The organism is Gracilibacillus thailandensis, from assembly GCF_010994055.1.
Taxonomy (GTDB): Bacteria; Bacillota; Bacilli; order Bacillales; family Amphibacillaceae; genus Gracilibacillus; species Gracilibacillus lacisalsi.
This window is the reverse complement of record NZ_WJID01000036.1, coordinates 1-57,671: the sequence shown is the minus strand read 5'-3', so window position 1 is coordinate 57,671 and position 57,671 is coordinate 1. Positions and strand designations below refer to the sequence as shown.

At 36.6% G+C, this 57,671-nt stretch carries 59 protein-coding genes (1 of these 59 running past the window's edge); 51 read left to right on the top strand and 8 right to left on the bottom strand.

Going from position 1 to position 57,671, the window contains the following annotated elements:
- Nucleotides 1-493: the 3' portion of an alpha/beta hydrolase family protein gene (locus tag GH715_RS12120; RefSeq protein WP_240469387.1), read on the top strand. The gene continues 248 nt to the left of window position 1, outside the view; the window shows 493 of its 741 coding nt (coding positions 249-741); its start codon lies off the left edge, out of view; its stop codon occupies nucleotides 491-493.
- Nucleotides 494-682: 189 nt separating this feature from the next.
- Here GH715_RS12120 and GH715_RS12115 read toward each other — a convergent pair whose 3' ends face one another.
- Both GH715_RS12115 and GH715_RS12110 read right to left on the bottom strand, forming a co-directional pair.
- Nucleotides 683-835, bottom strand: a complete 153-nt coding sequence (locus tag GH715_RS12115) for a small acid-soluble spore protein P (RefSeq protein WP_153836518.1) — start codon at nucleotides 833-835, stop codon at nucleotides 683-685.
- A 24-nt stretch (nucleotides 836-859) separates the two neighbouring features.
- The gene (locus tag GH715_RS12110) at nucleotides 860-1,102 is read right to left on the bottom strand and encodes a DNA alkylation repair protein (RefSeq protein ID WP_153836517.1); all 243 of its coding nucleotides are present in this window, start codon (nucleotides 1,100-1,102) and stop codon (nucleotides 860-862) included.
- A gap of 457 nt (nucleotides 1,103-1,559) precedes the next feature.
- Here GH715_RS12110 and GH715_RS12105 point away from each other — a divergent pair, with 457 nt between their 5' ends.
- Complete coding sequence (locus tag GH715_RS12105) at nucleotides 1,560-1,823, top strand: transposase (protein WP_240469388.1); 264 nt, start codon at nucleotides 1,560-1,562, stop codon at nucleotides 1,821-1,823.
- Nucleotides 1,824-1,989: 166 nt separating this feature from the next.
- On the opposite strand, the gene GH715_RS12100 is transcribed toward GH715_RS12105, so the two are convergent.
- Complete coding sequence (locus tag GH715_RS12100) at nucleotides 1,990-3,690, bottom strand: DUF2207 domain-containing protein (protein ID WP_153836515.1); 1,701 nt, start codon at nucleotides 3,688-3,690, stop codon at nucleotides 1,990-1,992.
- A gap of 353 nt (nucleotides 3,691-4,043) precedes the next feature.
- Between GH715_RS12100 and GH715_RS12095 the strand changes: the two genes are divergently transcribed.
- From GH715_RS12095 to GH715_RS21885, 4 genes are all read left to right on the top strand, one after another.
- Nucleotides 4,044-4,346 carry a metal-sensing transcriptional repressor gene (locus GH715_RS12095; RefSeq protein WP_163578630.1) on the top strand — a complete coding sequence of 101 codons (303 nt, stop codon included), beginning with the start codon at nucleotides 4,044-4,046 and terminating at the stop codon, nucleotides 4,344-4,346.
- Nucleotides 4,347-4,569: 223 nt separating this feature from the next.
- Complete coding sequence (locus GH715_RS12090) at nucleotides 4,570-4,794, top strand: DUF3892 domain-containing protein (protein WP_153836514.1); 225 nt, start codon at nucleotides 4,570-4,572, stop codon at nucleotides 4,792-4,794.
- Nucleotides 4,795-5,016: 222 nt separating this feature from the next.
- A complete protein-coding gene (locus tag GH715_RS21890; protein WP_324186999.1) occupies nucleotides 5,017-5,295 on the top strand; it encodes a YitT family protein in 279 nt (92 codons plus the stop codon).
- A gap of 4 nt (nucleotides 5,296-5,299) precedes the next feature.
- Nucleotides 5,300-5,566 carry a YitT family protein gene (locus tag GH715_RS21885; RefSeq protein WP_324186998.1) on the top strand — a complete coding sequence of 89 codons (267 nt, stop codon included), beginning with the start codon at nucleotides 5,300-5,302 and terminating at the stop codon, nucleotides 5,564-5,566.
- A gap of 72 nt (nucleotides 5,567-5,638) precedes the next feature.
- On the opposite strand, the gene GH715_RS12080 is transcribed toward GH715_RS21885, so the two are convergent.
- Both GH715_RS12080 and GH715_RS12075 read right to left on the bottom strand, forming a co-directional pair.
- A complete protein-coding gene (locus tag GH715_RS12080) occupies nucleotides 5,639-5,875 on the bottom strand; it encodes a spore germination protein (protein WP_153836513.1) in 237 nt (78 codons plus the stop codon).
- 35 nt (nucleotides 5,876-5,910) lie between these two features.
- Complete coding sequence (locus GH715_RS12075) at nucleotides 5,911-6,123, bottom strand: spore germination protein (protein WP_153836512.1); 213 nt, start codon at nucleotides 6,121-6,123, stop codon at nucleotides 5,911-5,913.
- A gap of 301 nt (nucleotides 6,124-6,424) precedes the next feature.
- On the opposite strand from GH715_RS12075, the gene GH715_RS12070 reads away from it, so the two are divergent.
- Nucleotides 6,425-7,294 (top strand): manganese catalase, encoded by an 870-nt coding sequence (locus GH715_RS12070; protein WP_153836511.1) that lies wholly within the window; start codon nucleotides 6,425-6,427, stop codon nucleotides 7,292-7,294.
- A 799-nt stretch (nucleotides 7,295-8,093) separates the two neighbouring features.
- Complete coding sequence (locus tag GH715_RS12065) at nucleotides 8,094-8,792, top strand: polysaccharide deacetylase family protein (RefSeq protein WP_153836510.1); 699 nt, start codon at nucleotides 8,094-8,096, stop codon at nucleotides 8,790-8,792.
- Between the two features lie 109 nt (nucleotides 8,793-8,901).
- Here GH715_RS12065 and GH715_RS12060 read toward each other — a convergent pair whose 3' ends face one another.
- Nucleotides 8,902-10,620 carry an Rqc2 family fibronectin-binding protein gene (locus GH715_RS12060; protein WP_153836509.1) on the bottom strand — a complete coding sequence of 573 codons (1,719 nt, stop codon included), beginning with the start codon at nucleotides 10,618-10,620 and terminating at the stop codon, nucleotides 8,902-8,904.
- A 352-nt stretch (nucleotides 10,621-10,972) separates the two neighbouring features.
- Between GH715_RS12060 and GH715_RS12055 the strand changes: the two genes are divergently transcribed.
- From GH715_RS12055 to spoVM, 14 genes are all read left to right on the top strand, one after another.
- Nucleotides 10,973-11,851 carry a YicC/YloC family endoribonuclease gene (locus GH715_RS12055; RefSeq protein WP_153836508.1) on the top strand — a complete coding sequence of 293 codons (879 nt, stop codon included), beginning with the start codon at nucleotides 10,973-10,975 and terminating at the stop codon, nucleotides 11,849-11,851.
- A 32-nt stretch (nucleotides 11,852-11,883) separates the two neighbouring features.
- Nucleotides 11,884-12,144 carry an extracellular matrix/biofilm regulator RemA gene (gene remA, locus GH715_RS12050; protein ID WP_018932726.1) on the top strand — a complete coding sequence of 87 codons (261 nt, stop codon included), beginning with the start codon at nucleotides 11,884-11,886 and terminating at the stop codon, nucleotides 12,142-12,144.
- A 14-nt stretch (nucleotides 12,145-12,158) separates the two neighbouring features.
- Nucleotides 12,159-12,779 carry a guanylate kinase gene (gene gmk, locus GH715_RS12045; protein ID WP_026287317.1) on the top strand — a complete coding sequence of 207 codons (621 nt, stop codon included), beginning with the start codon at nucleotides 12,159-12,161 and terminating at the stop codon, nucleotides 12,777-12,779.
- On the top strand, nucleotides 12,776-12,991 hold the full coding sequence (gene rpoZ, locus GH715_RS12040) for a DNA-directed RNA polymerase subunit omega (RefSeq protein ID WP_018932724.1): 216 nt from the start codon (nucleotides 12,776-12,778) through the stop codon (nucleotides 12,989-12,991). The genes gmk and rpoZ overlap by 4 nt, the downstream gene beginning before the upstream one ends.
- Nucleotides 12,992-13,073: 82 nt before the next feature.
- Nucleotides 13,074-14,273: a bifunctional phosphopantothenoylcysteine decarboxylase/phosphopantothenate--cysteine ligase CoaBC gene (gene coaBC / locus GH715_RS12035; protein ID WP_153836507.1), complete on the top strand. Its 1,200-nt coding sequence runs from the start codon at nucleotides 13,074-13,076 to the stop codon at nucleotides 14,271-14,273.
- A gap of 2 nt (nucleotides 14,274-14,275) precedes the next feature.
- The gene (priA, locus tag GH715_RS12030; protein ID WP_153836506.1) at nucleotides 14,276-16,684 is read left to right on the top strand and encodes a primosomal protein N'; all 2,409 of its coding nucleotides are present in this window, start codon (nucleotides 14,276-14,278) and stop codon (nucleotides 16,682-16,684) included.
- Nucleotides 16,685-16,698: 14 nt separating this feature from the next.
- Nucleotides 16,699-17,637 (top strand): methionyl-tRNA formyltransferase, encoded by a 939-nt coding sequence (gene fmt, locus GH715_RS12025; protein WP_153836505.1) that lies wholly within the window; start codon nucleotides 16,699-16,701, stop codon nucleotides 17,635-17,637.
- Entirely contained in the window at nucleotides 17,634-18,989 is a 1,356-nt protein-coding gene (gene rsmB, locus GH715_RS12020) for a 16S rRNA (cytosine(967)-C(5))-methyltransferase RsmB (protein ID WP_153836504.1), read from the top strand. Before fmt ends, rsmB begins: the two co-directional genes overlap by 4 nt.
- 20 nt (nucleotides 18,990-19,009) lie before the next feature.
- Nucleotides 19,010-19,759 (top strand): Stp1/IreP family PP2C-type Ser/Thr phosphatase, encoded by a 750-nt coding sequence (locus GH715_RS12015; protein ID WP_153836503.1) that lies wholly within the window; start codon nucleotides 19,010-19,012, stop codon nucleotides 19,757-19,759.
- Nucleotides 19,753-21,747 carry a Stk1 family PASTA domain-containing Ser/Thr kinase gene (gene pknB / locus GH715_RS12010; RefSeq protein WP_153836502.1) on the top strand — a complete coding sequence of 665 codons (1,995 nt, stop codon included), beginning with the start codon at nucleotides 19,753-19,755 and terminating at the stop codon, nucleotides 21,745-21,747. Before GH715_RS12015 ends, pknB begins: the two co-directional genes overlap by 7 nt.
- A complete protein-coding gene (gene rsgA, locus GH715_RS12005) occupies nucleotides 21,748-22,629 on the top strand; it encodes a ribosome small subunit-dependent GTPase A (protein WP_153836501.1) in 882 nt (293 codons plus the stop codon).
- Between the two features lies 1 nt (nucleotide 22,630).
- Nucleotides 22,631-23,278, top strand: a complete 648-nt coding sequence (gene rpe, locus GH715_RS12000) for a ribulose-phosphate 3-epimerase (protein WP_153836500.1) — start codon at nucleotides 22,631-22,633, stop codon at nucleotides 23,276-23,278.
- Between the two features lie 42 nt (nucleotides 23,279-23,320).
- Nucleotides 23,321-23,959 carry a thiamine diphosphokinase gene (locus GH715_RS11995; protein ID WP_163578629.1) on the top strand — a complete coding sequence of 213 codons (639 nt, stop codon included), beginning with the start codon at nucleotides 23,321-23,323 and terminating at the stop codon, nucleotides 23,957-23,959.
- Between the two features lie 111 nt (nucleotides 23,960-24,070).
- Complete coding sequence (gene spoVM / locus GH715_RS21945) at nucleotides 24,071-24,169, top strand: stage V sporulation protein SpoVM (protein ID WP_083939039.1); 99 nt, start codon at nucleotides 24,071-24,073, stop codon at nucleotides 24,167-24,169.
- A 65-nt stretch (nucleotides 24,170-24,234) separates the two neighbouring features.
- Here spoVM and rpmB read toward each other — a convergent pair whose 3' ends face one another.
- Entirely contained in the window at nucleotides 24,235-24,423 is a 189-nt protein-coding gene (gene rpmB / locus GH715_RS11985) for a 50S ribosomal protein L28 (RefSeq protein ID WP_153836499.1), read from the bottom strand.
- Nucleotides 24,424-24,863: 440 nt separating this feature from the next.
- Between rpmB and GH715_RS11980 the strand changes: the two genes are divergently transcribed.
- From GH715_RS11980 to GH715_RS11935, 10 genes are all read left to right on the top strand, one after another.
- Nucleotides 24,864-25,226 (top strand): Asp23/Gls24 family envelope stress response protein, encoded by a 363-nt coding sequence (locus tag GH715_RS11980; protein WP_153836498.1) that lies wholly within the window; start codon nucleotides 24,864-24,866, stop codon nucleotides 25,224-25,226.
- A gap of 69 nt (nucleotides 25,227-25,295) precedes the next feature.
- The gene (locus GH715_RS11975) at nucleotides 25,296-26,960 is read left to right on the top strand and encodes a DAK2 domain-containing protein (protein WP_163578628.1); all 1,665 of its coding nucleotides are present in this window, start codon (nucleotides 25,296-25,298) and stop codon (nucleotides 26,958-26,960) included.
- Nucleotides 26,961-27,589: 629 nt separating this feature from the next.
- A complete protein-coding gene (recG, locus tag GH715_RS11970; RefSeq protein WP_390308163.1) occupies nucleotides 27,590-29,632 on the top strand; it encodes an ATP-dependent DNA helicase RecG in 2,043 nt (680 codons plus the stop codon).
- Nucleotides 29,633-29,735: 103 nt separating this feature from the next.
- Nucleotides 29,736-30,317 (top strand): transcription factor FapR, encoded by a 582-nt coding sequence (fapR, locus tag GH715_RS11965; RefSeq protein ID WP_153836869.1) that lies wholly within the window; start codon nucleotides 29,736-29,738, stop codon nucleotides 30,315-30,317.
- The gene (gene plsX, locus GH715_RS11960; protein WP_153836868.1) at nucleotides 30,314-31,318 is read left to right on the top strand and encodes a phosphate acyltransferase PlsX; all 1,005 of its coding nucleotides are present in this window, start codon (nucleotides 30,314-30,316) and stop codon (nucleotides 31,316-31,318) included. The genes fapR and plsX overlap by 4 nt, the downstream gene beginning before the upstream one ends.
- A gap of 3 nt (nucleotides 31,319-31,321) precedes the next feature.
- Nucleotides 31,322-32,266 (top strand): ACP S-malonyltransferase, encoded by a 945-nt coding sequence (fabD, locus tag GH715_RS11955; RefSeq protein ID WP_163578627.1) that lies wholly within the window; start codon nucleotides 31,322-31,324, stop codon nucleotides 32,264-32,266.
- Between the two features lie 2 nt (nucleotides 32,267-32,268).
- Entirely contained in the window at nucleotides 32,269-33,009 is a 741-nt protein-coding gene (fabG, locus tag GH715_RS11950) for a 3-oxoacyl-[acyl-carrier-protein] reductase (RefSeq protein WP_153836867.1), read from the top strand.
- 35 nt (nucleotides 33,010-33,044) lie between these two features.
- Nucleotides 33,045-33,278: an acyl carrier protein gene (gene acpP, locus GH715_RS11945; RefSeq protein ID WP_018932706.1), complete on the top strand. Its 234-nt coding sequence runs from the start codon at nucleotides 33,045-33,047 to the stop codon at nucleotides 33,276-33,278.
- A 232-nt stretch (nucleotides 33,279-33,510) separates the two neighbouring features.
- A complete protein-coding gene (rnc, locus tag GH715_RS11940) occupies nucleotides 33,511-34,197 on the top strand; it encodes a ribonuclease III (protein WP_163578626.1) in 687 nt (228 codons plus the stop codon).
- A 396-nt stretch (nucleotides 34,198-34,593) separates the two neighbouring features.
- On the top strand, nucleotides 34,594-36,114 hold the full coding sequence (locus tag GH715_RS11935; RefSeq protein WP_153836866.1) for a methyl-accepting chemotaxis protein: 1,521 nt from the start codon (nucleotides 34,594-34,596) through the stop codon (nucleotides 36,112-36,114).
- A 262-nt stretch (nucleotides 36,115-36,376) separates the two neighbouring features.
- On the opposite strand, the gene GH715_RS11930 is transcribed toward GH715_RS11935, so the two are convergent.
- Entirely contained in the window at nucleotides 36,377-36,598 is a 222-nt protein-coding gene (locus GH715_RS11930; RefSeq protein WP_018932704.1) for a DUF1128 domain-containing protein, read from the bottom strand.
- A 148-nt stretch (nucleotides 36,599-36,746) separates the two neighbouring features.
- On the opposite strand from GH715_RS11930, the gene smc reads away from it, so the two are divergent.
- The 19 genes from smc to topA all read left to right on the top strand — a co-directional run bounded on the left by smc (nucleotide 36,747) and on the right by topA (nucleotide 57,574).
- Complete coding sequence (smc, locus tag GH715_RS11925; RefSeq protein WP_153836865.1) at nucleotides 36,747-40,313, top strand: chromosome segregation protein SMC; 3,567 nt, start codon at nucleotides 36,747-36,749, stop codon at nucleotides 40,311-40,313.
- 18 nt (nucleotides 40,314-40,331) lie between these two features.
- The gene (ftsY, locus tag GH715_RS11920) at nucleotides 40,332-41,330 is read left to right on the top strand and encodes a signal recognition particle-docking protein FtsY (protein ID WP_153836864.1); all 999 of its coding nucleotides are present in this window, start codon (nucleotides 40,332-40,334) and stop codon (nucleotides 41,328-41,330) included.
- Nucleotides 41,331-41,408: 78 nt separating this feature from the next.
- On the top strand, nucleotides 41,409-41,726 hold the full coding sequence (locus GH715_RS11915) for a putative DNA-binding protein (protein ID WP_153836863.1): 318 nt from the start codon (nucleotides 41,409-41,411) through the stop codon (nucleotides 41,724-41,726).
- A gap of 12 nt (nucleotides 41,727-41,738) precedes the next feature.
- Nucleotides 41,739-43,100, top strand: a complete 1,362-nt coding sequence (gene ffh / locus GH715_RS11910) for a signal recognition particle protein (protein WP_153836862.1) — start codon at nucleotides 41,739-41,741, stop codon at nucleotides 43,098-43,100.
- 78 nt (nucleotides 43,101-43,178) lie between these two features.
- The gene (gene rpsP, locus GH715_RS11905) at nucleotides 43,179-43,448 is read left to right on the top strand and encodes a 30S ribosomal protein S16 (RefSeq protein WP_018932699.1); all 270 of its coding nucleotides are present in this window, start codon (nucleotides 43,179-43,181) and stop codon (nucleotides 43,446-43,448) included.
- A gap of 17 nt (nucleotides 43,449-43,465) precedes the next feature.
- Complete coding sequence (locus GH715_RS11900; RefSeq protein ID WP_018932698.1) at nucleotides 43,466-43,693, top strand: KH domain-containing protein; 228 nt, start codon at nucleotides 43,466-43,468, stop codon at nucleotides 43,691-43,693.
- Between the two features lie 789 nt (nucleotides 43,694-44,482).
- Entirely contained in the window at nucleotides 44,483-44,869 is a 387-nt protein-coding gene (locus GH715_RS11895; protein WP_153836977.1) for a YlqD family protein, read from the top strand.
- Between the two features lie 17 nt (nucleotides 44,870-44,886).
- Nucleotides 44,887-45,396 (top strand): ribosome maturation factor RimM, encoded by a 510-nt coding sequence (rimM, locus tag GH715_RS11890; RefSeq protein ID WP_153836976.1) that lies wholly within the window; start codon nucleotides 44,887-44,889, stop codon nucleotides 45,394-45,396.
- On the top strand, nucleotides 45,396-46,139 hold the full coding sequence (gene trmD, locus GH715_RS11885; RefSeq protein WP_153836975.1) for a tRNA (guanosine(37)-N1)-methyltransferase TrmD: 744 nt from the start codon (nucleotides 45,396-45,398) through the stop codon (nucleotides 46,137-46,139). The genes rimM and trmD overlap by 1 nt, the downstream gene beginning before the upstream one ends.
- 120 nt (nucleotides 46,140-46,259) lie before the next feature.
- The gene (rplS, locus tag GH715_RS11880) at nucleotides 46,260-46,604 is read left to right on the top strand and encodes a 50S ribosomal protein L19 (RefSeq protein ID WP_153836974.1); all 345 of its coding nucleotides are present in this window, start codon (nucleotides 46,260-46,262) and stop codon (nucleotides 46,602-46,604) included.
- Between the two features lie 99 nt (nucleotides 46,605-46,703).
- The gene (gene lepB / locus GH715_RS11875) at nucleotides 46,704-47,255 is read left to right on the top strand and encodes a signal peptidase I (protein WP_153836973.1); all 552 of its coding nucleotides are present in this window, start codon (nucleotides 46,704-46,706) and stop codon (nucleotides 47,253-47,255) included.
- A gap of 24 nt (nucleotides 47,256-47,279) precedes the next feature.
- Nucleotides 47,280-48,125: a ribosome biogenesis GTPase YlqF gene (gene ylqF, locus GH715_RS11870; protein WP_153836972.1), complete on the top strand. Its 846-nt coding sequence runs from the start codon at nucleotides 47,280-47,282 to the stop codon at nucleotides 48,123-48,125.
- Between the two features lie 770 nt (nucleotides 48,126-48,895).
- The gene (locus GH715_RS11865; protein WP_153836971.1) at nucleotides 48,896-49,657 is read left to right on the top strand and encodes a ribonuclease HII; all 762 of its coding nucleotides are present in this window, start codon (nucleotides 48,896-48,898) and stop codon (nucleotides 49,655-49,657) included.
- Nucleotides 49,658-49,672: 15 nt separating this feature from the next.
- The gene (locus GH715_RS11860; RefSeq protein WP_153836970.1) at nucleotides 49,673-51,742 is read left to right on the top strand and encodes a hypothetical protein; all 2,070 of its coding nucleotides are present in this window, start codon (nucleotides 49,673-49,675) and stop codon (nucleotides 51,740-51,742) included.
- Complete coding sequence (locus tag GH715_RS11855) at nucleotides 51,739-52,020, top strand: EscU/YscU/HrcU family type III secretion system export apparatus switch protein (protein WP_018932689.1); 282 nt, start codon at nucleotides 51,739-51,741, stop codon at nucleotides 52,018-52,020. The genes GH715_RS11860 and GH715_RS11855 overlap by 4 nt, the downstream gene beginning before the upstream one ends.
- Nucleotides 52,021-52,134: 114 nt before the next feature.
- Nucleotides 52,135-53,301, top strand: a complete 1,167-nt coding sequence (gene sucC / locus GH715_RS11850) for an ADP-forming succinate--CoA ligase subunit beta (RefSeq protein ID WP_153836969.1) — start codon at nucleotides 52,135-52,137, stop codon at nucleotides 53,299-53,301.
- 35 nt (nucleotides 53,302-53,336) lie between these two features.
- Nucleotides 53,337-54,239 carry a succinate--CoA ligase subunit alpha gene (gene sucD / locus GH715_RS11845; RefSeq protein WP_153836968.1) on the top strand — a complete coding sequence of 301 codons (903 nt, stop codon included), beginning with the start codon at nucleotides 53,337-53,339 and terminating at the stop codon, nucleotides 54,237-54,239.
- Between the two features lie 64 nt (nucleotides 54,240-54,303).
- On the top strand, nucleotides 54,304-55,200 hold the full coding sequence (gene dprA / locus GH715_RS11840; protein ID WP_153836967.1) for a DNA-processing protein DprA: 897 nt from the start codon (nucleotides 54,304-54,306) through the stop codon (nucleotides 55,198-55,200).
- A gap of 295 nt (nucleotides 55,201-55,495) precedes the next feature.
- A complete protein-coding gene (gene topA / locus GH715_RS11835) occupies nucleotides 55,496-57,574 on the top strand; it encodes a type I DNA topoisomerase (RefSeq protein ID WP_153836966.1) in 2,079 nt (692 codons plus the stop codon).
- The last annotated feature ends 97 nt before the right edge of the window (nucleotides 57,575-57,671 follow it).

Sequence of the window (57,671 nt, the reverse complement as noted above, 5' to 3'; positions counted from 1 at the left end):
CCTGTGTGCTATCGTTGAAACTATTAGAAAGTGGGAGAATGTCGATGCTGAAAATATCTTTCTATTCGGAGGAAGCCAAGGGGGATTAGTATCCGCTTTAGTGGCCGATGAATATGTAGAGGAAATTAGAGGTCTCCTTTTGCTATTTCCGGCACTGTGTATTGCTGATGATTGGAATAAGAGGTTTCCGACACTGGAGAGCATTCCTGATATACATGAGGTATGGGGCGTTAGATTAGGTAGAATATTTTTTGAATCGATTCATCAATATAATGTGTTCGACCATATTGGCAAATTCGATAAAAATGTTTTCATTTTTCATGGAGATGAGGATGATGTAGTAGCACTTGAATATGGGGAGAGAGCAGCAAGATTATATCCTTATGCTAGAATGGAAGTCTTTCCAGGAGAAGGTCATGGTTTTTCAGAAGCTGGAAACCATAGAGTCATTGAGCTGACCTATGAATTTGTAAGAGATAATATTAATAATTGATAACGAGGATCTTTTTGTTTTTTTACCAACCGTTCTAGCAAAATGCACTTCTCGTTTTACATTGAAACCTAAAAAAGGTTTCGTTCACAATATGTTAGTAATCGAAACCTTTCTTACTGTTAGAAAGCACCTGATCCTCTACTACCACCAACTCCTGTTCTCTTCCAGTACTTTGTAATGATCCTATTCTCACATGTCATGTGATGCATCATGTTTTTGTCGGGAATGGTTTTTATTTTTTACTTTATGCGATCCTGCTAATGGTTCACCGTAGGGCTGTTGTACGTTTTGGGATAAATTAGGTTGTTCCTGCTGTTTTGGTCCTTTGCGATTTTTGGTCATTTTTATTCATCCTCCATGATTTATTTATGTTGTTTGAGCATACTTAATAAAGGTGTTTTCATCTTCAATTAAGCCACATACACCGCATTGTATTCTCCTAGCAGGTCCGTTGTAGGCGACGTGAAAAGCTTCTAACGGTTCCTGCTCGTAATTATTGATCACTTCTCCAGTAGCTGAGTTTAATTTTACTGGTTTGACAACTTGTTCAATTACATTAAAACGTGAACGGTTTGTTTTACATTTAGGGCATCGGTATGGCTGATTCAAGTAAAACACCTCCATGGTTACTTTGTTATTTGTATGAGGACTGCTACAAAGTTTCAACGATACTTACCTTTTATTTTCTCTAATTCCTACTAAATTATACAAAGGCTTTAACTTTTTTCAGACAAGGTGAGGGCTTGTGGAATGAGGATTACCTGGTCAAGTCAATCAACAAGTCATGCGACTGGTGTATCAAAATTGGAAGGCTTATTTTGCCAGCGTAAAAGATTATCTAGTCCATCCTCACCAATATACCGAGAGACCAAAAATCCCTAAGAATGCACCGAAGAATGGAAGAATCGCTTGTGTCTTTTCCAATCAGGTATGTAAGGTGAAGGACGACAAATACGTCAGGTTTCCCCATACGAAGGAAAGACTGAATATCGGAAAATGAGGTCTTAAGGGACCATTACAACAAGTAAGAATCATTCCGAGCTATGGCGAGTATACGATAGAATTGGTGATCAAGAAAGAGGAAGAGCAAGAGTTTGTAGAGCTGGAAGAACAACATGTCATGGGTATAGACCTCGGTGTTCATGGTTTGGCAACCATTGTCAATAATACAGGGTCCCAACCTGTCATTATCAAGGGCCAAACAGTGAAAAGTATCAACCAATATTTTAACAAGCAACGTGCCCATTATTACCGTGTTTTACGACACGGACAGGGACCAAAAGAAGGTTCCTTCCAAAGTAAACGCCTAACAATTTTGCCGAGGGGATAGAGGGCGTCGTGTCCCGCCCACTAATGTTAAGCATCGGTTGAAGTTGATACATTAGAAACTCGTCACTTTAGTGATGAGAGGTTCATGTTTAGTAACGTGAGATGTTATTACTAAATTAATAAAAAGGTTTCGATCACTCAATTTAGGATCGAAACCTCTGTTATTATTAGAAGGCACCTGAGCCGCCACCGCCACCACCAACTCCTGTTCCTCCGCCAGGAATACTTCCACTATTACTAGTAGTAGCGGACACCGTCGAATCAGCATTGTCAAATTGATTAGTCACTGCACTCGCAATAAGCATAAACATCACTAAGTCATTTGTTTGTAAGCTACTATCAGCTGTAGAGGTTGGAGACAAGTTCTTACTAAGGTGTTCGAATTTCTTCTGCATCGACTTATTACCTGTACCGATTGCATAAATATATGCTTTCATTTGTTCATCACTCATCGAGTCATTCCAATCGTTTTCACTGATTTTCTCGTAATTCGAGCTGAGATGTTTGCATTGTTGTCTGATCCTAACCCCTTGAATAGTTTGAGGTTGGTAGAATATAGCGAATAGCAATAAGGAGATACTTAGAAAGATAGAGAAAATCATCCACATGAAAAGAGAATGTACACCTAGCATGATAATAAAGGGAATGATTAAAAGACTGACAATACCGGCTGTCCAACGAACTCCTTTTTTCTTTTCAAACAGCTGGTTCTGTTTTACCTCTTCTTTTACAGCTTCCCTCCATTTGCCAAAGTCACTGTGGTATGTCGAATGGTTATCTTTGTTCTTTGTATAGGCATCAAGATCTTCTAAGGAGAATGCACCTTTTTCACCTATTTTATGGAATAACCATTCGATTAATATGTTCTCATGCTGAAAGTCTGTGTTCGAACTTACGACAACAAATTTACTTTCGCCATCTCGTTTAACATACCCTTTTCTAACCAGATCTAATAATGCTGCCGAAACCAATTCACTACTCACTGACATATTTCTTATATAAAGAATAGTAGCTGGTAAACTCAACCCTTGATTCGGTAAGTATAGTGATTGCATGGAGCTACGTTCTACTTCTCTTATTCTGCTGTTCTTTTTTCTCCATCCGATCATAACTAGCGCGATTAAATAAATAAATAAGCCACTAACAATATAAGGGGAGATACGGCTTAATAGATCTTGTCTATTCTCGTATGCCTCTTGTTTTGCCTTTAATTCAGTTTTATCTGCTAGAATATCTTCGCGAATTGTCTTGTTTTCTTTAAGATCCGCCGCAGGGAAAAGTGAAGCATTATAAGCTACACGGATGTCACCATTTGTCCCGCTTTCAACTTCACCCATGGCAAAATGCACAATCCCATCTGAAGCTATACTCGAAGTTTCATAAGCTTCATCATACCCCAATGTCAGCACATCTTCAGTTGCTTGAGGCGGATGAATAAAAATATCCATATTTTGATACGTGGATTCGTTACTGGTGTCAAAGAAAGGCCAGTAAAATTGCCCCAAGTCCGTGTATAGTTCTACTCCATTGGTAATGGTGTATGAGAGGTCAATTTGGATCTCCTCTTCTGAACCACTTCGATAAATTTTAAAAAGATTCTCTTCTTGTTCAACATCTAAAGAGCGGTCATTTTCAAATGCTTGGAAGTCTGTTATTTCTGTCTGTTCTTTCGGTATCAATGTCCGGGTGATTCCATTAAAGTCACTATCAAATTGATAGGTGTGTTGCTCTTTAACTTGTACATCACCATCTTCCTGTAAATATGCATTAATTTCTGTGTTTGTAATGGAAAAATCGACTGCCAAGACTTGTTGAGGTAGTAAAAAAATAGAAAAAACAAAAGCAATTAGTAGTAGGTTCTTCTTCATAATGTTTTCAAGCTCCTCTCTAATTTATATACGATCTGGATGTATAAAAGGTTTCAATCATTGTAATAAGGTAATCCTAACAGGGGCTAAGTTTATATATAACTTTTTAAATGCAAAATTGTGTAAGTCGACGAGGCGATCTCATTAACTAGATAGATAACTACAACTATGGAGTTATTATGGGTAACTAAGGATTCAACAATAATCCGAGTGTACTATATATTGACTAGCGATTGAACGATAACTGGTAATTCATTGATATGATATAATAGCTTTACTTTATCAGTTCGCTTGCAAAAAATATAATTATTCATGTTGGATATGACATAAGTCCAAAGAGAGGAAGTGTTTTTGTGGATGAATTTTTACACGACCAACCAATTAAGCCAAGAAGCAATGATGAGAAACAAAAAGTCATTAACCGTTTAAAACGTATAGAAGGTCAGGTTCGGGGAATACAAAAAATGGTAGAAGATGATCGATATTGTGTAGAGGTATTAGTTCAAATAAGTGCCATTCAATCAGCACTTAAAAATGTAGGGTTTTCAGTCACAGAACGACATATCAAACATTGTGTCAGTGAAGCGATCAAGCAAGGTGAGGGACAAGAAACCATTGAAGAATTACTGAATGTCATGAAGCAGTTTTCCAATTAAGAATTACTCTTAGGTATAGAGTAATTCTCTCTTTTTTAAACTATGATAATGGGAACAGGGAATTATGATAACCTAGGACATAACATGTTTCTCAATAAAGGCCTTAAAAAAAGAAAATTCTTTGTTAAATTTAAAACACTTCCCTTCTTATGACTAAATGATCAATTGCACTATAATAAATTTTTAATAAATAGCCATAATAGGAAATAAAGGAGGCGATATAATGGCTGAACAAATTGTAGCCGTTCAAAAAAATGAAGATGGAGATATTGTGAAAATGAAATTATCCTCTGGACAAGTTGTTGATTATAAACAAGCACAACAAATGGCAGATAACGGTGAGATTGAACATGTCAATACATTTAAAGGACGGGATGGCGATAAGCATTTGCGTAGTGATGCAGATGGTGATCCAAGCAATAACTTAGATAATTTGCCACAGTTTTAACAATAAAAACTGGTATATTGTGGAAGTGACAGACTCGTACAATGTAAATACCAATATTAAATGAATACTAGTCTTCATACATGGAGTATTTATAGTTACAGTTTTTAGTCTAAACAAAAGCACTCCTTTCATATAAATAAACATGTCTGAAATCAAGTGAGATTTGGTGATGATCGATATGTTTATAATTAAAAAATATTTACGATAATAATTGACAGCATCTTGTTAGCGATTGGTGTAAATTTTTTCTTAATTCCTTTTAAACTATTGGATGGTGGAATGATTGGCTTAGGTTTAATTATTAAATACTTGGTCGGCATACAAGCTGTCTTAGTCATCATCTTCTTAAATGTTCCTGTTTTTATATTAGCCTGGATTCATCAAAAAGATTACTTTTATAACAGTCTACATGGAATGCTGGTTTCTTCATTTGCCATCGATTACCTTGCTCCATTACAGCATTCTTTTTTAACCTTTATTGCAATTGCCTTCTGTAATTAGTTCTATGCTTGGAGGTGTATTTATTGGAGTTGGAACAGGGATTCTCCTCCGTTTTAGAACAAGTACAGGTGGAACTGATTTACTGGCACAACTGCTTTCTAGAATGACTAGATTGAATGTTGGTGTTATTATTTTTATGATGGATGCCTTAATTATAATGATAGGTGGAATATTTATATCAATAGAAACCTTGCTATTATCGACTATAGCTATAATTTGCGTCGGAATAATTACCAGCCTGTGCACTTGGAATTTAAAAAGTAATAGCTAATGTTTGAGTGGTACTTGATTAGACTTTATTGTAGGCGTTTTTTCTAATAGGTACACTTGTAAAGAGCATTATTTAAATTTCGCCGACATCCCTCTCTATCGGATCTATAATATTTGAATCTTCTGCATCAGGATCAATTGCACTACTCGTATTAATTCCATTATTATTGAAAGTAAAAAAACCCGTATTAAAGCTTCCTGATCCAGTCACTACTTTACTTGTAGAAGGTGGAGCTACATTTAATGCATTTTTAAAAATAAATCCTTCATTACTATTAATAGTGACTGATCTAAAGAAAGAACCCGACATTCTAGAACCCCCTAAGTTAAATATTACATTTCAATTTAAATCTTATCATCAATGTTCGAGTCAATTGTATCTGGATCAACAGTTGAAGAACTATTAAAGAAATTATTGGTTGTTATCCAATCGCCTGTGTTAAAACTTCCAGCACCGGCAACGACTTTACTTGTTGATGTTGGAGAAGCCATAAATATGTTACTTGATAGTATACCTTCATTACTATTTATAATTACTGGTCCTAATATAATGGTCATCATATGCACTTCCTTTCTAAATCTTTAACTTTAATACCTCTTGTCTTTCGCTATATAAAATAATGCTATGTTATAACTCAATCATCGGAATGGATAATCAACTATAAATAAGTAGAATAATAAATAAACCTATTAATAGTGTGGATCAGCAGATTCTTTAGAATATTTATCGTTATTTCGAATGGTCAAGCCCTTCCTATAACTTAATGAATGGAATTTATTTCATCTAATATAAAGGATATATTTTACTAAACCTAATCTTGAGTAGTACTATACCTAGCAAAAAGGAGAGGTTAGTAAAATGTTTTATCATATTAAGGAGCTACAATATGATGCCAAACCAAGTCAGCCAGACCCAGTATATGCGAAAAAATTACAAGAAATCCTAGGTGGACAGTATGGTGAAATGTCTGTTATGATGCAATATTTATTTCAAGGATGGAATTGTCGTGCTGAAGGTAAGTACCGAGATATGATTCTCGATATTGCAACAGAAGAAATAGCACACGTTGAAATGATTGCAACAATGATTGCTCAACTATTAGATGGTGCGCCTGCTCATGATCAAGAACAAGTAGCTAAAGATCCAGCAGTTGAAGCTGTTCTAGGCGGTATGAACCCCCAACACGCAATTGTTAATGGGTTAGGTGCACAGCCTAATGATAGTGTAGGTTATCCTTGGACTGCTCGTTATACAATAGCCAGTGGAAACTTGCTAGCTGATTTTAGGGCGAATCTCAATGCAGAATCTCAAGGGCGACTTCAAGTAGTTCGATTGTATGAGATGACAACGGACCCAGGAGTTAGAGATATGCTTTCATTCCTAATTGCGCGTGATACAATGCATCAAAATCAATGGATGGCTGCGATTGAAGAGTTAGAACAATCTCAAGGTTCTGTAGTTCCCAGTACATTTAACCAAGAGTATGAAAAACAAGAAGTTTCATATGCGTTTATGAATTATTCTGAAGGAGAAGAAAGCAGTACAGGAAGATGGGCAAATGGTCCAACTCTTGATGGTCAGGCTAATTTTGAATATATTCAACATCCAAAAGCTATGGGACAAAAACCTAAATTGCAACCAGGACCAACATACATTCATGGTACACCTCCTTTAGAAATGAGAATCCAACGAGGTGCAGGAAAAATGGATCCTAATAATCAACAATAAAATAACCGTTCAGGTACTCACTGGTGGTTTTTGATTGCTGATCTACTCATAATTGGTCAATTGTGGTCATAAGCATATAACTTAAGGGCATACCATTAGAGCATATCCAAGAGTTGTTAGGTCATAACACACCACATCAAATCTAAGTATATGCTCGTTTGTATGAAAAAAGGATAATTACGATGAATATATGTAGAGTGGTTAATTTTTAGGTAGATAAGATTACGTTCTAATCACAGTAGAATTAAAAACAATTCCTCTAAATTCCTACTTGTGATGGGGTTAAGAGGAATTGCTTTTTTTCATATTTTTCTGAGTCCAACAAAAGATAGTTTCATGAATCGCTTTTCTAGAATTAATTTAGTTAATAGAGTATTAATTACAGTTTGATCAGTATGTTCAAATTTATAGGTGGCATATGTATTTGCTTGGGGTGGTGGAAAAGACTGAATATCGACCTTGATCATTGTCCTTCAAGTAGTTCCTTTCTTACCGTTGAATAGGAGGATGAGAGATAATAAACAAGGAAGTAAAAGCTAGTCCACAACTATATTTTAAGGGTATTTCAAAATATTCCCTTCAGTGTTGTTCGATGTCAATAAAGCAAAAGAAGATAAAAATGAATTAAAAACAGCTTGTTAATCATATGATTTTTAGGCTGTTATTTTTTTATTACTCTACTATATTGTGAATGAGAGTCTTGCTATCGTCCATACACCTAGTTGATGTTCTGTGTTATATTAATGGAGTATCAGTTTATTCAAGTTATTGATAATATGATGAAGAGAAGGTATTGGCTATGAGAAAACCAATCGTTTTAATTACTATCATGGTTATTTGTTTCGTATTCATATTATTTGGTGGGTATAAGTTAATGAAGTCTAGAACCTTTCAATTATTTGGAGATTTAACTGCCCAAGTTGAAACAAATGAAAAAGTCGTAGCATTGACGTTTGATGACGGTCCTACTGAAAATGTTCATGAGATTCTAGAGTTGTTAGAGACATATAATGCAAAAGCGACATTTTTTCTGATTGGGGAATATATAGAAGATTTCCCAGAAGAGGCTGAGGCTATCGTGCAAGCTGGACACCAGGTAGCGAATCATACTTATTCTCACAATCGAATGATTTTCAAATCGCCATCGTTTATTAAAAACGAAATTGAAAAAACAGACCAATTAATTAGAGGTATTGGTTATGAAGGACAAATTGATTTTCGCCCACCGAACGGAAAGAAATTTCTCGCGTTGCCATGGTATTTACATAAAAATAACATCGAAACGATTATGTGGAATCTTGAACCAGATAGTTTTTATGTTCAAGCTGAAGATAAAGTTAATTACGTGGTAGAAAATATTGAACCGGGATCCATTATCTTGATGCATCCGATGTATGACGATAAAGGACAAGAACTTAAGGCCATCGAAGGTATTTTAGAAACATTATCCGAGAGAGAGTATCAGTTTATCACGGTCAATGAATTACAAGGTTTATAAACTGATAGACTAAATTTTAAATTATCGGACATAAAAACTCCCCCTTAAGTGAGAACAGATTTTTAAGTTCTGTCCCACCCTAAGGGAGTGCATATAGACCGACTAGCGTTTAGCTTGATGGTTTTGTTTTTAACTTTGTCAAATAGCTTTGATCAGGTGTCACAAACAATGTTTTTTGGTTGTCATAGGTGACAAAGCCTGGTTTCGCACCATTTGGTTTCTTTACATGTCTGATTAACGTATAGTCAACCGGAACAGAAGAAGAATGTTTGGATTTACTGAAATTAGCGGCCAACTGTGCTGCTTCCAGTAACGTATCTTCATTAGGATCTGTTGAACGAATCACAACGTGTGAACCGGGAATATCTTTTGTATGCAACCAGACTTCATCCTTGCGTGCTATACGATTGGTCAAATATTCATTTTGTTTATTGTTTTTTCCAACCAAAATTTCGGTTCCGTCTGAAGCATAAAAGGTTTCCGGAACTGGTTTTTTCGTTTTCTTTTTTTGCTTTGTTTTTGTTTGTCGCTTCTTTAAATATCCTTGTTCCTGTAACTCCTCACGTATTTCCTCGATATCCTGCTCTCTAGCAGTGTCGATTTGTTCGATCACTTGGTCTAAATATTCCATTTCTTGATAGGTTTTCTTTTTCTCTTCTTCAACCATCTGTTTCGACGTTTTTAATTTATGATACTTTTTGAATAGAGCTTGCGCATTTTCACTTGGTGTTTTATTCTCGTTTAAAGCAATCGTTCTTTCTGCTTGATTTGGGTCATAGTAATCGACTACTGTGACTTCTTTATCGCCTTTCTTCACTAAATGCATGTGAGCTGTTAACAATTCTCCATCTCGTTGGTAGCGGTCTGCATTTTTCGCTTGCTCCAATGTTTTGTCTAATTTCACTAACTTTCGTTTGTTTTTCTTTTGTTCATTCGTTAAAAAGCGTAATAAATCACCAGCTTTTTGTTTTACTCGGTCACGTTCAGCCTTACCGGAATAAAACGTATCTAACATACTGCTTACAGAATTAAAATACTCTTTCTCTCCATCTTTGAACGATAAAGGTAAAACATAAAATCCTTCTTTTTTATTCCTCGATATAAAAGGTTCATATTGATGTTCTAGTATTTGTTGTTGAATGTTTGTAAATACGTCTATAAATGCATCTGTTTTTCCAATCCCTACTTGCGCTACTATTTCCTTAGCTAAAACAGGTGAAACCCCCATATAGGTATTGACAATTTGTTGATCAAGTTTACCTGCATTGAAATCCAATTTGCGAATAAAGGTATCCCCGTCAATGGTTAACGGATTGTATTTACCTTGATCAGGTGGTTGCACATACGTACTACCAGGTAAAATCGATCGGTGTCGATTTTGAGCACTTGATACATGTTTAATACTTTCAAGTATTACCTGACGTTCTTGATCAACTAAAATGATATTACTATGTTTGCCCATCAGTTCTACTATCAATGTTTTTACGCTTTGGTCTCCGATTTCATTTTTCGTTTGAAAATGAATATGAATGATTCGTTCGTTTTCCATTTGCTCAACCGATTCAATAAAGCTTCCATTTAAATACTTGCGAAGCATCATACAATACATAGAAGGTTCTGGAGGATTTTCGTATGTATCTGTTGTAAAATGGATCCTAGCATAGCTGGAATGAGCACTAATTAAAAGTTGTTTATTGGTACCGAACTTTCGAATTGTAAATAATAATTCGGTATCTGTAGGTTGATATATTTTTAATACACGCCCTGATGCCATTTCCTGATGAAGTTCGTGAGTTATTGCACGTGTAACAATTCCATCAAAAACCATTTCAATCACCTCATTCTTTCATTATACCATTTCTTATAGAAGTTGTTCAAAAAGTCACGAAATGATAAGCGGCGAATCTCTTTGTTTTCTTGTTTCTCCGTACCTTGGAAAAAAGAACACTTTTCCGGCGTACGATGTAGTTCTATGGAGCTTTTCTTTGTGCTCACGTATTTAAAAGCACACGTTTCGCTATTCGAAATTACATCGCTTTACCTTCTGGCTTCTTATTTGGCAACTTTTTGAACACAAATTTCATAGGTAAAAGAATTATTTGTCTATTGAATAGAATTTTTGATATGATGATTATGGTTAGAAACTAGTGTTTATACTGTAAATGGAAGGGATATGAAATATGTTAAGCATGACTGGTTTTGGCAGAGAAGAGTTTCGGAATGAACATTTAGAAATTAGTGCAGAAATTAAAGCGGTTAACCATCGCTATCTCGACATTACTTTTCATATGCCTCATTTTTTATTGCCTATTGAAGATCAATTAAAAAAAATCATCCAAAATAAGATGAAACGGGGAAAAATCAACGTTTCTATACATATTTCTGGTACCTATACACACCGTAAACAATTAAAGACAGATTGGGACTTAGTGGATCAATACGTTGATCATGTAAAACAATTACAAACAAAATACCAGTTGGCCGGAGAAATTTCAGTGGAAATGATTAGTCAGTTTCCTGATATATTTCACATAGAAGAAAAGGAAGAAATAAACTCTGACACAGAAACACATGTAAAAAAAACATTGGAAACAGCGGTCACTAAAGTTAATCAAATGCGAACAACCGAGGGAGCTGAGTTAAGAAAAGATCTCTTGATGAGAACAGAAAATATACTTCATAATATAAAACAGTTGGGTGAAAGACGAAAAATTGTTATAATAGAGTATCAAGAGCGAATACTTGAGCGTATTAACAGTTATCTTGAAGATACGCCTGTTTCCGAAGATTCGAGACTCTATCAGGAAGTTGCACTACTTGCAGAAAAAGGCGACATTTCTGAAGAGTTAACGAGAATAAAAAGTCATATTAAGCAATTTCAGCAAATAATGGAGGAGACTGATCCGATTGGTAGAAAATTAGATTTTATTGTTCAAGAATTAAACAGAGAGTTAAATACAATAGGTTCTAAGTCAAATGACGTGTGGATCAGTGAGCAAATTGTTTATTTAAAAGGTGAAGCAGAAAAAATGAAAGAACAAATACAAAATGTAGAATAAGTTGTTCTTTACAATTTAAGGGGGAGCTCGAGATGAGTTTGAAGTTAATTAATATAGGTTTTGGAAACGTGGTGTCTGCGAATAGAATTATTTCCATTGTGTCACCAGAATCTGCTCCAATCAAACGTATTATTACGGTTGCAAGAGATAATAATAAACTGGTAGACGCTACATATGGCAGAAGAACAAGAGCGGTTATCATTACAGATAGTGACCATGTAGTGTTGTCAGCTGTTCAACCAGAAACTGTCGGCCAAAGAGTGATTAGTCATGACGAAATAAATGAAGAGTAGTAGGAGGAGCTATGTTGATAGATGAGAAAGGAATACTGTTTATTCTATCTGGACCATCTGGAGTAGGAAAAGGAACAGTACGAAAAGCGTTATTTGAACAAGATACGAATTTAAAATATTCTATCTCTATGACAACAAGAGCGATGCGTGAAGGAGAACAAGAAGGTGTCGATTATTTTTATCGAACACGTGAGCAGTTTGAACAAATGATAGATGAGAAAAAAATGTTAGAATATGCCGAGTATGTTGGCAACTATTACGGCACACCAAAACAATATGTCGAAGATACAATTGAGAAAGGCCATGATGTCTTTCTTGAAATTGAAGTTCAAGGTGCATTACAAGTGAAAGAAAACTTCCCGCAAGGTGTCTTTATCTTTTTAATACCACCTAGTCTTGAAGAATTAAAAAATCGAATTATCGACCGTGGAACGGAAACAGAAGACCTTATCATGAACCGGTTGAAAGAAGCACGAAATGAAATTGAAATGATGGATAAATATGATTATGTTGTGGTAAATGATAATATAAATGAAGCTGTCAGAAAAGTTCGTGCAATTGTACAAAGTGAACATTGTAAACGCGAAAGAGTGGCAAAACAATACAAAGCATTATTGGAGGTAGATGAAAAATGATTTTGGAGCCATCGATTGATAAATTACAAACAAAAATTAATTCCAAATACACATTAGTAACACTTGCTGCCAAAAGAGCACGACAAATTCAAGATACGAAAATGCACCAGGTAGAAACTCCTAGAGCAGCAACTTTCGTAGGGCTTGCTTTGGAGGAAATTTTAGAGGAGAAATTAACAGTAGATCCTGAGTATAAAATGATCAATGAATAATATCGATGTTGAATAGAAGAGCCCCCCTCGCATTGCTTCTGCTTGCGGGGGTTTCTTCTATATCAGGAAAGGGGTTACCGATATGTTAAACGGAAAGAAAGTGGTTTTAGGAGTTTCTGGTGGCATTGCTGTTTATAAAGCAGTTGCATTAACTAGTAAATTAACGCAGGCAGGGGCAGATGTGAGAGTAATAATGACGGAACATGCAACTGAATTTGTGACACCTCTTACTTTTCAAGCGATATCAAGAAATCCGGTTTATACAGATACATTTGATGAAAAAGATCCTGCAAAAATAGCACATATCGATTTGGCAGATTGGGCTGATTTAGTGTTGTTAGCTCCTGCTACGGCAAATATCTTAGGCAAAATAGCAAACGGGATTGCGGATGATATGTTAACTACTACTCTTTTAGCTACACAAGCACCTGTTTATGTCGCACCTGCCATGAATGTTCATATGTATCAGCACCCAGCTGTGATTCAGAATCTGCATACACTGGAGAATTGGGGTTACCGCTTTATCGAACCAGGTGATGGGTATCTGGCGTGTGGTTATATTGGAAAAGGTCGATTGGAAGAACCGGAAAACATCGTCGAACTATTGGAAATGGAAACAAATCGAACAAATAACTGGATGGGGAAGAAAGTATTAATTACAGCGGGTCCGACTCGAGAAGCTTTAGATCCGGTTCGTTTTTTTACCAATTACTCTTCTGGAAAAATGGGATATGCACTAGCACAAGTAGCTATGGAAAACGGGGCGGAAGTCATTTTAATAACAGGACCAACAACATTAACCCCTCCGGTAAACGTCACAACGATTGAGGTATCAAGTGCGGATGAAATGTTTGAACAAGTGAAAAGCCGCTATGAGAATATGGATATTATTATTAAGGCCGCTGCAGTAGCAGATTACCGTCCAACATTAAGAAACGAACACAAGATGAAAAAGCAAGATGGACCATTAACGCTGGAAATGGAAAGGACTACGGATATTCTACAGTATCTTGGACAACACAAAACAAAGCAATTTATAGTTGGATTTGCTGCAGAAACACAAGATATTGTGAGGTACGGAAGGAAAAAGCTTGAGAATAAAAATCTAGATGCCATTGTACTCAATGATATTAGCCGTAAAGATATCGGGTTTGCTTCTGATCGAAATGAAGTTTTATTTATGACGAGAGATGGGAAAGAACAGGCAATTGAACAGGACAGCAAAAAGAACATTGCCAAACAGATTATTCAACTAATAGATTCTGAACTAAGGAAGGTTTAAGTATGCGAGTAGCAAAAGTTATTGTGGATGTCCCCTCAAACCAGACAAATCATACGTTTGATTATTTGATACCAGAAAAGCTAGAGAATCTCGTGCAAAAAGGTATGCGTGTATCACTTCCATTTGGGCCAAGAAAAATAATGGGGTTTGTATTAGACGTTGTTGATCACTCTGATTTTGATAAACTCAAATCTATTGATGAAGTGATGGATCTTACACCGGTCTTAACAGAGGAGTTATTGCAACTAGGTAAATGGATTAGCGAGCAAACGGTTAGCTTTTATATCCAAACATATCAGGCGATGTTACCGCAGATATTAAAGGCAAAATACAAGAAGGAAATTGAGGCATTAACAGATTACGAATTACCAGATGAATTACAAAAGCTTTTTGCAGGAAGAGCTGTTATTGATTACGATGAATTTATCGAAAGAAATGGTAATTATAATCTATTATTAAAAGAGGTACGCAACGGACATGTTCAAATCAATTATATCGTTAAATCTAAAGAAACGAAGAAAACAAAATTGTTTATTGCACCGGATAAAGAGACATACTTATTAGAGGAAGCATTAGAAGATATATCGAACCGGGCGAAAAAACAAAAACAAATCATTGATTATTTTATTCAACATCCTGATCCGATCGAACAAAAAGAACTTTTAACTAATTTCAAAACGACGACAGCTACTATTAATCAATTAGTCGAGAAGAAGCTCTTAAAGAAAATAGAAAAAAAGGTTTATCGCGATCCCTATCAAGGTAACGAATTTGAAAGAACACAACCATTACCATTAAGTAAGCAACAACAACAAGCGATCGAACCAATTTGGCAAGCAATTGAAGAGAAACGAGATCAAGTCTTTCTATTACATGGTGTAACAGGTAGCGGTAAAACAGAAGTGTATTTACAAGCGATCGCAAAAGTGTTAAATCAAGGGAAAGAGGCCATTGTATTGGTTCCTGAAATTGCACTTACACCACAGATGGTGCAACGTTTTAAAGGCAGATTTGGGTCGGAAGTGGCGGTTTTACATAGTGCATTATCACCAGGAGAGAAATTTGATGAGTGGACAAAGATTCATAAACAAGAAGTGAAAGTTGTTGTAGGAGCAAGATCGGCAATCTTTGCGCCATTTGAGAATATTGGTATTATCATCATTGATGAAGAACATGAAACCAGTTATAAGCAAGATGAACAACCACGATATCACGCACGAGAAGTTGCTAAAAAGCGAGGTGCTTATCATAACTGTCCTGTAGTCTTAGGGAGTGCGACACCAATGTTAGAATCGTATGCTAGAGCAAAAAAAGGCGTTTATCACTTATTAGAAATGCCTGATCGAATGAATGAAGGTGCGATGCCTCCTGTCGATATTGTCGATATGCGTGACGAATTATATGCAGGAAATCGCACCATGTTTTCACGAAAATTACTTGATGCGATAAAAGAAAGGATCGATCAGAACCAGCAAGTTGTTTTATTTTTAAACAGAAGAGGATATTCTACCTTTGTGATGTGCCGTGAATGTGGAGATGTGATGAAATGTCCGAATTGTGATATCGCCTTGACCTTCCATAAAAGCTCTCACCAATTAAAATGCCATTATTGTGATCATCAGATACCTATGGTGAAAGAATGTGAGACATGTGGAAGTAATACCATTCGTTATTTTGGAACAGGAACGCAAAAAGTCGAGGAAGCCTTAAAAGAACATATTCCTGAGGCCAGTGTCATCCGAATGGATGTTGACACAACGAGACGAAAGGGATCGCATAAAAAGCTTTTAGAGCAATTTGGAAATGGACAAGCCAATATTTTATTAGGTACTCAAATGATTGCTAAAGGACTAGACTTTGAAAATGTTACACTAGTAGGTGTTTTAGCTGTCGATGCGATGTTGCATTTGCCGGATTTCAGGTCTGCCGAAAAAACATTCCAACTGATGACACAAGTTAGTGGACGAGCAGGGAGACATCTTTTACCTGGAGAAGTAATTATTCAAACTTATACACCTGAACATTACAGTGTACAGTTAGCTAGTCAATATGATTATGAACAGTTCTTTTTGCAAGAAATGGAGATGCGTAAAAGCTTTCATTATCCCCCTTATTATTTTTTGACATTAATTACAGTTTCACATCCAAATCAATGGAAGGCACAGGAAGTAACCAAAACAATTTGCAAGCTGTTATATAAATATCTGTCAGATCATGCTACTATTTTAGGTCCTACTCCTTCACCAATGGTTCGTATAAATAATAGATATCGCTACCAGTGCATGGTAAAATATAAGGATGAACCGAATCAAAGAGAAATTATTCGCAAAATACAAGAACATTATTATGATGATATTCAACGACATGATTTAACGATACAAGTCGATTTTGAACCATATTCATTAATGTAAGAGGAGTTTTTTAAATGAAGAAAATCATATTTATGGGAACGCCAGATTTTGCTGTGCCAGTTTTAGAAGGATTGATTAAGGAAGACTACCACATTGATTTAGTCGTAACACAACCTGATCGCCCTCGTGGAAGAAAAAAAATCCTGACACCTCCACCAGTGAAAGCAGCAGCAGAAAAGCATGATATTCCAGTATTTCAACCGGAAAAAATAAAAGACGACTATGAAGAAATTAAGAAGAGAAATCCTGACCTTATTGTTACTGCTGCATTTGGACAAATACTGCCAAAAGGGTTATTAGAAATCCCGAAGTTTGGATGTATTAATGTTCATGCGTCATTATTACCCAAGTTAAGGGGTGGTGCACCGATTCATTATGCGATTCTCGAGGGGCATGATAAAACGGGAATATCGATTATGTATATGGCAGAAAAATTAGATGCTGGTGATGTCATTAGTCAGAAAGAAGTTACCATCGAAGACAATGATGACGTAGCAACATTACATGACAAACTATCAGAATTGGGAGCAGATTTATTACTAGAAACGATTCCTTCGATTTTTTCAGGGGAGGCTAATCGAAAGCCACAAGACGATAGTCAAACAACATTTGCGCCAAATATTACCCGTGATCAAGAAAAAATTGATTGGACGCAGCCACAACAAGATGTTTATAATCGTATTCGAGGATTACATCCTTGGCCAGTTGCATTTACAACATGGAATGGCAAAGTATTGAAAGTATATCAAGCAGCCAAGGTAAACAAAACAACTAACGAGCAAGCTGGTAGCGTGATTGACATTAGTGAAGAAGGCCTTCTTGTTGCAACTGGTGATCACAAAGCAATACAATTAACAGTAGTACAACCAGCAGGAAAGAAAAAAATGACGACAGCAGATTTTCTTAGAGGTGTAGGGAGCAATATGACAGTAGGAGAGAAACTAGGCGAATGACAAAACAATCATACAACATTAGGAACATAGCACTCGACCTTTTAATGCGCATAAGTGATCAAGGTGGATATAGTCACCTAGTTATTGATCAAATGCTAAAAAAACACCAACTTGAACCAAGAGACGGCGGATTACTTACTGAAATCGTCTACGGTACATTGCAACGAAAGCTAACACTTGAATATGATTTGAACACGTTTATTAAATCGAACAAAAAGATCGATACATGGGTGAAATGGTTACTCTATTTATCTTTCTACCAAATGAAGTATTTAGACAAAGTGCCAGATCATGCCGTGATTCATGAATCTGTTGAAATTGCTAAACGAAAAGGACATAAAGGTATTGCCAACTTTGTCAATGGTATTTTACGCTCGGCACAGCGGGACGGTTTTCCTGATTATGAGCTTATAAATGATCCAGTGAAACGAGTCAGTATCGAAACAAGTCATCCACTCTGGTTAGTAAAGCGATGGAATCAGCAATACGGAATCGAAACCACCGAACAAATGTGTCAAACCAATATTACGCATAAACAAGTGTCTATTCGTGTCCAACCGCAGCGGATAACAAGGAAGCAATTACTTTCACGGTTGGAAGATAGTCATATAAGGGTGAGATTATCCAGTATTTCAGAGCAAGGTTTAGTAATTGAAGAAGGTAATATTTTGAAAGATGAAACGTTTCAGGAAGCTTTATTTACCATTCAAGATGAAAGCTCTATGTTGGTTGCGGAATTGATGGATTTAAAAGAAGAAATGACCGTTCTTGATGCATGTAGTGCACCTGGAGGAAAAGCAACACATATCGCTGAAAAAATGAATGATAGCGGGACTGTATTTGCGTATGATTTGCACGCGAAAAAAGCAGCATTAGTCAACAAAAAAGCCAAAGAATTAGGGCTAACATCTATTCAAGCAGCGCAATCAGATGCGCGAAAGCTACAAGAAAAGCATGTTAACCATACATTTGATCGAATTCTTATTGATGCACCTTGTTCTGGTCTTGGTGTACTTCGAAGTAAGCCTGATATAAAATATAATAAGACAAGTGAGGACATCAGGAAGCTAGCAACGATTCAAAAGGAAATTCTACACCATGTAGAACCATTATTAAAAAATGAAGGTAAACTGATGTATAGCACTTGTACCGTTGATCAAGAGGAAAATGAAGAAGTTATCAAGGACTTCCTCGCAAAACACCCAAATTATCGAGTGGATCCGGCATTTTTTGCTGAACTTCCAGAAATATTACAGGACAGTAGCGGTCGTAGTGAGTGGGGGATTCAGATTTTCCCTCAAGATATTAATAGTGATGGCTTTTTCATGACAAGACTAGTTAAGGATAGTTGACTGGGAGAAGAGGTGTTGAAATGAAATATGTATATCAATCCGACAAAGGTAAGATCCGTAAACTAAATGAAGATGCTGTAGCTGTTTTCCCTGGAGAAAATGCGTTACTTGCAGTGGTAGCTGATGGTATGGGCGGACATCAAGCAGGAGATGTGGCTAGTAAACTTACCATTGAACAAATAGAAAAAATGTGGTCCGAACTGGATGAACCTTTGGAAAAGTTAGATTTGGAAAATTGGTTAGCAGATTCTGTTAAGAAAGTAAATAATGTGGTATTTAAAAAAGCACAGTCGGACACTGCTTGTCAAGGTATGGGAACTACCATTGTGGTTGCAATTTGTACTGCACAAGAGCTTGTAATTGGTCATATTGGGGATAGCCGTGCATACTTATTCAATCAATCGACTTGGAAACAAGTAACAGCTGATCATTCCTTAGTAGGTGAACTGGTCCGTACTGGACAATTATCAGAAGAAGATGCGCAAGTACACCCAAAAAAGAATGTTATTCTAAAGGCCTTAGGTACAGAACCAGATTTAGAACCGGATATTTTTCATGCTCAGTGGGATGAATATCAGCGATTATTAATTTGTTCCGATGGATTAACCAATAAAATTACGGATGAAGAACTACATGAAATAATTATGCGAACAGAAGATGATAAGCTAAGTCAAACATTAATTGATTTGGCTAATGAACGCGGTGGAGAAGACAACATATCGCTTGCGATTATTAAACAGCACGAAGAAGTTGGTGAACCGCCATGTTAGAAGGAAAAGTGTTAAATGAACGATACGAGATCATTAAATTAATTGGTGGCGGTGGAATGGCCAATGTCTATCTGGGAAATGACACTATTCTGGAGAGACAGGTAGCGATTAAAGTATTACGCTTAGAATATGCCAATGATGATGAGTTTATTACCAGATTTCATCGAGAAGCACAAGCAGCTACGAGCTTATCACATCCAAATATCGTTAACATCTTTGATGTTGGGGAAGAAGATCAAATATATTATATGGTCATGGAATATGTGGATGGAATGACGTTAAAGCAATACATACAATTGCATGCACCGATAGAAGTAGAGGAAGTTATAGAAATTATGACGCAAATTACTTCTGCTATTTCACATGCACATGATAATGGCTTAATTCATCGTGATATCAAACCGCAAAATATATTAATCGACCCTTATGGTCAAATTAAGGTAACTGATTTCGGTATTGCGATTGCATTAAGTGCAACTGCTTTGACACAAACCAATTCGATGTTAGGGTCTGTGCATTATTTGTCACCAGAACAAGCACGAGGTGGTAAGGCTAATCGCAAATCAGATATCTATTCCTTAGGAATTGTTTTATTTGAATTATTAACAGGTCAGTTGCCATTTTCAGGGCAATCAGCCGTTTCGATTGCACTTAAACATTTACAATCTGAAACACCGTCAGTCAAGGAATTTAATCCGAGAGTACCTCAATCTGTAGAAAATATTGTCTTAAAGTCAACAGCCAAAGATCCGTTTCACCGTTATCAGGAAGTTTTTGAAATGGAAGCTGAATTAACACATGCATTAGATCCGGATCAATTACATGTAGCTAAATACGAGCCACCAGACACTGACGATACGATTACAAAGGCTATACCGATTGTGAAAGATGATGACAGTGTAAAGAATAATCCGGTTGATGAAGAGACAACAATCGTTACGAATGGTACTAAAAATGAAGAACAGGATAAACCGAAAGAAAAGAAAAAGAAAAAGCGTAAAAAAACATTTATTTGGGTTACAAGTTTATTTGTGATCTTGTTCGGAGCAATATTATTAGCATTGTTCGTGTTACCTAGTTTATTTCAACCGAAAGATGTACAAGTTCCGGATGTATCCGGATTAAGTTATGAAGAAGCACTTCAAGAATTAGAAGATTTAAAATTGAATGTGTTGAAAGAAGAAGAACATGATGAAGAAGTAGAAGAAAACCACGTGATCGAAACTTATCCACGTCCCGATGACACGATAAAAGAAGGGAAAGATATTACGGTCTATGTCAGTTTAGGGCCTGAGGCGGTTGTTGTTGATGATTATGTTGGCAAGAACTATGAACGTATTGAAGAAATCCTTCTTGAGGAAGGGTTTAATGATGTTAAGTTCTACGAGGAATTCTCGGATCGTCCAGTAGGCGAAATTATTGCTCAATACCAACCTTCACCAGGTGACGAAGTTGTGCCCCGAGATACAAATGTTATTTTTGAAATTAGTAAAGGTCCAGAAAAAATAACATTAAACAGATTGATCGGTTTACATGTGGATGAAGCAACTGATTATTTAAAAGACAGAGATCTTTCAGCTGATATTAAAGAGGTACATCATGATGAAGTGGAAAAAGATCATGTCATTGAGCAGAACCCATCTGCAAATGAAGAGATTGAAAAGGGACAAGTAGTTGAACTAACAGTATCAAAAGGGCCTGAGCCAAAAGAACCTATTACGCATACAGAATCATTTACCGTACCATATACTGGTGAAAATAATGAGGAAACAGATGAACCTGAGCCTCAAGAAATCAGTATTTATGTAGGGGATATGAATAACAAGATTTCAGAACTATATCAAGATGTAGAAATGATTACAGATGATAAAACATTTACGATTGAATTAACGATTGAACCTGATGACGAAGGGACGTATAAAGTGATTAAAGACGACGAAATCATCATAGAAAAAACATTAACATATGAAGATGTAGAGGGTGAGTAAATGCCAAAAGGTAAAATTGTCAAGGCACTGAGTGGTTTTTATTATGTGCAATATGAAGGTGGTCTTGTCCAATGCCGGGGAAGAGGGGTTTTTCGCCAAAAAAAGATTACCCCTCTTGTTGGTGACTTTGTCGAATTTGAATACCACGATAAAAAAGAGGGCTATATTCTTTCTATCGATGGACGTGACAATCAATTGACACGTCCACCGGTAGCCAATGTGGATCAAGCTATTATTGTCACCTCTGTTAAAGAACCGGATTTAAGTCTTAACCTTTTAGATAAATTTCTCGTATTGGTTGAGTCCAAAGCGATCAGACCATTATTGTTTTTTACTAAGATGGATTTACTTACGGAACAAGAATCTGTGCTTATTAAGGATAAGCTCGCTTATTATAAAAAGATCGGCTATACAGTGGAGTTTCTCTCTACGAAAGATAAGGAAGTAAACCAACAATTATCTGTGTACTTAAAAAATAAAGTTTCTGTTTTTGCCGGGCAATCTGGTGTCGGAAAAACATCACTTCTGAATCGAATTATACCTGGTCTACAATTAGAAACAGATAACATATCAGAAAGTTTAGGCAGAGGTAAGCATACAACTCGACATGTAGAACTTATCCCATTTGAACAAGGGTTAATTGCGGATACACCTGGGTTCAGTGCCTTAGATTTTAAAGAAATTGCGTTAGAAGAATTACCAGGCTGTTTTCCGGAGTTCGTTGATTTACAGGATCAGTGTAAATTTAGAGGATGTATGCATATTAAAGAGCCTAAATGTGCAGTAAAAGCTGCTTTAGATCAACAAGAAATCTTAGAAGATCGTTATCAAAACTATTTGCAATTTGTAGAAGAAATTAAAAATAGAAAGCCGAGGTATTAACATGAGTACGAAAATAGCACCATCGATTTTATCAGCTGATTTCTCCAGTTTAAGAGAAGAAATTGAAGACGTATTAGAAGGAGGAGCAGACTATATACATGTTGATGTGATGGATGGACATTTTGTACCAAACATTACAATTGGACCACTAGTTTTATCTGCTATTCGACCTGTAACAGATGCAACCCTTGATGTACATCTCATGATTGAAAACCCTGATCGTTACATTCAAGACTTTATTGATGCTGGTGCAGATATCTTAACCGTTCATGTTGAAGCCTGTACCCACTTACACAGAACTATACATATGATCAAAGATGCAGGTGTTAAACCTGGGGTTGTTATTAATCCAGCAACACCAGTGGAAATGATTAAACCGATTATTAAAGATGTCGAACTTGTTCTGTTTATGACTGTTAACCCTGGGTTTGGTGGACAAACATTTATCCCGGAAGTATTAGATAAAGTAAGAAAAGCTGTACAATGGCGTGAAGAATTAGATTTATCATTTGAAATTGAAGTAGATGGAGGAGTAAACGAAGAAACAGCGAAACAATGTGTCGAAGCAGGTGTAGATGTTCTAGTAGCTGGAAGTGCAATATTTAATCAAAAAGATCGGGCGTCGGCTATTCAAAAAATTAGAAATTAGATCTCTTCGATATTGATTATTTAATGAGGAAGGGTGTTTGACGTGAATATCGGAATCGTCGCAGGAGGACCTGAAAAAGCACTTGCCTCTTTACTTTCCTATCGGGATGATATCGATATTTGGATAGGCGCAGACTTAGGTGCTTCTTATCTTTTAAGGAAGCAATTACCTATTGATATTGCAATAGGAGATTTTGATTCACTTGATAAGGAAGAAAAACTAGTCATTAAAAAGCAGGCAAATAGCTTTCGTGAATTTCCTCCGGAAAAAAATGAAACAGACTTAGAATTAGCAGTAGAAGCAGCTCTTTCCTATCAGCCTGCTTCCATTTTTTTGTTTGGTGTTACTGCTGGCAGGCTGGACCATGAATTAGCGAACATTCAGCTGCTTTATCGCCTATTAGAAAAAAACGTTACTGCCAAAATAATTGATCACAAAAATATCTTATCTATTTATAAGCCAGGACATTACTGTGTCCAGGCGAATAGTTCTGAACTAATATCATTTATACCGCTAACCCCTACTGTTGAGGGACTGACCTTAGATGGATTCTATTATCCATTAGATAATTATACAGTTACATGGGGGAGTACTCGTTGTATATCAAATCAATTAATTAAGGAACAAGGTACTTTTTTCTTTAATGATGGCATATTAATAATGATAAAGAGTACGGAGTAGAATTCCGTAAAATCTTATGAAAATATGGAAAGGTATGCAATTATAGTCATGTATCCTCATAAGCTGTAAAAGAATCAGATGTTGTAATGATAATGATGAGGTTATGTCTTCATGGTGAAGAGGAGGGGTATGATGAAATTTTATACAATTAAGCTCCCGCGGTTTATCGGTGGTTTCATTCGGGCATTGTTGGGTTCAGGGAAGAAATAAAGAAAAAAGGCTCCTTGTTAACAGGAGCCTTTTCTCTTCTCTTCTTTTAAGAGTTGATTATAAAATTAAACGCGTTCTACTTTGCCAGATTTAAGCGCACGAGCAGAAACATACATACGTTTTGGTTTGCCGTCAACCATGATTCTAACTTTTTGTACGTTTGCTTTCCAGTTACGCTTATTTGCATTCATAGCGTGTGAACGCTTATTTCCTGAAGTCGTTTTACGACCAGTTACTACACATTTACGTCCCATTATTTCGTTCCCTCCTACCTAACTCAATCCATACTTATATAATTTATCATAGTTTTTATGATTTTGCAATTTCAAATTAGAAAAGTATTTACGAGTTAATGATAGAGAGGTGTGCGTAAGTTACGATAGAGGCACGCTGTTTTTATAGAGGTCGTACAAAGCATTTCTTATAATTGCTTGACATAGACGTGATTTTCATACATTCTATAATGGAATACCCTTAATTTCTCTGGCGTTGTAGGAACTTTAAAATTTTTAGCAGTGAAATGACTCGACGTAGTGAAACTTTAGAACCTACATATTATAAAATAATCAAAGACTTCGCTAGTAACTTGGTAATAAGCCATTTTTTTCTAATAATCAAATCAAAACTCAACTATAAAATGGTGTAGACGCTGATGGAACTTTTTCTTTTATTTATTTAAGAAGGAGGATAAAATATGTCAATAGAACTAAAAACAGAAGATGGTCATGTAACAATTACTAATGAAGTAATAGCAACTATCGCTGGTGGTGCTGCCATAGAATGTTATGGTATTGTTGGTATGGCATCGAAAAAACAACTACGTGATGGTATTGCAGAAATTTTGAGAAAAGAAAACTTTGCCAAAGGTGTTGTCGTTCGACAAGATGAGGAAAATGTGCACATTGATATGTATATCATTGTCAGTTACGGTACAAAAATATCTGAAGTTGCACATAACGTCCAATCACAGGTGAAATATAATCTTGAAAAAACACTCGGTTTAAAAATTAAGTCAATCAATATTTATATTCAAGGCGTACGTGTGATTCAAGATTAATTACGATTATCTACTATATCATGCAAAATTCGTTATTCCGGAAAAAGGAGCAGAGGGAGGAACACGCAAGTGACGCAAAAAAATATAGACGGGGCATTGTTTGCCAATATGGTATTAGCTGGTGCGCATAGTTTAGCAAATAATGCTGAGAAAATAGATGCATTAAATGTCTTTCCAGTACCTGATGGCGACACTGGAACAAATATGAATTTATCCATTACTTCAGGGGCAAACGAAGTAAAAAAAGCAAACCATGAAAGTGTCTCAGTAGTAGCTAATGCATTTGCCAAAGGATTACTAATGGGTGCTAGAGGTAATTCTGGAGTTATCTTATCCCAATTATTCAGAGGTTTTGCTAAAGGATTAGAAGGAACAGATAAGTTAGATATTGAAAGTTTTGTTACAGCGCTTGATAGTGGTGTAAGTACTGCCTATAAAGCAGTAATGAAACCGGTAGAGGGAACGATTCTTACAGTTGCAAAAGATACAGCTGTAGAAGCAAAGAAAATCGCAGAAGCAGAACAGGATATTGTTGCTTTTATGGAACAAGTTGTTCAAGCTGCTAAACAATCTTTGAAGAGAACGCCGGAACTGTTACCAGTACTAAAAGAAGTGGGAGTAGTAGACAGTGGTGGACAAGGATTAGTCGTTATTTATGAAGGGTTTTTAGCTGCGTTGAAAGGTGAAGAGGTTCCGGAATCTTCTCAGGATGACACAATGGATTTAGATGACCTTGTCAGTGCAGAGCATCACAAATTAGCACAAGACTATATGAGCACTGACGAAATAGAGTATGGTTATTGTACAGAATTTATGGTTCGTTTTGAAGAAGATAAATTAAAAGATCATCCATATGATGAAGCTACTTTTAGAGAAGAATTAAGCGAGCATGGTGATTCATTATTAGTTGTATCCGACGACGAAATCGTAAAAGTTCATATTCATGCGGAATACCCTGGTGATGTTTTCAATTTAGGACAACGATTTGGTAGCTTTATTCATTTAAAAGCAGAGAATATGAGAGAGCAACATTCCAATATAGTTGATCAGAAAGAAGAGAAGCCTAAAGCAAAGCAACCTTTCGGAGTAGTAACAGTTGCGATGGGAGATGGCTTAGCAGAGTTATTTAAAAGCTTAGGAGCGACAGTTGTGATTCAAGGTGGGCAAACGATGAATCCAAGTACACAGGATTTAACGAATGCTATTGCAGAGGCAAATGCTGAAAATGTTATTATATTGCCTAATAATAAAAATATTGTGATGGCAGCTGAACAGGCTGCAGAACTAGCGGAAGTTAATGTAGCAGTAGTGCCAACGAAAACAATCCCACAAGGTATGTCAGCTATGTTAATGTATAATCCTGAAGTTAGTTTAGCTGACAATAAAGAAAATATGACAGATGCAAGCCAGGAAGTGAAAACTGGTCAGGTTACCTATGCCGTTCGTGATACACAGATAGAAGGCATGACGATTGAAAATGGTCATTATATGGGACTTGCTGATGGAAAAATAAAAGTAACGAATGCTGATCAAATGACAGTTATTAAGGAATTGTTAACTGAAATGATTGAAGCAGATGAAGATGAGATTGTTACTGTTATTCGCGGAGAAGAAACAACTGATCAAGAAGAAAATGAGATTATTGCATTTATAGAGGATAATTTTGAAGATATAGAAGTGGAAGTTCATCAGGGGAACCAACCGATCTACTCTTATATATTTTCTATCGAATAAAACCCAAAGCTCTATCCAAGGCGATAGAGCTTTTTATCCAATTAGAGCACAAAAACATAAACTGCGAAGTAACTGGACAGGGCTTTACGTTGTTCCATTTTTAAGAAGTGTTGTCAGTCGCTACGGCAGAATACTGCGCTTTCCATGGGCACGGCCTTAGCCAGGGAACTACTTGGAATTATCTTCTTTGCTCCCTTGCAACGAGGAAGCCACTTCGAAGCGTTACTAAAAGACGCAGGTGCATCACGGGGTCTTCGGCTCGTGCTATTCCCATAGGAGTCTCCGTATTCTGCCTCCGCTAAGCGTAGTATTCTGATCGAAAGAAGGAAACTTATGGGAATATATCTGTGAATTTCTTCTTGCTTGATAAGAAATTCACACTAAGCTGCGGAAAAATGCGATACTCCTGGGGGAACTCACGCGACGAAGATCCACTTGGTGAAGTGGTTTTCTTCACCAAGTTAGCTGAGGCCGTGCCCCCGGAAAGGGAGTATTTTTCCGCAGCGTCGATTTAGCACTCATCATCAATCAGAATGGAAGAAAGCCTCGCTCCACAAATTTTCACAACTTCGCTGTATATATCTACTGTGAACTTGGTGGATTGGATTACATATTTGAATTAAGAGAGTGTGATTGAAATGAATAATATTTCTGTTCAAGAAGTGAAAGGTGTTGGGCCGAAACTTGCCGAAACCTTCGAGCAAATTGGCATCTATACAATTGAAGATCTGCTATATTACTTTCCGAACCGGTATGATCACTATGAGCAAAAACCCCTTCACGAACTGATACATAATGAAAAAGTGACGATAGTTGGTGAAGTTATCCACGAGCCAACCGTACAATTTTATCAAAGAAAAAAATCCCGAATGGTTGTTTCTTTACGTGTTGATGGAGCAGTTGTAAAGGGTGTTCTCTTTAACCGTGCCTTTGCCAAAAAGCACTTTATTCCAGGTGAGGAAGTATCGGTAAATGGTAAATGGGATCAACACCGGTTGCAAATAACGATTGATAATTATAAAAAGGGCACAATAGACGGCTCAAGTCCTATTACCCCGATTTACTCTTCCAAAGGAGACATTAAAAATACTCAATTCCAAAAGGTAATCACGAGTGCATTGTCTACCTACCGTGCTCAAATTACCGAAATTCTCCCGACTTCTTATTTAGATAAATACAAATTACCGAATCGGACCGACGGATTGGAAAATATTCATTTTCCTTCTTCATTCCAACAATTAAAGCACGCGAAGAGGCGGTTCATTTATGAAGAGTTATTGCTGTTTCAAATAAAAATGCAGCTCTATCGAAAGAGAAATCGGGAAGCTACAAAAGGTAATGCAAAAGAGATCAACATGGAAGAAGTAAAACAATTGATTAAACAATTCCCTTTCGCTTTAACTTCTGCTCAGAAAAAAGCATTAGCAGAAATTTTTAAGGATCTGCAATCACCATACCGAATGAATCGATTATTACAGGGAGATGTAGGTTCAGGTAAGACTGCTGTAGCTGTTATTAGTCTTTATGGTGTTGTTAAAGCCGGAAAGCAAGTTGCATTGATGGTACCAACAGAAATTTTAGCGGAACAACATGAAGAATCTTTAAAACAGTTACTACCGGCTGATGTTCGTGTACACAGATTAACTGGATCAATAAAGGGCAAAAAGCGAAAAGAAATGCTAACAGAAATTGAAAATGGATCATGTGATGTCGTAATCGGAACACACGCACTTATTCAGGATGATGTTAATTTTCAAAATTTAGGATATGTTATTATCGATGAACAACATCGATTTGGTGTGCAACAACGTAATACTTTACGTGAAAAAGGGATTTTAGCAGATATTTTATTTATGACGGCAACACCTATCCCGAGAACGTTATCTATTACTGCATTCGGAGATATGGATGTTTCCAAAATAGATGAAATGCCTAAAGGCAGGAAACCAATTGAAACATATTGGGTCAAGCATAACATGTTTGAAAGAACCGTTAATTTTGTATATAAGGAAATAAAAAAAGGTAATCAAGCTTATATTATTTGTCCGTTAATTGAAGAATCAGATAAATTAGATATTCAGAATGCACTAGATCTATATCAACAACTTCAAGAGATTTTACAAGGCAAAGCCTCGGTAGGGCTTATGCACGGAAGATTAACTACAGAAGAAAAAGAACAAGTAATGAATGACTTTGCCGAAAATAAAGTCCAAATATTAGTTTCTACAACAGTTGTAGAAGTAGGGGTCAATGTTCCGAATGCTACGGTGATGATGATTCAAGACGCAGATCGATTTGGTTTATCACAGTTACATCAATTAAGAGGACGTGTCGGAAGAGGCGATAAGCAAAGTTATTGCATTTTAGTAGCAGATCCTAAAGGTGAAACCGGGAAAGAACGTATGCGAATTATGACGGAAACAACTGACGGCTTTGTTTTAGCAGAACGAGATTTAGAACTTCGAGGACCTGGGGATATATTTGGTGTCAAACAAAGTGGACTACCAGAATTTAAATTAGCAGATTTGGTTCACGATTATCGTGCATTAGAAACAGCAAGGGCAGATGCTGTTGATATTGTAGAAAATGAATGGTGGAGAAATGCCGAATTCCAACCCTTAATTAAGTATTTACTTTCTCAAATTGAAATAGATCAGCAATTATTAAATTAGATTCACTTGCATAATTTTTAATGGTATTATATATTACTATTAGTACCTAGTCATAATTTTTTCGTTGGAATAAATGATGACTTTCAGATGGACGGTGTAATTCATGAAAAGAAATAAAAAAGAACGACAGTCACTGTTAAAAGAAACGATTGAAGCAAAACCTTTTATAACGGATGAAGCACTAGCAAAGTCATTTGATGTCAGCATACAGACCATCCGTTTAGATCGGATGGAGTTAAATATTCCAGAATTACGTGAGCGGATAAAATCTGTTGCAACGAATAATTGGAATGAAACGGTTAAGGCACTGCCAATTGATGAGGTTATAGGTGAAATTATTGACTTAGAATTAGATAAACGTGCAATTTCAATTATGGATGTTACAGCGGAACATGTATTTTCACGAAATAAAATTGCACGGGGGCATCATTTATTTGCACAGGCAAACTCCCTTGCTGTTGCCGTTATCAATGATGAATTAGCCTTAACAACAAATGCAGATATTAAATTTACCCGTCAAGTCGTACAGGGAGAACGAGTTATTGCTAAAGCACGAGTAGTAGGTTCAGAGAAAAACAATCGGACTGTTGTAGAAGTGCTTAGTTATGTAGATAACGAAACGGTCTTTTCAGGAGTATTTGAAATGTTTCGATCGACTCAAGAGAAGGAAGGGAACGAATCATGAAAATCGCAATCGATGCTATGGGTGGTGACCACGCACCAAAGGAAATTGTCTTAGGTGCATTAAAAGCTGTGAACCACTTTAATGATTTGGAAATTACGTTAATTGGTGATGAAAACAAGATAACACCATATTTGGAAAAACATGATGCTATTGAAATTATTCATACAGAAGAAAAGATTACGAGTGAGGATGAACCTGTAAAAGCAGTTCGTCGAAAAAAGAATGCCTCTTTAGTGCTCATGGCAAACGAAGTAAAATCTGGACGTGCAGATGCTTGTATTTCTGCGGGGAACACAGGCGCTTTAATGAGCGCTGGATTGTTTGTTGTCGGTAGAATCAAGGGGATAGATCGCCCAGCATTAAGTCCAACACTTCCAACCGTTAATGGCGATGGGTTCTTATTGTTGGATGTAGGTGCAAATGTGGATGCCAAAGCCCAACACCTCCAGCAATATGGCTTAATGGGATCCATTTATATGGAAAAAGTTCGTCAAGTAAAGAATCCGCGTGTTGGACTTTTAAATGTTGGTACAGAGGATGGCAAAGGAAATGACTTAACGAAGAAAGCATTTGAGCTGTTACAACAACTACCAATCAATTTCGTTGGTAATGTCGAGGCGAGAGATCTGTTAAATGGTGTGGCGGACGTTGTTGTGACCGATGGTTTTAGTGGAAATGTCGCTTTAAAGACAGTGGAAGGAACAGCTTTAACGATGTTTTCGATGATTAAAGACACATTTATGACTAATACCAAAACCAAACTCGCTGCCGCACTTGTAAAAAAAGACCTGAAAGGCTTAAAGGAGAAGCTTGATTATTCCGAGTACGGTGGTGCTGCATTGTTTGGTCTCGCTGCTCCAGTGATTAAAGCACACGGTTCATCCAATCAACAAGCTATTTTCAGTGCTATTCAACAAACAATAAACATTGTAGAGAAAGATGTAATCGGAAAGATAGAAGCAGACGTAAAAACGTTGCAAGCTGCTACTGAGGAGGAATAAGTCGTGAAAAAAGTCGCTTTCGTTTATCCTGGTCAAGGATCACAAGTAGTCGAAATGGGAAAAGACTTGTATGAAGAGTTTCCACAAGTAAGAGAGCTCTTCGCCATTGCTAATGAACGTTTAGGTTATGACTTAACGTCGATTATGTTTGAAGGTCCTAAAGAGTTACTGACAAAAACAGAAAATACACAACCAGCATTGTTATCAGTTAGTACCGCCATTACAAAAATCTTAGCGGAAAATGGTATTACACCATCAGTTACAAGTGGGCATAGTCTTGGTGAATATAGTGCACTTGTTGCAGCGAATGCTATCTCCTACTCTGATGCTGTTTCTTTAGTTCATCAAAGAGGAAAGCTAATGGAAAATGCCTATCCTGAAGGAAAAGGCTCCATGGCAGCTGTTTTAGGAATGGATCAAGAAACATTACGTAATGAACTGCAAAAAATTAGTGAACAAGTGGATGGTGTTATTGAGATTGCTAATCTCAACTGCCCAGGACAAATCGTTGTATCTGGTACAAAATCAGCAATTGATGCAGCGACCGATCATTTAAAAGAAGCAGGTGCAAAACGTGTATTACCGTTACCTGTGAGCGGGCCATTTCACTCAAGTCTAATGAAGCCAGCAGCTGAAGAGTTTCAACAATTAGTACATAATATCAATTGGTCTGACGCTGAAATACCAGTTTATGCAAATGTGACCGCTGAAAAAGTCACTGACAAAGACCAAATTCAACAATTATTAGTAGAACAATTATCTTCTCCAGTACGTTTTGAAGAAATTATCGAACAGCTAATGGAAGAGCAACTCGATGCGATTGTCGAAGTAGGTAGTGGCAAAGTGTTAACAGGCCTCGTGAAAAAAGTAAATCGACGTGCGAAAACTTTTGCTGTTCAAGACATAGCAACTTTAACTGAATTTATCGAATGGATGAAGGAGGATTAACCATGTTAAAGGATCAAGTCGCACTGATAACAGGTGCTTCAAGAGGAATCGGACGTGAAATAGCTTTAACTTTTGCTAGTAAAGGGGCAAAAGTAGTGGTAAACTACTCTGGGAGTGAAAATAAAGCTCAGGAAGTAGTGGATCAAATCATCGCTGACGGAGGAGAAGCAATTAAGATCAAAGCAAATGTCAGTGATGAAAGTGACGTCAAAGCAATGGTGAAAGAAACAACAAAAACGTTTGGAAGTCTCGATATTTTAGTAAATAATGCAGGTATTACAAGAGATAATCTACTGATGCGAATGAGTGAAGCTGATTTTGATGATGTCATTGACATTAACTTAAAAGGGGTATTCTTATGTACTAAAGCAGTGACTCGTCAAATGATGAAGCAAAAAAGCGGTCGGATTATTAACGTATCTTCAGTTGTTGGTATAAGCGGCAACCCGGGACAGGCAAATTATGTCTCTGCCAAAGCAGGTGTTATTGGTTTAACGAAAACAACTGCAAAGGAATTAGCAGCGAGAAATATATTAGTCAATGCTATTGCTCCTGGCTTTATTGCAACAGATATGACCGATCAACTCACAGAAGAACAGAAAGAGCAAATGCTTGCATTAATTCCATTAAATAAATTAGGCGAAGCGAAAGATGTAGCGAATGTTGCTTTATTTTTAGCTTCTGAACAAGCTAACTATGTTACCGGACAAACGATACCAGTAGACGGAGGTATGGTTATGTAGAAAGGTACATATACTTTGAAAGGAGGTGACGTGAAATGTCCGAGACTTTTGAAAAAGTAAAGCAAATCGTTGTCGATCGTCTTGATGTAGACGAAGATAAAGTTACGCTTGAAGCATCATTTAAAGATGATTTGGAAGCTGATTCTCTTGATGTTGTAGAACTTGTAATGGAATTAGAAGACGAGTTCGACATGGAAATTGCTGATGAAGATGCAGAAAAAATTGCTACAGTAGGTGATGCTGTAAATTACATAGACAGCAACCAATAGAACTGTTAAATTAAGTAATAAGTTGTGGCTGTCTAAGAGTACAGTCTGTAAAGATTAACCCGTTTCTATCATTATGAAACGGGTTTGTCCTTTATAATGCATTAGTAGTGCATTTCTGATCCAGTAAGACAAAACTAAAACTATTAAAACCTTTATAATTTAGGGTTGGCGATAAGCTATGTATCCTTTATAATAATGACAATGATTGATTTCATGTTGGTAGGTGAAGAATGTGTCTGATTTTAAAGAGCTTCAGGATAAATTGGGGATTTTTTTTGAAAACGAAAGATTGTTAAAACAAGCCTTTACCCATTCATCTTATGTGAATGAGCACCGGAAAAAGAATCTACTAGATAATGAAAGGTTAGAATTTTTAGGTGATGCAGTTTTAGAACTGGGAGTCTCTCAATACCTCTATCGAGAATATAATGAATTAGAGGAAGGGGATTTAACAAAACTGAGAGCCTCGATTGTGTGTGAACCAGCTTTAGTTCGCTTTGCAGAGACACTTGATTTTAGCAAATACATTTTATTAGGTAAGGGTGAAGAAATGACTGGTGGTCGTAATCGCCCTGCATTACTAGCAGATGTCTTTGAGGCGTTCATTGGCGCATTATACTTAGATCAAGGATATGATCAAGTTATTAGCTTCTTAAGGAAGTATGTGTACCCTGAGATTACAACCGGTGCTTTTTCGCATACGATGGATTACAAAAGTCAATTGCAGGAAACAGTACAGCAACATAAGAATAGACTAGTGGAATACAACATTGTAGACGAGAAAGGTCCTGCACATGACCGTGAATTTTTCGCTGTTGTTACAATTAATGGTAAGACAGCTGGAAAAGGAGTAGGTCGGACGAAAAAAGAAGCAGAACAACGTGCGGCAAAACAAGCATTAGATGCTCTGCCTCATTAAAAAAATAGTCTGACAAGGTGAACCCCCCTGTTTCAATTAAGTTTGAAGCAGGGGGTTTCTTAATTAAAAAGAAAAATTAGGTATATATGATTAAAGAAGCAATATTTCGCAATAAACCAAGGCGATTTCGCAATAAAGAGGTTACATTTCGCAATAAACCAAGGTGATTTCGCAATAAAGAAGCTATATTTCGCAATAAACAATGCAGATATCGCAATAAAGGAATATAGTACTCAAAATATTACTTTTGGACAAAGCCATCCTCAAAATCCCACTGGATACCACAATAGACAACATTTCTAATGAATAGTACAATAGATCTAAGGTAAATATTACTATTAGTCATAAAATTGTTTTTAAGGTTGAACAGTCTTTTTATTGGGAAGGGGAAGGTTTATGCAATCAAATAAAAAAAATCGAGTTAATTTAGTTTTATCGTTTCTTGTACTTATGGTATCTATTATTATTCACGTGTTACATCGGATTTTTAACATATCAGAATTTTGGGGGCATCATAGTGCAGAACAATTAACAGTCATTACAAATATTTTTTTAGTTATTCCGATTGTACTCTTTACTGTAACAATACTACTTTATAAAAAGAAGAGTGATCATCCGTTAATACCACTTTTTAATACACTAACTATTACTTTTAGCAGCATGTCAATGATTGCTGGTGGAGAGGGAATGGTAGAGTACCATTTTTCTATTTTTATGGTGGTAGCGATGATTGGTTACTATGAAAAAATTAACTTAATTCTAATCATGACAGTCTTATTTGCTGTTCAACATATTGGAGGTTACTTCTTTTTTGGAGAATATGTTTTTGGGACGAATGATTATCCATTTTCGATGTTACTTGTTCATGCTTTATTTTTAATTGGGACTTCAGGAGCGATAATTTGGCAAGTTAGACATAAGCGGAAATTAATCGGAGACCTTGGCGAAAAGGAACAAAAGCAACTTAAGCTAAGTGGAATTGTAGATAGTTTGTCGTTAACCTCAGAGAAAGTAATTGATGTTTCATCACAATTAAAAGAGATGAATCAGTCTAATCAAGCTATTTTTAAAGAAAGTGTCTCCTACATACAACAGATTTCTAATGGTGCACTGAATCAGAAAAAACAAGTCGAGGATAATTCTAAATTCATTCAGGAAATGACACAGGATATGCAGCAAATAGCTAAAACTTCATCTAAAGTATCTGATATAACGAAAATGACTGAACAAAAAGCTGAAGATGGCAATAATATGATTCAAAAGACGGTAGGACAAATGGATAATATAAATCAAACAGTGAAGACAACTTCTGAGACAGTACGATTATTAAATGATCGATCGAAAGAAATTAATGGGATTGTCAGTTTAATTACAGACATTTCTTCCCAAACAAATTTATTGGCTTTAAATGCAGCGATAGAGGCTGCCAGAGCAGGAGAACATGGTCAAGGATTTGCTGTTGTAGCGGATGAAGTCCGAAAATTATCGGAACAAACCGTGGATTCTGCCAGTCAAATTGCTAACCTTGTCCAGTCTATCCAACAAGAAACTGATACATCTGTTGCTTCAATGAACCAGGTTATTAGCGAAGTGGAACATGGTCAGGAAATTGTACGAGAGACAGGCAAAATATTCGGGAATATTCATTCATCTATAGGAAATGTAGCAGAGCAAATCAAGCAAATTTTCCAAGCAAGTGAAGAAGTATCCTATGTAGCACAAGAAGCACATAAATCGATTCAAAAAGTGACTACAATTGTGGATGAAACGTCAGACTATGCTCAAAAAGCTGTACTTACAAATGAAGAACAGCTTAAATCTAATGCGTATTTAACTGAATTAATTTCAACATTAAATGAAATTACAACGAAATTGGAAGAATTGATGGAAGAAACTAGTGTAGTGGATGATCATTAACTATAAGAATTAGAAAGTCTTAGGAGTTTTTAGTACTCCTAAGACTTTTTGTTTGCCTAGAAAATTATAGATTTTTCGGATGCAGATAACATGTAGGCAACCTGTCTAGCCACGTCCAAATTCTAGCGCCAAAAACTAGGCGGCTTCTCGAATCGTCCTACGATAAGTCATCATCGCTTCACAAGCTTACCGTGATTCCTTTATTTCAGTTAATTCGTTCCAGTCGCTATGTTTCTAAACGGGCGCTCTGCGCTTTTCTTAATTATTTTCGGTATTCTCTTAGCTCTGCAATAAATGCTTGGGTTTCGGCAACAGTTAGTTTTCCTTTCTGTTGCAGGAGATCATACAAGGATTTTAATTCTTCATAATTATCAAGGTCATAATCTTTAGGATCCATGATAGAATCATTGACTACTTGCAACATTCTTCCCATCTCATGAATAATATGTGCTAAATTTTCCTCGGATTTCTCTTCTAAATTCAAATCAATTCACTCCTGTTTCGGTATTTTATGAAACTTCCTTCTCTTACTCTATTCTTTATGATAAAATAAATAAGTTGAAATGCAAAGGATAAATTAACATCAACATACAAGTTATGTTGTTAGATGATAATAAATAGGGGTTTTAAACATGTATTTAAAACAATTAGATACAATTGGTTTTAAATCTTTCGCTGAAAGAGTAAAAATAGAATTTGTACCAGGCGTTACAGCTGTTGTAGGGCCTAACGGTAGTGGGAAAAGTAATATTACAGATGCAATCCGTTGGGTACTTGGAGAACAATCAGCAAAATCATTACGTGGTTCCAAAATGGAAGATATTATTTTCCAAGGGAGTGATACACGTAATGCGTTAAACGTTGCTGAAGTAACACTCGTGTTAGATAACTCAGACAATGCATTGCCTGTTGATTATCACGAGGTCAGTGTAACGCGTCGAGTATATCGCTCAGGCGAAAGTGAATATTTGATGAACAAACAACCATGCCGTTTGAAAGATATTACAGAGCTATTTATGGATTCAGGTATGGGTAAAGAAGCGTTTTCTATTATAAGTCAAGGAAAAGTTGAAGAAATTTTAAGTTCAAAATCAGAGGAACGCCGCGTTATATTTGAAGAAGCGGCAGGTGTTTTAAAATATAAAAATAGAAAGAAACAAGCCGAATATAAATTGGCAGAAACACAAGAAAATTTAAATCGTGTGGAAGATATAATCTATGAAATAGACGGCCAATTAGAACCACTTGAACAGCAAGCATCTATTGCTAAGGAGTACTTAGCCCAAAAAGATCGATTGACTAATGTGGAAGTTGGTTTGTTAGCTAAAGAAATTGAACAACTGAATGAAAAATGGGAAGCATCGAAAAGACAAATAGACGATAAACATCATGCATTAAAAGAAAAACAACAATGGGTTGAGACAAGAGAGACAGAAAGTGATCAACTGAAAGCACGGATACAAGAAATGGATGAGCAAATCACAAGCTTACAAGAAACACTACTTGTGGAAACTCAAAAGTTAGAAAGTCTTGAAGGAAATAAAAAGATATTTCATGAACGACTTCAACATTTCCAGGAGAATAAAGAAAAACTAGAACAGGACATAGAAGAGTCGGAAAACAAAAAAGCAATACTTTTAAAGAGCTTAGAAGATGAACAAACTAATCTTCGGAAGTACCAGGAAAAAAATCATCAGTTATCAGAACAAGTAACTGATATCCAAGAGCAATTAGAAAAAGGTAAAAATACGATAGAAGAAGACATCGAGACACTTAAAAGTGATTATATTGAATGGTTAAATGAGCAAGCGGCTAAACGAAACGAGAAAAGTTCGATTGAGCAGCAATTGGAGAGGATGGAAGGGAAACAACATGCGAAGTCTTCTAAATGGGAAAACCTACATGAAGAACGTCTTCAGTTAAAGCAAGCTGTTCATGAAGCAGAAGAAAAATGTAAACAAGATGAAGAACAATTACATAAATGCCAATCAGAGTACGAGCAGTTGGAAAGAAAAGTAACGGTAGAGTCGAAACTATTAGAAGATATGCAGCAAAAATTATATAAAGGTTATCAAATGGTTGAAAATCTTAAGTCAAAAAAGGAAATGCTCGAGGACTTAAAAGAAGATTTTCAAGGTTTCTATTTTGGTGTAAAAGAAGTACTAAAAGCAAGGGAACAACAGAAGTTAACAGGTATTCATGGTGCGATACCGGAGTTAATCGAATTCGATGATCAATTAGTGGATGCAATGGAAACTGCTTTAGGGGCTCAAGCTCAACATATTGTGGTTGATTCAGAGAAGTCGGCACGAGAGGCAATTCAATGGCTGAAAAAAACAAACAAAGGTAGAGCAACTTTTTTACCAATTAACGCGATGAAGCCGAAACAGATACCTGCAAATATGATCCAAATGCTTGAGCAGGAAGAAGATTTCGTTGGAGTAGCTGCGGATTTAATCCGTTATGAAGCCACATATCAACCTGTCATGCAAGCATTGTTAGGCAATGTGATTATAGCTAGATCACTTAGTGCTGCAAATCGATTTGCACAGCAAACTGGACGAAGATTCCGCATCGTGACACTCGATGGAGATGTGGTGAATCCTGGAGGTTCCATGTCTGGTGGTGCCAAAAAGAAAAACAATCAATCATTATTTACGAGAGATCGTGAACTAAAAACATTAACGAAGAAATATAAAGAATACCAAACTCGTGTAACGGACTACGAGAAGCAAATTAGTGAGCAAAAAGATGCATTAGCGAGTCTTCAAGAAGAAAAAGATAATTGTTATCGACAACTAGAAGAAGTTCGCAAAACATATCAAGTACACCAAAGCAATTATAAAGAATGGAAACTGTCTTTAGAGCATTTAAATGATCAGCTGTCCATTTATGATCAGGACAAATTACAACAAGAAGAAGATCGAAAACTATTGTTACAGCAATTGGAACAAATTGAACAAGATCTAGTAAAAACACAAGCAAAATTGAGTAAATTAGATAACGAAATTGAAGAATTAACAGATCAGCACCAAAATTTTGAAGCAAAAGAAGAACAATTGAAACAGGAATTACAAACATTGCATGTCGAGCAAGCAGAGCTAAGAAGTAAGTTGTCCAATCAAAAAGAGAAGGTTGCAAATTCAAAAAATGAATTATCTGAGATTTCCGAGACGATTAAAGGAAAGCAAGAACAGCTACAGCAATTAATTGACGTTAAAAATAGCCAACAGACACCAGAAGAAATTGACGAAGAGATTCATCTCAAAACACAAGAAAAAACAGCATTGCAGCAAGAGTTGCAACAATTACGTGAACAACGATCCGAAACACAGCAAAAAGTTACGACTTTAGAAGACTCGCTTAAACAAGCGAAAAAAGAGGAGTATCAGTTACAACAGGAGATCCAAACGATTGAGATTGAACGAAACCGATTAGATCTGGAGTTGGAAAATCGTCTTCAATTACTAGAGAGTGAATACTTTATGACTTTTGAAAAGGCGAAAGCTGATTACCCTCAACCAGACAATCTCGAAGAGGCGAAAGAACAAGTCAAATTAATTAAGAAATCGATTGAAGAATTAGGAACAGTAAATATTGGTGCTATTGATGAGTATGATAGGATTAAAGAACGACATGAATTCCTTACCAGTCAACAAACAGACTTAGTGGAAGCAAAACGGACATTATATGAAATTATTGCGGAAATGGATGAAGAAATGACTAGAAGATTTAATGAAACTTTTTCGCAAATTAAAGAAGAATTTACGGTAGTCTTCCAACGTTTATTTGGCGGGGGCCATGCTGAATTAAAGTTAACTGATCCGGACCAATTATTAGAAACTGGTGTAGATATTATTGCACAGCCTCCAGGTAAAAAATTACAACAATTAGGTCTATTATCTGGTGGAGAAAGAGCATTAACTGCTATCGCATTATTGTTTGCGATTTTACGTGTTCGTCCTGTTCCATTCTGTGTACTGGATGAAGTGGAAGCTGCTCTAGATGAAGCAAATGTGACTCGCTTTGCCCAATATTTGAAACATTATAGTAAAAACACTCAATTTATTGTGATTACACATAGAAAGGGTACAATGGAAGAATCGGATGTATTATATGGTGTTACCATGCAGGAATCAGGTGTATCACGCTTAGTTTCTGTCAAATTAGAAGAAGCACCAGAGCTTTTAGAAGCATAAGTGCGAGGAGGTAGAAAAATGAGTTTCCTGAAAAAGCTGAAGGATAAATTTCAAGCAACAGATAAGCAAGAAGAAGTGTCAGATAAGTATAAAGATGGTTTAAGTAAAACAAGGAAGTCATTCTCCGAAAAAATCAATGATTTAGTTGCTCGCTATCGAAAAGTGGATGAAGACTTTTTTGAAGATCTCGAAGAAGTGTTGATCGCAGCTGATGTTGGTGTAACAACTGTGATGGAGTTAATTGAAGAACTTGAAATGGAAGTGAAAAGACAAAATATTAAAGACACTAATGAAGTAAAACAAGTGATCTCTGAAAAACTGGTCGAAATTTATCAGGGAGATAATGACGAATCAGAAGATACTTCCTTAAATATTCAACAAGATGACTTAACAGTAATCCTTTTTGTCGGAGTTAATGGAGTTGGAAAAACAACAACGATTGGTAAGTTGGCACATCAATTAAAATCAGAAGGTAAAGAGGTATTATTAACTGCAGGTGATACATTCCGTGCTGGAGCTATTGAACAGTTAAATGAATGGGGAAAACGTGTCGGTGTTGATGTTATTAAACATAATGAAGGTAGTGACCCAGCTGCCGTTATTTACGATGGTATTCAAGCGGCAAAATCCCGTAATGCCGATGTATTACTTTGCGATACAGCAGGTCGTTTACAGAATAAGGTTAATTTAATGAATGAATTAGCAAAAGTAAAACGTGTAATCGAGCGGGAAGTTCCAAATGCACCTCATGAAGTGTTGCTTGTGCTTGATGCCACGACAGGACAAAATGCTTTGAGCCAAGCGAAAACATTCTCAGAAGCAACAGATGTTTCCGGAATCGTATTAACTAAATTAGATGGTACAGCTAAGGGTGGGATCGTCTTGGCAATCCGAAATGAATTAGGTACACCAGTAAAATTAGTAGGACTTGGAGAGAAGGTAACAGACTTGCAAACTTTTGATCCGCACGCATTTGTGTATGGCTTATTTGCAGATTTGTTAGAAGAAGAAGAATAGTCTTGAGACTTGACAGTATTGCTTTAAGATGATTAGACTGGAGTGTAAAGCTATTTTACTTAACGAGGTGTCCTTATTATGTTAGAAAAAACGACAAGGATTAACGCTCTTTATGATTTTTATCAACAATTGCTAACTGACAAGCAACGAAATTATATGGAGATGTATTATGTAGAAGATTTCTCATTAGGAGAAATTTCGGAGACATCTAATGTATCAAGACAAGCAATTTATGATAACATTCGCAGAACAGAACAAATGTTAGAGGAATATGAGGAAAAGCTTGGTCTCTATCAGAAGTTTTTAAAGCGACAAAGTTTACTTCAGGAATTGCTTACATTGGCAGAAGACCCAGTACTGAAAGAAAAAGTAGAACAGATTATTGAAATCGAATAGGGGGCGTATAGTATGGCATTTGAAGGTTTAGCCGACCGCCTGCAAAATACCATTCAAAAAATCAAGGGAAAAGGTAAAGTAACGGAACAGGATGTCAAAGAAATGACGAGAGAAGTTCGTTTAGCTTTACTAGAAGCGGACGTAAACTTTAAAGTCGTAAAAGATTTCATTAAGAAAGTGAAAGAGCGTGCAGTTGGCCAGGAAGTTATGGAAAGTTTAACGCCAGGTCAACAAGTTATTAAGGTAGTAAAAGAAGAATTAACACAATTAATGGGGGGCGACGAGAGTAAAATCGCTGTGGCAGATAAGCCTCCTACAGTGATCATGATGGTTGGTTTACAAGGTGCCGGTAAAACAACCACTACTGGTAAATTAGCCAATTTATTACGTAAAAAATATAATCGTAAGCCCTTATTAGTTGCCGCTGATGTTTACCGTCCCGCAGCAATTGATCAACTGGAAACCTTAGGTAAACAATTAAATATGCCAGTTTATTCAGAGGGAACGGATGCAAATCCTGTGGATATTGCTAATAAAGCCATGGAACGTGCTAAAGAGGAACATCTGGATTATGTCATCATTGATACTGCTGGTCGTCTTCATGTCGACAATGAATTAATGGATGAATTGATTCAAATTAAACAAAATGTAAATCCGGATGAAGTATTTTTAGTGGTTGACTCCATGACTGGTCAGGATGCAGTTAATGTAGCTGAGAGCTTTAACGAACAATTAAATATTTCTGGTGTTGTTTTAACGAAACTTGATGGAGATACACGTGGTGGTGCAGCTTTATCAATTAAAGCTGTTACGGAAAAGCCGATTAAATTTGCAGGTATGGGTGAAAAGTTAGATGAATTGGAAGTATTCCACCCAGAACGAATGGCATCTCGTATTTTAGGAATGGGAGATGTTCTTTCACTAATTGAGAAGGCTCAAGAAAATGTTGATGAAAAAAGAGCTAAAGAATTAGAAGAGAAAATGCGGTCTGCTTCCTTTACATTAGATGACTTTCTCGAACAAATGGGCCAAGTGAAAAACATGGGACCGCTGGACGAATTAATTGATATGATACCTGGAGCTAATAAAATGAAGGGTCTTAAAAATGTTGATTTTGATGAAAAGCAAATTTCTCATGTGGAAGCAATCATCCAATCCATGACTGTAAAAGAACGTCAAGATCCAAGTGTGATTAATGCTAGTCGTCGTAAACGTATTGCTCGAGGTTCAGGTCGTTCTGTTTCAGAGGTGAACCGTTTGTTGAAACAGTTTGAAGAAATGAAGAAAATGATGAAGCAAATGACGAATTCGCAGCAAGGAAAGAAAGGGAAAAAAGGAAAAAAATCAAAAGGATTTAATTTTCCATTCATGTAAGGTAAAAACCCTTTACAGACTAAAATAAATCTGATACAATTCTATCTTGTGTTAGATATTTATATGGAGGTGTTAAACATGGCAGTAAAAATTCGCTTAAAACGTATGGGATCTAAAAGAAATCCATTCTATCGTATCGTAGTTGCTGATTCTCGTTCTCCACGTGATGGACGTATTATCGAGCAAATTGGAACATATAACCCGGTAGTGAACCCGGTTGAAGTGAAATTAGATGAAGATAAAGCACTTGATTGGATGACTAAAGGTGCGAAACCAAGTGATACGGTACGTAACTTATTCTCAAATGAAGGCATCATGAAGAAATTCCACGAATCAAAAAATCAATAATAAAGTGATGTGATTCGATGAAATCTTTGATTGAAACAATTGTGGAGCCGTTAGTTGATCATCCTGAGCACATCGTTGTGACCGAACAAGAAGAGGAAAACAAAGTTGTGTATCACCTGCAAGTTCATGAAAATGATGTAGGTAAAGTGATCGGCAAGAATGGTCGCATTGCCAAATCAATACGAACAGTTGTTTATGCAGCTGGAATGAAATCTAATAAAAAAATCTATTTAGATATCATGTAAAAAGAGGGAGGCGAAAAGCCCCCTCTTTTTTTAGCAGAACGGTTAATTAAATAGAGCGCTGTATCCATAAACTGCGAAGTAACTCTCTTGAGGCTCTGCTCTGTCCATCCTCCCATAGAGAGTGCACCGAATACCGCTTCGGCAGAATACTGCGCTTTCCGTGGGCACGGCCTCAGCTAACTTGGTAAAGAAAAGCACTTTACCAAGTGGATCTTCGGCTCGTGCTGATCCCACAGGAGTCTCCGTATTCTGCCTACGCTATTTTTGTTATCTGATTATAGAAAGAAATAAACTCATGGAACTAAACTTTTCTGTTTAATTACAGTACTTATCGGTCTGCGAAAGCACTTTTAACATAGTCGTACCCTACGCTACATATGGTGGAGAAATCGATTGGCTGATTTCGGATAAGTGTTGTGGAGCATTTCTTAACGAAGGCCGCCCACTTTCACTCCTGTGGGAATTGTTTGACCTGAAGATCCACTTTTTCGAGCGGTTTTGGCTCGAAAAAGTTAGCTGAAGGGCAAACCCCACGGAAAGGGAGGTGGGCAGCCGGAGTGGCGGTAATGATCACGATAAATGTCAAAATTACTTCATAGATAACTGTGCATTTAGTTTCGATCAAACAGTACTTTCATTACTTCGCAGTATATATCTACAATGAATTAAGTGAGGGAAGGTTAGTGTGCGGGTTTTCTAGTGTATACTTGCGCTTTTGTTTGGTGACATGCTATTCTTTTGATAGGTGTTTCCATGCTCTTTAATAGGGATGAGAGAGAGGCTGAAACAATGAAAATTATTAAAAAAGTAGCCATCAAAAAAATAGTAACTGATCAAAGTAAAGAACAATTGCGAGAAGAATACCAATTTAAAATTTTTCAACTTGAACAGGAATGTGAACAATTAAAATTTGAGCAAAAAAAATTAGAACAACGCTCAGCCAATAAAAAAGCTGATATCGCAGCCAAATTTAAAAAAGAGTTATCTAATCGTAAGGACCATATTAACTGGTATAAATACAAACTTGAACAATTGGAAATATTACCAATTGGAAGTGAAATTAATGATGGAGAAGTTGAAGCAGTTATCGATATTGAAGAAGGTATGAACTGGGATGACTTAACAGATCAAAAATCCATTATTATAAAGGATGGCATGATTACGAAAATTACATAACAGGTGGTATGAATTAAATGGATCATTTAAAAGTAGGGAAAATTGTCAATACGCATGGTATTAAAGGAGAAGTAAAAGTAGTTCGTATTACCGATTTCGACGAACGCTTCGAAATTGGCACTACCTTATGGATTAAAGGAAAAGATAGTCAGGAATTGAAACCAGTTACTATTGATGGCCATCGTGTACACAAAAATTTTGATTTATTACATTTTGAAGGATTTAACAATATCAATGATGTAGAACACTTTAAAGAATCATTGTTAGTTATTAAAACAAGTGAAGTCTCAGATTTAGATGAGAACGAATTTTATTATCATGAAATTATAGGTTGTGAAGTGGAAACAACCGATGGTGAATTCATTGGTAAGGTTACAGAAATTCTTTCACCTGGTGCAAATGATGTATGGGTTGTGAAGCAGAAGGGAAAGGAATTTTTAATCCCTTATATAGAACAAGTAGTGAAAGAAGTAGATATAAATCAGCAACTTATTAAAATAGAACCAATGGAAGGGTTATTAGACTGATGAAAATAGATATACTCTCATTGTTTCCAGAAATGTTTAACGGTGTTTTTCAATCTTCCATTTTAAAAAAAGCACATGAGTCCGGTGCTTTTCACTATAATTATGTGAATTTTCGTGAATATACGGATAATAAACATAATAAAGTAGATGATTATCCTTATGGTGGAGGAGCTGGGATGGTATTAAAGCCTCAACCTATTTTTGATGCAGTAGAGGCAATCGAAAAAAACACCTCCCAAAAACCTCGTATTATTTTAATGTGTCCTCAAGGAGAAACATATTCGCAAAAAAAAGCAGAAGAATTAGCAAAAGAAGAACATTTAATCTTTATATGTGGCCATTATGAAGGCTATGATGAGCGGATTAGAACAGAGCTTGTAACCGATGAGATCTCGATCGGAGACTATGTGCTTACAGGTGGAGAATTAGGAGCGATGGTCGTAATTGACAGTGTTGTCCGCTTGTTACCAGACGTATTAGGTAACGAAGATTCAGCAGTTCAGGATTCTTTTTCAACGGGGTTATTAGAGCATCCTCATTATACGAGACCCGCTGATTTCCGCGGTTTAAAAGTACCTGAGGTATTGTTATCAGGAAACCATGCCCATATTGAAGAATGGCGCAGAAAAGAAGCGTTAAAAAGGACTTATGATAGAAGACAAGATTTATTGCAACATTTGCAATTAACCGAAAAAGAAAAAAAGTGGATAAAAGAATGGGAAACTTCACAAGAAAATAGTTGAATTCCCGTGATTGATATGCTATATTGATAGTTGTGCTTAAGTGAACGCTTAAGGTGAATAAACGATGTTCCGCTGCGGTCTAACTCGTTAAGAGCATTGGTTTGGAAGGAGTGTAACAGAATGCAAAATTTAATCGAAGAAATCACAAAAGACCAACTGAAAACTGACTTACCTGAGTTCCGTGCTGGTGATACAGTGAAAGTTCACGTGAAAGTTGTTGAGGGTAACCGTGAACGTATTCAGGTATTCGAAGGTGTTGTCATTAAACGCCAAAACGGTGGTATTAGTGAAACATTTACAGTTCGTAAAATTTCTTACGGTGTAGGGGTGGAACGTACATTCCCTGTGCATTCACCACGAATTGATAAAATCGAAGTAACTCGTCGTGGTAAAGTTCGTCGTGCTAAGCTATATTATCTACGTAACTTACGTGGTAAAGCTGCGCGTATTAAAGAAATTCGCTAATGAGTATCGTTGTAAAAAGGAGCTTGCATTGTCAGGCTCCTTTTTCTTCTATAAAATATTTTAGAAACACTTGGAGTGTATGAAGGAAAGGGATCTTTCATGGCTAAAAAAAAGGTTGACTGGGTTGATTGGATTAAAACCATTATTATTACAGGATTGATCGTGATTTTATTTCGCATGTTTATTGCAGTACCGATTATAGTTGATGGTCCATCCATGTTACCAACTCTTGAAAATAAGGATCGAATGATTGTAAATAAGATAGGTTTAATGTTTGGTGAGCCAGATCGTTTTGATGTTGTTGTTTTTCATGCTACAACGAGGAAGGATTACATAAAAAGGGTGATTGGTTTACCCGGTGATTCCATTGTCTATAAAGATGACCAGTTATATATTAATGGACAACCAGTTGAAGAACCGTTTATTGAAGAGGAAATAGCTAATGAGCAATCGAATTACACAACTAATTTTTCTTTGCGAGATATCCCGGGTAATGCTGAAGAAGTACCAGAGGGGCATGTGTTTGTTTTGGGGGATAATAGACCAAATTCAACAGATAGTAGACATTTGGGATTCATCCCGATAGATCAAGTTGTAGGAATTGCTGGTGTAACGTATTGGCCCATAGATAAGATCGGCTTCGTAGAATAACATAGTAGAAAAAGAGGTGGATACATGACAATACAATGGTTTCCTGGACATATGGCCAAAGCAAAAAGAGAAGTACAAGAAAAATTAAAATTGGTTGATTTTGTGATTGAATTAGTAGATGCAAGAGCACCTGCATCTTCTCAAAACCCTCTCTTACAACAAATTTTAAACCAAAAACCAAAAATGGTAGTGTTAATGAAGGATGACTTGGCTGATCCGGAGTCGACAAAAGTTTGGCTTAATCATTTTTCGGCACAAGGCATGGTTGCCATTGCGGTGAATGTAAATGAACGGAAAGATATTCAACATGTCATTCAAACAGCAAAGGACATGGCTAAAGAGAAAATGGATCGATTAAAGAAAAAAGGGATCCGTCCAAGACCTGCTCGTGCCATGATTATTGGAATACCAAATGTAGGGAAATCAACCTTAATCAATCGGTTAGTTCAGAAGAAGATAGCCAAAACGGGAGATAAACCAGGTGTAACTAAAAATCAACAATGGATCAAAGTAAAGAAGGATTTTGAGTTATTAGATACGCCCGGAATACTCTGGCCAAAATTTGAGGAGCAAGTAGTTGGTTATCGACTGGCAGCTATTGGTACAATCAAGGATCAGTTGTTGCCAATAGAAGATATCGCTGCATTTGTGATTGAGTATTTACAATCTAATTATCCTTCTGTATTAAAAGAACGTTATCAAATAACAGAGGATAATGAGGATATGAACGAAATATTTGAACAAATCGGTAGAGGAAGAGGCTGTCTTGAATCAGGTGGCAGAGTGAATTTTGAGAAAACAGCAGATATCATCCTCCAAGACCTGCGTTCCGGAAGATTAGGAAAGATAACACTTGAACAGCCCGAGTAACAGGATATGTAGAAGTACAAAGCGCCCATAAAAGTATACACCCCGTTTCGATTACAAAGGAAACGAGTGAGTGTATACTTTTTGTATGAAAAGAAAGCACAAAATACATATACTGCGCAGTAAAGAGGACAAGGAATTGCTCTCTTCCCGTACAGCATTTTGATGAGTGCTGCTATACGCTTCGGCAGAATACTGCGCTTTCCGTGGGCTCGGCTTCAGCTAACTTTGCAAAGAAAAGCATTTTGCAAAGTGGATCTTCAGCTCTCGCTGTCCCACAGGAGTCTCCGTATTCTGCCTACGCTATTTTTGTTCTCTGATTATAGAAATAAATGAAATCATGGAACTAAATATTTCTGTTTGTTACATTGCTAATTGGCTGTGAATGCCGCACATAGTCTGCATATGGTGGATAAATCGACTGGTTGCTTTTCGGATTATTGTTGTAGAGCATATCTTAACGAAGGCCGCCCACTTCAACTCCTGTGGGTATTGTTTGACCTGAAGATCCACTTTTTCGAGCAATTTTTGCTCGAAAAAGTTAGCTGAAGGGCAAACCCCACGGAAAGGGAAGTGGGCAGCCGGAGTGGTAGTTATCACCACGAAATATTTCAAAATTATCTCTTAGGTGACCGCACATCTAATTACCACATTACTTCGCAGTATCTATCTACTGCGAATCAGATGACGTTTTTCTTTATTGAGAGAAGCAATTATAATTCTTTATTTTTTTGAAAAAGTGCCGATAAATTAGGAAACGAGGTTTTTTAGCGATGAAGGAAAAATGGACGATTAATGAAATTAAACATTATTTAACAAAAGAACAACCTACTGAAGACGTGTTACAAGTACTGTACCAAGATCAGCGTAAAGGCGTGCAAACATTACTTAAACAATATGAAAAAAGACAACAAGAGACACAAGCTCAACAAGAACTATTTGAAACAATGTGTCAAAACGAGAAAGCGTTATGGAATAAAGACATTACATATATTGCAGGCGTAGACGAAGTCGGCAGAGGCCCGCTAGCTGGACCAGTTGTAGCAGCTGCTGTTATTTTACCAAGTGATTTCGAATTATTAGGAATAAATGATTCCAAAAAATTATCAAAGAACAAAAGAGAGTTATTTTATCAATATATCACCAAGCATGCGATTGACTATGCTGTAGGAATTGTGGATGCCGGTGAAATTGACGAGATCAATATTTTACAAGCTTCAAAAAAAGCGATGTATCAAGCGTTAAACCAGCTAAAACAAATAGATTATGTACTTATCGACGCAGTGAACCTGGAGGAATTAGACGTACCTAGTGATGCAATCATAAAAGGAGATCAAAAAAGTATTTCGATTGCTGCTGCCAGCATCATTGCCAAAGTGACACGTGATGACATGATGGAAAAGTTACATCAACAGTATCCTGCATACGCTTTTGATCAAAACAGTGGATATGGAACGAAACAGCACCTAAATGCAATAAACGGTCATGGTTTAACACCTTATCACCGCAAAAGCTTTCTGAAATCCTATTCGTAGAGAGGAGGTAGCCATATGCGAAGCATTCCTTCATTTTCAAACGTATTACGTTCTGAAAATACACGAATGAATGTGACACAAAATGCTCTAAAACCAGGGCAAATGTTAACCGGAAAAGTACTCGAATTATACCCTAACCAAAGAGCGGCGATTCAGCTAGGCGGTTCACAAGTGGTGGCCCAATTGGAAACATCATTAACCTCCAAACAGGATTACCTCTTTCAAGTAACGTCTGTTGGGGATGTGCTACGCCTAAAAAAATTAAGTGATTCACCACTTCAAAATAATAGACAACTAAGCAGCCAAATCATGCAGCAACTCGGATCACATAATAACCAACAGCTAAAAACATTGATTCAACAACTTGTTAGTCAAAACATACCATTTACCCATAAGGACGGCCAAGCATTAGCTAAACTTTTAGAGCAATTTGGTGGGAATAGTGCCAATCGGGAGTTGCTTTTCATAATGAAAAAGCAAAACTTTCCCTTAACAGAGCAAGTATTTCGAAGTTTACAGGCATTCCAATCAACTCCAATAGGTACACAAATGAACCAATTACACCAGCAATTAGCATCATTTAATCAAAGTAATTCCTTATTATCACAATTGCAACAACAACTTGCACTGTTTGGTAGTCCTTCACCATCTCAAGCTCAATCGATGTTACAACAGTTTGTGTATACTAATCAGCCAGCGCTTGAACAAGTATTGTCAAAAGCAATACCTAATCAACTCTCGTCTTTACAACAGGTAACTAATGGCGAGCGCTTATCGAATAATCAAACACAGGAATTCACACAACAACTGAATCAAACACTAAATAAACAATTGCCATTTCAGCAAGGAGAACGACAAGCGTTTCAATCATTTTTACAACGTTTTGAACGAATGGTGCAACAAGGATTGGTCTCTAATACCTTTAAAAATATAGTACAGCAACAAGCCTTTTTTCAAAAAGTAATGCAAGTAATGCCAAGCCAAGAGCAGCAAATGGTTCAAATGTGGTTACAGTCATCATCACAGCCAAATGTGAGTCAAGATCGACAAATTCTAACCTTGTTACAACAACTGCATGCACAACAGTTGCCACAATCCGATCAAAATAGACTTCGTGCTTTATTGTTACATGTAGATACTGCAAGCCCACAGTCACTACAAGTAAAAGATCAATTTTTGCATTTGATGAAGCATTTTGTACAAACTAGCGGATTGCAAGACGAAGCACAACTAGCACAGGCTATCCGTTCCGGTAGTACGACGTATAGTACTAGTCCATTATGGCAAGCCCTGATGACGGCAATGTCACCACAAGATCGGCAAGTAATGGAGCAATGGATTAATCAAGCTCAACCGACAATGACACAAAATCAACATATTGCAGAAGTAATGCAACGAATCAATTTACAACAAATACCTCAATCTGAGCAGTCGCTAGTTCGACAGCTGCTACTTTCATTAGAAGCAAGTGATCAAGTTGTAAATAAAGATCAATTTATGCAATTGGTTCGTCAAGTGATTCAACAAACGGAAGTATCGATTCAAACAAGAGAAATGGATCATTCTTTAAAGCAAAATCTATTATTAGCAAATCAACAGCATCCAGATATAGCCAATAATCAGATGCAACGCTTGATTCAAAGTTTAACAGGAATGCAATTACATATGGTGCAAGATGAACAAGCGATTACCCAACAAAGCTTTCAAATTCCTGGAGAGCGGTTTGGTTTAGCTAAGGACATTCGTATGCAATTTGAAGGAAAAAAGCGTCAGAATAGTGAAGAGATTGATCCAGAATTTTGTCGTGTTTTGTTTCATCTACATTTGCATACATTAGGTGAAACGATGATTACCATGTCGATTCAAAAAAGAATCGTGCATATTTCGGTCTACAATGACCAACAAGGTATAAAAGCTTTAATGGATACTTTCACACCTTTATTAAAAGAGAAACTGTCCGACTTAAATTATCAATTATCTTCTGTTACACAAAAAGCATTATCAGATAAAGAGCAGTACGCAATAAATAGTAACCATACAGCATATAAACCTATTAAAAGAGAAGGGATTGATTATCGGGTATGACAGAGCAAGAAAGATACCGAAAACGGGCAGCAGCATTACAGTTTGATGCGGAAACAGATGTAGCCCCAAAAGTAACCGCGACAGGTAAAGGTTATGTCGCAGAAGAAATATTGGATAGAGCAAAAAAGAACCATATTCCGATTCAATCTGACCCGTCTCTTGTAGAATTATTATCAGAATTAAATATAAATGAACAGATACCGGAGGAATTATACCAAGTAGTGGCAGAAGTGTTTGCTTATATTTATCAAGTAGACCAAAAAGCAGCCGAAAAGTAACGAATCTATCTCTTTTTAGAAAAAAGCTAGAAATATGCATAGTCTTTTCTAGACAATTGAAGGCACTTTTTTATACAATGAGAATGCAGTGATTAATTGATGGGAGGATGAAAGATGAATATTCACGAGTATCAAGGCAAAGAGATTTTGCGCAGTTACGGTGTTGCTGTACCTAATGGAAAAGTAGCCTATACAGTAGATGAAGCTGTGGAAGCTGCGGAACAATTAGGTTCAGCGGTATCGGTTGTAAAAGCTCAAATTCACGCTGGGGGAAGAGGTAAAGCAGGCGGTGTGAAAGTAGCTAAAAATATCGATGAAGTCCGTACATATGCTGATGAAATTTTAGGTAAAACGCTGGTAACACATCAAACAGGATCAGAAGGCAAAGAAGTAAAGCGTTTACTGATTGAGGAAGGCTGCGACATCCAAAAAGAATACTATGTCGGCCTTGTGTTAGATCGTGCTACTTCACGAGTGACCATGATGGCATCGGAAGAAGGTGGTACAGAAATCGAAGAAGTAGCAGAGAAGACACCTGAAAAAATCTTTAAAGAAGTAATTGATCCAGTTACTGGTTTATTACCATATCAAGCAAGACGTCTGGCATTTAATATTAATATTCCAGCAGAATACTTGTCGAAAGCGGTTAAATTCATGATGGGGTTATATCAAGTATTTGTCGAAAAAGATTGCTCCATCGCGGAAATTAACCCACTTGTTACGACAGGTGATGGTGACGTTTTAGCATTAGATGCAAAGCTTAACTTTGATGATAATGCCCTATTCCGCCAAAAAGATATTGTCGAGTATCGGGATTTAGATGAAGAAGACGAAAAAGAAATCGAAGCATCTAAGTATGATCTAAGTTATATTGCGCTTGATGGTAATATTGGATGCATGGTAAATGGTGCTGGTCTTGCAATGGCAACCATGGATATTATCAAACATTATAATGGAGATCCGGCTAACTTCCTTGATGTTGGTGGCGGAGCAACTGCAGAAAAAGTAACGGAAGCTTTCAAGATCATTCTGTCGGATGACAATGTAAAAGGTATTTTTGTAAACATTTTCGGTGGAATTATGAAATGTGATGTTATTGCAGAAGGTGTGGTCCAAGCAACACAGGAAGTTGGTTTAACTATTCCTTTAGTAGTTCGTCTTGAAGGTACAAATGTAGATGCTGGTAAGAAAATTTTAGCTGAATCTGGCTTGAACATTACGCCAGCTGAGTCAATGGCAGACGGTGCAGAGAAAATTGTCGCACTTGTTAATGAAGCATAAATTTATCTCTAAGGGAAAAAGGAGGATCCATTTACATGAGTGTTTTTGTTAATAAAGATACCAAAGTGCTTGTTCAAGGAATAACTGGTTCAACAGCACTTTTCCATACCAAACAAATGCTAGAATATGGGACGAAAATTGTTGGTGGGGTAACACCAAAAAAAGGTGGTACAGAAGTTGAAGGAGTACCTGTATTTAATACAGTGGCAGACGCTGTACATGAAACAGGTGCCAATGCTTCGGTTATTTATGTACCAGCTCCATTCGCTGCAGATGCTATTATGGAAGCAGTGGATGCTGAACTAGACCTTGTTATTTGTATTACAGAGCATATTCCAGTTATGGATATGGTCAAAGTAAAACGATACATGGAAGGCAAGAAAACGAGATTAGTAGGACCAAACTGTCCAGGTGTTATTACGCCAGAAGAATGTAAGATTGGTATTATGCCAGGATATATTCATAAGAAAGGTCATATTGGAGTTGTTTCACGATCTGGTACCTTAACATATGAAGCGGTACACCAACTGTCAGAAAATGGTTTTGGCCAGTCTACTGCTGTAGGTATTGGTGGTGACCCTGTCAATGGTACTGACTTTATTGATACGCTTAAAGCTTTCAATGAAGACCCTGAAACAGAAGCAGTGATGATGATCGGTGAAATTGGTGGTACAGCAGAGGAAGAAGCTGCCGAATGGGTAAAAGCAAATATGACAAAGCCTGTAGTTGGCTTTATTGGCGGTGCGACTGCGCCTCCAGGAAAACGTATGGGTCATGCAGGAGCGATCATTTCAGGTGGTAAAGGTACTGCTGAAGAAAAAATTAAAACGATGAATGCATGTGGCATACAAGTAGCAGAAACACCTTCTGTCATGGGAGAGACATTAATAAATGTATTAAAAGAGAAAGGTCTACATGATAAATGTAAGACACACTAAATGTCTGGAATAAGCTGAGAACCTTCTCAGCTTATTTCTTATATGGAAAGAGGTGTATGTATGAATGGAAAAACAAGAATGGCGGTTAATTCATTTGCATTACATTATTGGTACGAATCGTAAATTGATATGGAGTGTAATGAAAAAGGACCCAGAGTTTGAACAGATATATCGATGGAACAAACAACAATGGAAAGAAAATTTTCATATAAATGACAGAAAGGCATCTTTCCTTGTAGAACGATTACAGGATAAGTCACTCAAACAGAAAATTGTAGGTTACGTAAAGAAATATATTGTTATAACTATATTTAGTGAAGATTACCCTGTTGGTCTAAGAGAAATTCCAGATCCTCCATTAGTATTATACCTCAACGGACATCATAGCCTGCTTTCACATTCACCCAACCTCAGTGTCGTAGGAACGAGATATCCTTCAAAATTCGCAAGGTCTATCATGGCTAATATTCTTACCCCATTATTCAAAAATAATTTTCTAATTACGAGTGGTATGGCTATCGGTATCGATGGATTTGCCCATCAGTTAGCCTTACAACATCAAAGTCCAACAATTGCTGTACTGGGTAGTGGTTTTGAACATATCTATCCAAAGCAACATATATCTTTATATAGTCAATTGGTTGCAAAAAATTTAATTATATCGGAATATCCTCCAGATCAACCTCCAAGAAAGTATCATTTTCCTGAGAGAAATAGAATTATTAGTGGATTAAGCTTTGGAACTCTAGTTATTGAAGCGAAAGAAAAAAGCGGTACCCTCATTACCGTTGATCAAGCTTTAGAGCAAGGGAAAGAAGTGTTTGCAGTTCCTGGATCAGTGCTAGCCGAAACAAGTATAGGATGTAATCAACTGATTAAAGATGGAGCAAAATTAGTTCAATCAAGTTGTGATATTTTAGAAGAATACCAGCCAAAACAGGGAATATCAGAAGGAAAATAAATGAATTTTATGCAAATTTGTTATTGCTTTGTTTGACAAACACTAACAAAGTATTTAATAATAGGGAAGATTTATCATATCTAACAGCAAATATTTATCATGGTGAAAATCATCCGTAAATTCACCACTTTAAGGTTTGATTGAATCAAGAAGGGTATGGGGGATTACGGATACTAACATCCTGATAAGTTAGCCAACGATCAACAAGGTTACTAGTAACCTTGTTGATGAAAGTCCTATTTTATAATATGAATTAATACGAAATGATTTTGCCTCTTGGGAGGGTGTAAGTAATATGGCGCAATATCTAGTAATTGTTGAATCACCGGCAAAAGCCAAAACTATTGAAAGATATTTAGGAAAAAAATATAAGGTGAAAGCATCGATGGGGCACGTAAGGGATCTTCCAAAAAGTCAAACAGGTGTGGATGTTGAAAATGGCTACGAACCTAAATATATAACGATTCGTGGAAAAGGTCCTGTATTAAAAGAGTTGAAAACTGCCGCTAAAAAAGCAGATAAAATCTTCCTCGCGGCCGACCCTGACCGTGAAGGGGAAGCAATAGCATGGCACTTGGCACATAGTTTAAATATTGATTTAGACTCTGAGTGTCGGGTAGTGTTTAATGAAATTACCAAAGATGCCGTAAAGGACTCTTTTAAACATCCAAGAACGATCAATATGGATTTAGTAGACGCACAACAAGCACGAAGAATTTTAGATCGCTTAGTTGGTTATAATATCAGTCCACTACTATGGCAAAAAGTGAAAAAAGGTCTTAGTGCCGGACGTGTCCAATCTGTTGCAGTTAAAATGATTATTGATCGTGAAAATGAAATCAAAAATTTTAAACCAGAAGAATATTGGAGTATCGAGTCTATCTTTAAAAAGGGTAAACAATCCTTTGAGGGTGCTTTTTATGGGATAGATGGCAAGAAACAAGCACTTCATTCCAAAGAGGATGTCGATAATATTCTATCTACTTTAAAAGGAAAAGATTTTTTAGTAGAAAAAGTTACGAAGCGAGAAAGAAAACGTAATCCATCACCAGCTTTTACAACTTCTTCATTACAACAAGAAGCAGCAAGAAAGCTTAATTTCCGAGCGAGAAAAACGATGATGGTAGCACAACAATTATATGAAGGTATAGATCTAGGGAAACGCGAAGGTGGAATTACAGGTCTCATAACATATATGCGTACGGATTCAACAAGGATATCAGATACTGCTAAATCACAAGCAAGTCAGTTTATTGAAAATAAATATGGAAAAGAATTTACCGGTTTCACAAAAAAAACTAAAAATGCTGAAGGTGCACAAGATGCCCATGAAGCGATTAGACCAACAAATGCCTTGAGAGATCCACAATCACTAAAATCAGTCCTCTCTAGGGATCAATTTAGGTTATATAAGTTAATTTGGGAACGATTTATTGCCAGCCAAATGGCACCGGCTGTTATGGATACTATGACGGTTCATTTAACAAATCAAGGTGTAGAGTTTAGAGCAACTGGTTCCAAGATCAAATTTAAAGGTTTTATGGAAGTATATATTGAGGGTTCTGATGATCAGCAAAAACAAAAAGATAAATGGTTACCTGATTTAACAGAAGGCGAAACCGTAAAAGCTGAAAAAATCACACCAAATCAACACTTTACACAGCCACCTCCAAGATATACAGAAGCGAGATTAGTGAAAACAATGGAGGAAAAAGGAATCGGCAGACCATCAACATATGCTCCTACGTTAGATACTATTCAAAGACGTGGTTATGTTGCTCTTGATAATCGCCGATTTGTACCGACGGAGTTGGGTGAAATTGTTATCAAATTAACAGAGGAATTTTTCCCTGAGATTATTGATGTCACTTTTACCGCAAAAATGGAAGGTGATTTAGACGCTATTGAAGAGGGGAAAACAGAATGGGTTAAAATTATTGACCAATTTTACTCAGGGTTTGAGAAACAATTACAAAAGGCAGAAAAGGAAATGGAGAAAGTTGAAATTCGTGATGAACCCGCTGGTATTGACTGTGAAAAATGTGGTCACGAAATGGTCTATAAAATGGGACGCTATGGTAAATTTTTAGCATGTTCCAATTTTCCTGACTGTCGAAATACAAAACCAATCTTAAAAGAAATCGGAGTTAAATGTCCGAATTGTAAAGATGGCAATATTGTAGAAAGAAAAACCAAGAAACGAAGAACATTTTATGGTTGTGACAATTATCCTGATTGTGAATTCATTTCCTGGGATAAGCCAGTCGGAAGAAGTTGTCCGAAGTGTAACAATATGTTAGTCGAGAAAAAGTCAAAGAAGAAAGTACAAGTTCAATGTGCGTCATGTGACTATAAAGAAGAAGAACAAAAATAAGTAAACCACGTTAAAGGTGATTCCGACAAATGAAGCGGAATCACCTTTTTTACTTGTAAAGGAAAGAAAGTATATAATCCGCGGTATCAACGCATTT

What these genes read in the sequence shown, in the direction of transcription:
- GH715_RS12115 (WP_153836518.1), bottom strand. Translation starts at nt 835, where the DNA reads ATGACCAAAAATCGCAAAGGACCAAAACAGCAGGAACAACCTAATTTA.
- GH715_RS12100 (WP_153836515.1), bottom strand. Translation starts at nt 3,690, where the DNA reads ATGAAGAAGAACCTACTACTAATTGCTTTTGTTTTTTCTATTTTTTTA.
- GH715_RS12090 (WP_153836514.1), top strand. Translation starts at nt 4,570, where the DNA reads ATGGCTGAACAAATTGTAGCCGTTCAAAAAAATGAAGATGGAGATATT.
- GH715_RS21885 (WP_324186998.1), top strand. Translation starts at nt 5,300, where the DNA reads ATGCTTGGAGGTGTATTTATTGGAGTTGGAACAGGGATTCTCCTCCGT.
- GH715_RS12080 (WP_153836513.1), bottom strand. Translation starts at nt 5,875, where the DNA reads ATGTCGGGTTCTTTCTTTAGATCAGTCACTATTAATAGTAATGAAGGA.
- GH715_RS12075 (WP_153836512.1), bottom strand. Translation starts at nt 6,123, where the DNA reads ATGACCATTATATTAGGACCAGTAATTATAAATAGTAATGAAGGTATA.
- GH715_RS12070 (WP_153836511.1), top strand. Translation starts at nt 6,425, where the DNA reads ATGTTTTATCATATTAAGGAGCTACAATATGATGCCAAACCAAGTCAG.
- GH715_RS12065 (WP_153836510.1), top strand. Translation starts at nt 8,094, where the DNA reads ATGAGAAAACCAATCGTTTTAATTACTATCATGGTTATTTGTTTCGTA.
- GH715_RS12060 (WP_153836509.1), bottom strand. Translation starts at nt 10,620, where the DNA reads ATGGTTTTTGATGGAATTGTTACACGTGCAATAACTCACGAACTTCAT.
- GH715_RS12055 (WP_153836508.1), top strand. Translation starts at nt 10,973, where the DNA reads ATGTTAAGCATGACTGGTTTTGGCAGAGAAGAGTTTCGGAATGAACAT.
- remA (WP_018932726.1), top strand. Translation starts at nt 11,884, where the DNA reads ATGAGTTTGAAGTTAATTAATATAGGTTTTGGAAACGTGGTGTCTGCG.
- rpoZ (WP_018932724.1), top strand. Translation starts at nt 12,776, where the DNA reads ATGATTTTGGAGCCATCGATTGATAAATTACAAACAAAAATTAATTCC.
- coaBC (WP_153836507.1), top strand. Translation starts at nt 13,074, where the DNA reads ATGTTAAACGGAAAGAAAGTGGTTTTAGGAGTTTCTGGTGGCATTGCT.
- priA (WP_153836506.1), top strand. Translation starts at nt 14,276, where the DNA reads ATGCGAGTAGCAAAAGTTATTGTGGATGTCCCCTCAAACCAGACAAAT.
- fmt (WP_153836505.1), top strand. Translation starts at nt 16,699, where the DNA reads ATGAAGAAAATCATATTTATGGGAACGCCAGATTTTGCTGTGCCAGTT.
- rsmB (WP_153836504.1), top strand. Translation starts at nt 17,634, where the DNA reads ATGACAAAACAATCATACAACATTAGGAACATAGCACTCGACCTTTTA.
- GH715_RS12015 (WP_153836503.1), top strand. Translation starts at nt 19,010, where the DNA reads ATGAAATATGTATATCAATCCGACAAAGGTAAGATCCGTAAACTAAAT.
- pknB (WP_153836502.1), top strand. Translation starts at nt 19,753, where the DNA reads ATGTTAGAAGGAAAAGTGTTAAATGAACGATACGAGATCATTAAATTA.
- rsgA (WP_153836501.1), top strand. Translation starts at nt 21,748, where the DNA reads ATGCCAAAAGGTAAAATTGTCAAGGCACTGAGTGGTTTTTATTATGTG.
- rpe (WP_153836500.1), top strand. Translation starts at nt 22,631, where the DNA reads ATGAGTACGAAAATAGCACCATCGATTTTATCAGCTGATTTCTCCAGT.
- spoVM (WP_083939039.1), top strand. Translation starts at nt 24,071, where the DNA reads ATGGTGAAGAGGAGGGGTATGATGAAATTTTATACAATTAAGCTCCCG.
- rpmB (WP_153836499.1), bottom strand. Translation starts at nt 24,423, where the DNA reads ATGGGACGTAAATGTGTAGTAACTGGTCGTAAAACGACTTCAGGAAAT.
- GH715_RS11980 (WP_153836498.1), top strand. Translation starts at nt 24,864, where the DNA reads ATGTCAATAGAACTAAAAACAGAAGATGGTCATGTAACAATTACTAAT.
- fapR (WP_153836869.1), top strand. Translation starts at nt 29,736, where the DNA reads ATGAAAAGAAATAAAAAAGAACGACAGTCACTGTTAAAAGAAACGATT.
- plsX (WP_153836868.1), top strand. Translation starts at nt 30,314, where the DNA reads ATGAAAATCGCAATCGATGCTATGGGTGGTGACCACGCACCAAAGGAA.
- fabG (WP_153836867.1), top strand. Translation starts at nt 32,269, where the DNA reads ATGTTAAAGGATCAAGTCGCACTGATAACAGGTGCTTCAAGAGGAATC.
- acpP (WP_018932706.1), top strand. Translation starts at nt 33,045, where the DNA reads ATGTCCGAGACTTTTGAAAAAGTAAAGCAAATCGTTGTCGATCGTCTT.
- GH715_RS11935 (WP_153836866.1), top strand. Translation starts at nt 34,594, where the DNA reads ATGCAATCAAATAAAAAAAATCGAGTTAATTTAGTTTTATCGTTTCTT.
- smc (WP_153836865.1), top strand. Translation starts at nt 36,747, where the DNA reads ATGTATTTAAAACAATTAGATACAATTGGTTTTAAATCTTTCGCTGAA.
- ftsY (WP_153836864.1), top strand. Translation starts at nt 40,332, where the DNA reads ATGAGTTTCCTGAAAAAGCTGAAGGATAAATTTCAAGCAACAGATAAG.
- GH715_RS11915 (WP_153836863.1), top strand. Translation starts at nt 41,409, where the DNA reads ATGTTAGAAAAAACGACAAGGATTAACGCTCTTTATGATTTTTATCAA.
- ffh (WP_153836862.1), top strand. Translation starts at nt 41,739, where the DNA reads ATGGCATTTGAAGGTTTAGCCGACCGCCTGCAAAATACCATTCAAAAA.
- rpsP (WP_018932699.1), top strand. Translation starts at nt 43,179, where the DNA reads ATGGCAGTAAAAATTCGCTTAAAACGTATGGGATCTAAAAGAAATCCA.
- GH715_RS11900 (WP_018932698.1), top strand. Translation starts at nt 43,466, where the DNA reads ATGAAATCTTTGATTGAAACAATTGTGGAGCCGTTAGTTGATCATCCT.
- GH715_RS11895 (WP_153836977.1), top strand. Translation starts at nt 44,483, where the DNA reads ATGAAAATTATTAAAAAAGTAGCCATCAAAAAAATAGTAACTGATCAA.
- rimM (WP_153836976.1), top strand. Translation starts at nt 44,887, where the DNA reads ATGGATCATTTAAAAGTAGGGAAAATTGTCAATACGCATGGTATTAAA.
- trmD (WP_153836975.1), top strand. Translation starts at nt 45,396, where the DNA reads ATGAAAATAGATATACTCTCATTGTTTCCAGAAATGTTTAACGGTGTT.
- rplS (WP_153836974.1), top strand. Translation starts at nt 46,260, where the DNA reads ATGCAAAATTTAATCGAAGAAATCACAAAAGACCAACTGAAAACTGAC.
- lepB (WP_153836973.1), top strand. Translation starts at nt 46,704, where the DNA reads ATGGCTAAAAAAAAGGTTGACTGGGTTGATTGGATTAAAACCATTATT.
- ylqF (WP_153836972.1), top strand. Translation starts at nt 47,280, where the DNA reads ATGACAATACAATGGTTTCCTGGACATATGGCCAAAGCAAAAAGAGAA.
- GH715_RS11865 (WP_153836971.1), top strand. Translation starts at nt 48,896, where the DNA reads ATGAAGGAAAAATGGACGATTAATGAAATTAAACATTATTTAACAAAA.
- GH715_RS11860 (WP_153836970.1), top strand. Translation starts at nt 49,673, where the DNA reads ATGCGAAGCATTCCTTCATTTTCAAACGTATTACGTTCTGAAAATACA.
- GH715_RS11855 (WP_018932689.1), top strand. Translation starts at nt 51,739, where the DNA reads ATGACAGAGCAAGAAAGATACCGAAAACGGGCAGCAGCATTACAGTTT.
- sucC (WP_153836969.1), top strand. Translation starts at nt 52,135, where the DNA reads ATGAATATTCACGAGTATCAAGGCAAAGAGATTTTGCGCAGTTACGGT.
- sucD (WP_153836968.1), top strand. Translation starts at nt 53,337, where the DNA reads ATGAGTGTTTTTGTTAATAAAGATACCAAAGTGCTTGTTCAAGGAATA.
- dprA (WP_153836967.1), top strand. Translation starts at nt 54,304, where the DNA reads ATGGAAAAACAAGAATGGCGGTTAATTCATTTGCATTACATTATTGGT.
- topA (WP_153836966.1), top strand. Translation starts at nt 55,496, where the DNA reads ATGGCGCAATATCTAGTAATTGTTGAATCACCGGCAAAAGCCAAAACT.